The sequence below is a fragment of the Pseudomonas sp. GW821-FHT02H09 genome (assembly GCF_059421425.1).
In genome coordinates, this window is the sequence record NZ_JBWKVA010000034.1 from 1 (window position 1) to 53,953 (window position 53,953).

43 protein-coding genes and 2 pseudogenes are annotated in these 53,953 nt (G+C 54.7%); 19 read left to right on the forward strand and 26 right to left on the reverse strand.

The annotated features are described in order from the left end of the window. Nucleotides 1–87: 87 nt before the first annotated feature. Nucleotides 88–297: a hypothetical protein gene (locus AC07VR_RS30150; RefSeq protein WP_282314828.1), complete on the reverse strand. Its 210-nt coding sequence runs from the start codon at nucleotides 295–297 to the stop codon at nucleotides 88–90. Between the two features lie 526 nt (nucleotides 298–823). After that, entirely contained in the window at nucleotides 824–2,659 is a 1,836-nt protein-coding gene (locus tag AC07VR_RS30155) for a trypsin-like peptidase domain-containing protein (RefSeq protein ID WP_495013460.1), read from the reverse strand. A gap of 813 nt (nucleotides 2,660–3,472) precedes the next feature. Here AC07VR_RS30155 and AC07VR_RS30160 point away from each other — a divergent pair. After that, entirely contained in the window at nucleotides 3,473–5,848 is a 2,376-nt protein-coding gene (locus AC07VR_RS30160) for an nSTAND3 domain-containing NTPase (protein ID WP_495013461.1), read from the forward strand. 619 nt (nucleotides 5,849–6,467) lie between these two features. Here AC07VR_RS30160 and AC07VR_RS30165 read toward each other — a convergent pair. Next, entirely contained in the window at nucleotides 6,468–7,301 is an 834-nt protein-coding gene (locus tag AC07VR_RS30165; protein ID WP_454186530.1) for a TIR domain-containing protein, read from the reverse strand. A 513-nt stretch (nucleotides 7,302–7,814) separates the two neighbouring features. On the opposite strand from AC07VR_RS30165, the gene AC07VR_RS30170 reads away from it, so the two are divergent. The 4 genes from AC07VR_RS30170 to AC07VR_RS30185 all read left to right on the forward strand — a co-directional run bounded on the left by AC07VR_RS30170 (nucleotide 7,815) and on the right by AC07VR_RS30185 (nucleotide 11,732). Continuing rightward, nucleotides 7,815–8,555: a hypothetical protein gene (locus AC07VR_RS30170; RefSeq protein ID WP_495013462.1), complete on the forward strand. Its 741-nt coding sequence runs from the start codon at nucleotides 7,815–7,817 to the stop codon at nucleotides 8,553–8,555. Between the two features lie 639 nt (nucleotides 8,556–9,194). Continuing rightward, nucleotides 9,195–10,304 (forward strand): hypothetical protein, encoded by a 1,110-nt coding sequence (locus AC07VR_RS30175; protein WP_495013463.1) that lies wholly within the window; start codon nucleotides 9,195–9,197, stop codon nucleotides 10,302–10,304. A 192-nt stretch (nucleotides 10,305–10,496) separates the two neighbouring features. Further along, nucleotides 10,497–10,958, forward strand: a complete 462-nt coding sequence (locus AC07VR_RS30180) for a hypothetical protein (protein ID WP_495013464.1) — start codon at nucleotides 10,497–10,499, stop codon at nucleotides 10,956–10,958. A gap of 198 nt (nucleotides 10,959–11,156) precedes the next feature. Next, entirely contained in the window at nucleotides 11,157–11,732 is a 576-nt protein-coding gene (locus tag AC07VR_RS30185) for a hypothetical protein (RefSeq protein WP_495013465.1), read from the forward strand. 3 nt (nucleotides 11,733–11,735) lie between these two features. Here AC07VR_RS30185 and AC07VR_RS30190 read toward each other — a convergent pair whose 3' ends face one another. Both AC07VR_RS30190 and AC07VR_RS30195 read right to left on the reverse strand, forming a co-directional pair. Then, on the reverse strand, nucleotides 11,736–13,601 hold the full coding sequence (locus tag AC07VR_RS30190; RefSeq protein WP_495013466.1) for a UvrD-helicase domain-containing protein: 1,866 nt from the start codon (nucleotides 13,599–13,601) through the stop codon (nucleotides 11,736–11,738). Continuing rightward, the gene (locus AC07VR_RS30195; protein WP_495013467.1) at nucleotides 13,598–15,943 is read right to left on the reverse strand and encodes an AAA family ATPase; all 2,346 of its coding nucleotides are present in this window, start codon (nucleotides 15,941–15,943) and stop codon (nucleotides 13,598–13,600) included. The genes AC07VR_RS30190 and AC07VR_RS30195 overlap by 4 nt, the downstream gene beginning before the upstream one ends. A 224-nt stretch (nucleotides 15,944–16,167) precedes the next feature. Between AC07VR_RS30195 and AC07VR_RS30200 the strand changes: the two are divergent. Next, nucleotides 16,168–16,626 (forward strand): annotated as a pseudogene (locus AC07VR_RS30200) (HoxN/HupN/NixA family nickel/cobalt transporter); the annotation flags it as partial. Between the two features lie 41 nt (nucleotides 16,627–16,667). Here AC07VR_RS30200 and AC07VR_RS30205 read toward each other — a convergent pair. Genes AC07VR_RS30205 through AC07VR_RS30220 form a run of 4 tightly spaced genes read right to left on the reverse strand, consistent with a single transcriptional unit; the run spans nucleotide 16,668 to nucleotide 23,186 of the window. Then, nucleotides 16,668–18,101 carry a tyrosine-type recombinase/integrase gene (locus tag AC07VR_RS30205; protein WP_495013468.1) on the reverse strand — a complete coding sequence of 478 codons (1,434 nt, stop codon included), beginning with the start codon at nucleotides 18,099–18,101 and terminating at the stop codon, nucleotides 16,668–16,670. Between the two features lie 3 nt (nucleotides 18,102–18,104). Continuing rightward, on the reverse strand, nucleotides 18,105–18,728 hold the full coding sequence (locus AC07VR_RS30210; RefSeq protein WP_495013469.1) for a hypothetical protein: 624 nt from the start codon (nucleotides 18,726–18,728) through the stop codon (nucleotides 18,105–18,107). After that, the gene (locus tag AC07VR_RS30215; RefSeq protein ID WP_495013470.1) at nucleotides 18,725–20,830 is read right to left on the reverse strand and encodes an integrase; all 2,106 of its coding nucleotides are present in this window, start codon (nucleotides 20,828–20,830) and stop codon (nucleotides 18,725–18,727) included. The genes AC07VR_RS30210 and AC07VR_RS30215 overlap by 4 nt, the downstream gene beginning before the upstream one ends. Continuing rightward, complete coding sequence (locus AC07VR_RS30220; protein WP_495013471.1) at nucleotides 20,814–23,186, reverse strand: hypothetical protein; 2,373 nt, start codon at nucleotides 23,184–23,186, stop codon at nucleotides 20,814–20,816. Before AC07VR_RS30220 ends, AC07VR_RS30215 begins: the two co-directional genes overlap by 17 nt. A gap of 14 nt (nucleotides 23,187–23,200) precedes the next feature. Between AC07VR_RS30220 and hrpB the strand changes: the two are divergent. Further along, a pseudogene (gene hrpB, locus AC07VR_RS30225) lies at nucleotides 23,201–25,351 on the forward strand (ATP-dependent helicase HrpB); the annotation flags it as partial. 95 nt (nucleotides 25,352–25,446) lie between these two features. Here the strand turns inward: hrpB and AC07VR_RS30230 are convergent. Further along, entirely contained in the window at nucleotides 25,447–26,526 is a 1,080-nt protein-coding gene (locus AC07VR_RS30230) for an endonuclease/exonuclease/phosphatase family protein (protein ID WP_495013472.1), read from the reverse strand. An 84-nt stretch (nucleotides 26,527–26,610) separates the two neighbouring features. After that, nucleotides 26,611–27,276 carry a YciC family protein gene (locus tag AC07VR_RS30235; RefSeq protein WP_494995055.1) on the reverse strand — a complete coding sequence of 222 codons (666 nt, stop codon included), beginning with the start codon at nucleotides 27,274–27,276 and terminating at the stop codon, nucleotides 26,611–26,613. A 177-nt stretch (nucleotides 27,277–27,453) separates the two neighbouring features. Between AC07VR_RS30235 and AC07VR_RS30240 the strand changes: the two genes are divergently transcribed. From AC07VR_RS30240 to AC07VR_RS30250, 3 genes are all read left to right on the forward strand, one after another. Next, nucleotides 27,454–28,233: a DUF2076 domain-containing protein gene (locus AC07VR_RS30240; protein WP_494995056.1), complete on the forward strand. Its 780-nt coding sequence runs from the start codon at nucleotides 27,454–27,456 to the stop codon at nucleotides 28,231–28,233. Between the two features lie 138 nt (nucleotides 28,234–28,371). After that, nucleotides 28,372–28,851, forward strand: coding sequence for a LabA-like NYN domain-containing protein (locus tag AC07VR_RS30245; protein WP_494995057.1), 480 nt, complete (start codon nucleotides 28,372–28,374; stop codon nucleotides 28,849–28,851). Between the two features lie 33 nt (nucleotides 28,852–28,884). Next, complete coding sequence (locus AC07VR_RS30250; RefSeq protein WP_494995058.1) at nucleotides 28,885–29,496, forward strand: 3'-5' exonuclease; 612 nt, start codon at nucleotides 28,885–28,887, stop codon at nucleotides 29,494–29,496. A gap of 279 nt (nucleotides 29,497–29,775) precedes the next feature. On the opposite strand, the gene AC07VR_RS30255 is transcribed toward AC07VR_RS30250, so the two are convergent. Beyond that, complete coding sequence (locus AC07VR_RS30255) at nucleotides 29,776–30,237, reverse strand: Lrp/AsnC family transcriptional regulator (RefSeq protein ID WP_494995059.1); 462 nt, start codon at nucleotides 30,235–30,237, stop codon at nucleotides 29,776–29,778. A 180-nt stretch (nucleotides 30,238–30,417) separates the two neighbouring features. Between AC07VR_RS30255 and yedA the strand changes: the two genes are divergently transcribed. Both yedA and rhlE1 read left to right on the forward strand, forming a co-directional pair. After that, nucleotides 30,418–31,308 carry a drug/metabolite exporter YedA gene (gene yedA, locus AC07VR_RS30260; RefSeq protein WP_494995087.1) on the forward strand — a complete coding sequence of 297 codons (891 nt, stop codon included), beginning with the start codon at nucleotides 30,418–30,420 and terminating at the stop codon, nucleotides 31,306–31,308. A 60-nt stretch (nucleotides 31,309–31,368) separates the two neighbouring features. After that, complete coding sequence (gene rhlE1, locus AC07VR_RS30265; RefSeq protein WP_495013473.1) at nucleotides 31,369–32,703, forward strand: RNA helicase RhlE1; 1,335 nt, start codon at nucleotides 31,369–31,371, stop codon at nucleotides 32,701–32,703. A gap of 115 nt (nucleotides 32,704–32,818) precedes the next feature. Here rhlE1 and AC07VR_RS30270 read toward each other — a convergent pair whose 3' ends face one another. Next, nucleotides 32,819–34,060: a TIGR03862 family flavoprotein gene (locus tag AC07VR_RS30270; protein ID WP_495013474.1), complete on the reverse strand. Its 1,242-nt coding sequence runs from the start codon at nucleotides 34,058–34,060 to the stop codon at nucleotides 32,819–32,821. A 189-nt stretch (nucleotides 34,061–34,249) separates the two neighbouring features. Next, on the reverse strand, nucleotides 34,250–35,170 hold the full coding sequence (locus tag AC07VR_RS30275; RefSeq protein ID WP_494995062.1) for a histone deacetylase family protein: 921 nt from the start codon (nucleotides 35,168–35,170) through the stop codon (nucleotides 34,250–34,252). Between the two features lie 86 nt (nucleotides 35,171–35,256). On the opposite strand from AC07VR_RS30275, the gene AC07VR_RS30280 reads away from it, so the two are divergent. The 3 genes from AC07VR_RS30280 (at nucleotide 35,257) to AC07VR_RS30290 (ending at nucleotide 37,392) form a co-directional block, all read left to right on the forward strand. Beyond that, a complete protein-coding gene (locus AC07VR_RS30280; protein ID WP_495013484.1) occupies nucleotides 35,257–35,826 on the forward strand; it encodes a GNAT family N-acetyltransferase in 570 nt (189 codons plus the stop codon). A gap of 106 nt (nucleotides 35,827–35,932) precedes the next feature. Then, nucleotides 35,933–36,802 (forward strand): acyl-CoA thioesterase II, encoded by an 870-nt coding sequence (tesB, locus tag AC07VR_RS30285; protein ID WP_494995064.1) that lies wholly within the window; start codon nucleotides 35,933–35,935, stop codon nucleotides 36,800–36,802. Next, on the forward strand, nucleotides 36,799–37,392 hold the full coding sequence (locus AC07VR_RS30290; RefSeq protein ID WP_494995065.1) for an HAD family hydrolase: 594 nt from the start codon (nucleotides 36,799–36,801) through the stop codon (nucleotides 37,390–37,392). Before tesB ends, AC07VR_RS30290 begins: the two co-directional genes overlap by 4 nt. Before the next feature lie 106 nt (nucleotides 37,393–37,498). Here the strand turns inward: AC07VR_RS30290 and AC07VR_RS30295 are convergent, their stop codons facing one another. From AC07VR_RS30295 to AC07VR_RS30320, 6 genes are all read right to left on the reverse strand, one after another. After that, nucleotides 37,499–38,452 carry an adenosine deaminase gene (locus tag AC07VR_RS30295; RefSeq protein ID WP_494995066.1) on the reverse strand — a complete coding sequence of 318 codons (954 nt, stop codon included), beginning with the start codon at nucleotides 38,450–38,452 and terminating at the stop codon, nucleotides 37,499–37,501. Nucleotides 38,453–38,533: 81 nt separating this feature from the next. Then, a complete protein-coding gene (locus tag AC07VR_RS30300; protein ID WP_495013475.1) occupies nucleotides 38,534–39,499 on the reverse strand; it encodes a 2-oxoglutarate and iron-dependent oxygenase domain-containing protein in 966 nt (321 codons plus the stop codon). Nucleotides 39,500–39,671: 172 nt separating this feature from the next. After that, on the reverse strand, nucleotides 39,672–40,754 hold the full coding sequence (locus AC07VR_RS30305) for a BMP family ABC transporter substrate-binding protein (protein WP_495013476.1): 1,083 nt from the start codon (nucleotides 40,752–40,754) through the stop codon (nucleotides 39,672–39,674). Between the two features lie 287 nt (nucleotides 40,755–41,041). Further along, on the reverse strand, nucleotides 41,042–42,400 hold the full coding sequence (locus tag AC07VR_RS30310) for an 8-oxoguanine deaminase (protein ID WP_495013477.1): 1,359 nt from the start codon (nucleotides 42,398–42,400) through the stop codon (nucleotides 41,042–41,044). A 143-nt stretch (nucleotides 42,401–42,543) separates the two neighbouring features. Further along, nucleotides 42,544–43,230, reverse strand: a complete 687-nt coding sequence (locus AC07VR_RS30315) for an SDR family oxidoreductase (protein ID WP_494995070.1) — start codon at nucleotides 43,228–43,230, stop codon at nucleotides 42,544–42,546. 25 nt (nucleotides 43,231–43,255) lie between these two features. Further along, nucleotides 43,256–43,606 (reverse strand): MerR family transcriptional regulator, encoded by a 351-nt coding sequence (locus AC07VR_RS30320; protein ID WP_495013478.1) that lies wholly within the window; start codon nucleotides 43,604–43,606, stop codon nucleotides 43,256–43,258. Nucleotides 43,607–43,688: 82 nt separating this feature from the next. On the opposite strand from AC07VR_RS30320, the gene AC07VR_RS30325 reads away from it, so the two are divergent. Continuing rightward, nucleotides 43,689–44,132: a hypothetical protein gene (locus AC07VR_RS30325; RefSeq protein WP_495013479.1), complete on the forward strand. Its 444-nt coding sequence runs from the start codon at nucleotides 43,689–43,691 to the stop codon at nucleotides 44,130–44,132. A gap of 117 nt (nucleotides 44,133–44,249) precedes the next feature. Here AC07VR_RS30325 and AC07VR_RS30330 read toward each other — a convergent pair whose 3' ends face one another. From AC07VR_RS30330 to AC07VR_RS30340, 3 genes are read right to left on the reverse strand one after another with little or no spacing between them, the layout of a single operon-like run. After that, nucleotides 44,250–45,176, reverse strand: a complete 927-nt coding sequence (locus AC07VR_RS30330; RefSeq protein ID WP_494995073.1) for an ABC transporter permease — start codon at nucleotides 45,174–45,176, stop codon at nucleotides 44,250–44,252. Next, nucleotides 45,176–46,282, reverse strand: coding sequence for an ABC transporter permease (locus AC07VR_RS30335; protein WP_495013480.1), 1,107 nt, complete (start codon nucleotides 46,280–46,282; stop codon nucleotides 45,176–45,178). Before AC07VR_RS30335 ends, AC07VR_RS30330 begins: the two co-directional genes overlap by 1 nt. 11 nt (nucleotides 46,283–46,293) lie before the next feature. Beyond that, entirely contained in the window at nucleotides 46,294–47,859 is a 1,566-nt protein-coding gene (locus AC07VR_RS30340) for an ABC transporter ATP-binding protein (RefSeq protein ID WP_495013481.1), read from the reverse strand. A 30-nt stretch (nucleotides 47,860–47,889) separates the two neighbouring features. On the opposite strand from AC07VR_RS30340, the gene AC07VR_RS30345 reads away from it, so the two are divergent. Beyond that, the gene (locus AC07VR_RS30345; RefSeq protein ID WP_494995076.1) at nucleotides 47,890–48,165 is read left to right on the forward strand and encodes a hypothetical protein; all 276 of its coding nucleotides are present in this window, start codon (nucleotides 47,890–47,892) and stop codon (nucleotides 48,163–48,165) included. A gap of 231 nt (nucleotides 48,166–48,396) precedes the next feature. On the opposite strand, the gene AC07VR_RS30350 is transcribed toward AC07VR_RS30345, so the two are convergent. The 3 genes from AC07VR_RS30350 to AC07VR_RS30360 all read right to left on the reverse strand — a co-directional run bounded on the left by AC07VR_RS30350 (nucleotide 48,397) and on the right by AC07VR_RS30360 (nucleotide 50,666). Continuing rightward, nucleotides 48,397–48,978 (reverse strand): IMPACT family protein, encoded by a 582-nt coding sequence (locus AC07VR_RS30350; protein ID WP_495013482.1) that lies wholly within the window; start codon nucleotides 48,976–48,978, stop codon nucleotides 48,397–48,399. Nucleotides 48,979–48,991: 13 nt separating this feature from the next. Then, nucleotides 48,992–49,642, reverse strand: a complete 651-nt coding sequence (locus tag AC07VR_RS30355; RefSeq protein ID WP_494995078.1) for a TetR/AcrR family transcriptional regulator — start codon at nucleotides 49,640–49,642, stop codon at nucleotides 48,992–48,994. Between the two features lie 103 nt (nucleotides 49,643–49,745). Next, nucleotides 49,746–50,666 (reverse strand): LysR family transcriptional regulator, encoded by a 921-nt coding sequence (locus tag AC07VR_RS30360; RefSeq protein WP_495013483.1) that lies wholly within the window; start codon nucleotides 50,664–50,666, stop codon nucleotides 49,746–49,748. A 124-nt stretch (nucleotides 50,667–50,790) separates the two neighbouring features. Here AC07VR_RS30360 and aptA point away from each other — a divergent pair, with 124 nt between their 5' ends. After that, the gene (aptA, locus tag AC07VR_RS30365; RefSeq protein WP_494995080.1) at nucleotides 50,791–52,140 is read left to right on the forward strand and encodes an omega-aminotransferase AptA; all 1,350 of its coding nucleotides are present in this window, start codon (nucleotides 50,791–50,793) and stop codon (nucleotides 52,138–52,140) included. Nucleotides 52,141–52,280: 140 nt separating this feature from the next. Then, nucleotides 52,281–53,774: a CoA-acylating methylmalonate-semialdehyde dehydrogenase gene (locus AC07VR_RS30370; protein ID WP_494995081.1), complete on the forward strand. Its 1,494-nt coding sequence runs from the start codon at nucleotides 52,281–52,283 to the stop codon at nucleotides 53,772–53,774. Nucleotides 53,775–53,953: the final 179 nt, after the last annotated feature.

Here is a 53,953-nt window from a genome sequence, read left to right on the forward strand (position 1 = left end):
GTGGTGAGTAGGTTCTCCGGTGGTGGTCGCGCCTGAGTTCAGGTGAGCTAAAAATCCGACTTTTTCAACAGAATCGGCCGATAACTGTCACTCAGGCGTCATTAGGACTGCAAGCGTAAGCTTGATGAACTCCTCGTTCTTGTCGATGGTGTCCAATGCGCCGCGGACGTTGTCGGCGACGTCAGCCGAGCCGCGAGCCTCGACCCAGTTGGAAAGCTCCAAGATGGCGGCCTCCAGGGCGAGTTGGTTTTCGTTGATCTTGAACAGCAGGGAAGGGAGTAAGTCTGAGTTGGGCATGGTGTTTCCTCCGTGAAGAGGAAAGGGTATCAGGATGTTAGCTGGTTGAAAGTACCCTGCTGTGGGTGGCAGTCCTTAGGCTTGCTGATGTCCAGCTTTAATCTCAGATGCTGGATGGCCGCTTTCGGAAGCGGTCACTCAAAAGACTATATATAGGCAGTTGTTAGGCTTACCTGGCGTCACCGTGAACTAAGGCAGCGTGGCGGACGAGGATGGGGCAAAAATGGGGCAAACCATACGCCAATCCATGCCATTCAATGCCTATCATGCGTTTGTACATACAGTGGTGATATGCGCTGAGCCCCTGTAAACATATGGGGATGGGGCTTTACTGCCGGAATACTCCAGCACAATTGGCGTATGGACAGCTCGGCGCGGTGACCGGGTGCTTTCGTCCAAAAGCAGAAATCCAGTGCTACAAGGTCAAGGCGGCCTCAAAGCTGGATAGTCGCCTAACTAGCAGATAGCTTGAGAAATGCCTGCTGCCAGAATCTTCTCGTTGATCGTCGGATTTTTGAAATTAACATTACGGCTGGATAATCAGCAATGATGTTTTTTCAAGCCTTCCGGATAAGCCTATAATAATAGCTCCGACTATATGAGTGATATAGAAGTAGGCGTGCGATCTAGGTAATGAGCATGAAAGATTTGGTTGATTGTTTTTTATTGCCAAATATCGCTTTCGGTAAATAAACTCAGGAAGCTTGATAATTTCTTTGAGTTTTTCAACTGGAAGGAAGCCGTGTAATATGCTTGCCAAATCATTTCTAGTCGTTCCAATAGTAGCAATACCTATGACTTCCATAGACTTATTGAAGATGGGGCCGCCGCTATTGCCTTTTAGCAGCGGTATGTCGACGAGCCAATAGTTGCGACCCAAAACGTTTCGCTGCTGGACCACCTTGCCTGTGTTGAAGTACGGAGGTGTGCCGTCACTGTGGTTAGGGTATCCCATTGATAATATCGGATCTAAAACTCTAGTTAGGCCATCTTTTTTTCGCATTTTAAGAGGGCGAACTGTGTCAAAGTTTTGGTCGGGATAAAAGATCGCAAGATCTCGCTCTTTGCAAGAAAAGACTAATTGCGCAGAAAGTGTGCGACTGGTTGCCTCATTGGTTATGAAGGATACACAGTCTAGTGCTAACTCTTGAGTGATGCCGTCAACAACATGGAAGTTTGTTACAATTCCCGCACCATCTAGAAGAAAGGCCGTACCTTGGCTATCGCTCATTACCTCTTCAACTACGAAAACAGATTCGCCCAATATGTCCTGAGCGGACTTCATAAGGTTTTTATCTTCTTTTCCTATCGCCTTGCTAAATCTATAGGCAAGTTTTCGATAAATTGAATCACTCTTCCCGCGAATCATTTTTAGGAAGTCTAAGCGTCCTTTAACCACCGTCTTGAAAAATTCACCATTGCTTTTTTTTATTTTGTCCAATTGGTAAGGCGTGAGCTGGTTGGCTTCATTCAAGCCCTCTACGTATTTAATCTCCGCATTTATTGGGCCAAATTTCTCTAAGGCATAAATCAAAGAGCCGGTGAGTCGAATATAAGATCGGGGTAAGTTAGTAAATTCATTTACTGTAACCCCTGCGACAACTTGTCTTTGGGAACGGTGTTTCAGTCTCGTTTTTTCAGGGTTAATGGTAAAGCCGTTTTTTAATATTATGCTGGTGAGGGTTTCGCCTGGAGTCGCCTCATCCTCGTTCGAGATCTTAACTATATCTTTTGGTAATCTATGTTTTTTGCAGGTGAACGAAAAAGTAAGATCATCCACATACCTTGTATAATGGCATTGGTTTTTTGAGGCGACGCTTAAAAGCTGTCCATCAAGTTTCAATGCAATCATGTTGGAAATTATTGGAGAGGTAGGTGCCCCTTGTGCCAGATGACCGTTGAAGCAGCAGAGTTGGGCTACGACTGTGGCAACATTTTCAGGAGCGTTGAACGGGTAAGCCATAAAAAGGCGCTTGACTCTTCCGTAATGAATTGTTTGAAAGAAGTCTTTTAAATCAATATTGAAAACATATTCTTTGCCAATGTGTGGCTGTGCATTGGTCTTTATGCTTTTATTTTCTACAAAGCCGTGCGTGCAAGACTTGGCATTATGCGTTGTTAGGAGATACTTCGCTAGCAATCGCTGAAAGTGCTTTAGGTGGTTTTTAGGTGCGTGAATAGTCCGAACATTGCCGTTTTTTTTAGGGATGCTGAATGTGATGTAATTGATTTTAGTCTGAGGGTATAGCAGGCCAAGGAGTGTATCCTGCGTTGTGCCCAGCAAGAGAGCCAAAGACTCTATGCTGCCAAATCCTGGTTTAACTTTAATAAGCGAGAAAGCAAAATTAGGAGCAGTAGTCATATATAGGCCAGACGGTGGGGATGTTTTCTCTTGTATCACCTGAGCGGCAACATTTAGAACATTGAGCTCAAACAAGCAGAATGCAACCGTTGAGTTACCCACTGCAGACAGTCAGCGGAAAGTTAAATCGCTCCCCACCGTCGGGTTGGGCTGATACTGACAATCTAAAGAAGACATGTCAAATGGCTATCCTCTGAAATCTTTGATTTAGGTACATCGGCTATCTGCGTTGGACGAAAGCCGTCGGGTTCATCGTCCGGTTTTGGCCGATTTCGGCCAGAGGCGACCAGCTAAAATCGACCCAAAGCTGCCGTTGGCAAAAGGCAGCAACCGGCCGAGGGAGTGTAAAAACGGTTTCCAGCGTGCTAGGAGCCTAGTGCTGGATTGAAAATCGCGCGTCTACGCAAAATCCAGATCGGCCTAAACAGCCGATAATTTTCAGATTTCGCATAGACACGTAAACTTCAATTGTGACCAAAGATTTTTAGAAACTCTGGTCCAATAGCAGCCTGTCGCTAGCGCCCTTTAGGTGCCTTCCGTTCGATAATGGTCTTGGGATATTAAGAACGAGGGGTAGCATAAAGAGCTGCTCAATGAAAAAGATCCGCCTGGCACAGACAATTTGGGGCTACTCGCTAGCTTCTTAAGAAAGGATTCTCTTAACAATCATGCTTCCTGGAGAACTGGCTCGAAATACTCATTTGCAACCAGTAAACTCCGATTACACACCTATTTGGCCTTACCTGATCGCCGCTCGACTTTGTACAACCCAACGGTGATGTGAGCTTAAAACTGACCCGGAGCATCTCCGCTTTGCAGAACAAATCTATTAATGGACTACACGGATACCGGGGATTTGAGTATCAGATCGAAGCAACCGTTTGGGTCGCGCTTCAACTGATGCTTAGGGAAAAGCGCTGCGACATGATCATTGTGGAGCCCCAAAGCGCTGAAGACCTGGAGCTCGCCATCAATGCAGACCAGAGATCTTCGTCAGTGGAGTTTACTGTTAGCCCTGCCAGACGTCTGGTACTGCAATTCAAAACTCGTAGTACTCAGCCATGGACCAAGAGCGCGCTGAGTCGCGTAGTTGGGAATGGCCTCCCAAGCGAACGCAAGATAAGTGGGCCTCCCCCCCGTGAGCGCGCCTTAGAAATGTTGATTCGGCGTCACGACACGACTTATGTGCTCGTGACAGATGCCGGCGTGGACTCCAACATTTCTCGTCTAGTTGCAAACTCGCTGCTTGACAGTAGTGCGACAAATATCCCAAACAGCATCTTGGACAATCAACTAAAGTCACATGCCCCGGCAGTAAACGGTCGCCTGGCAGTTTTGCCATCGGTAACACGCGAGCTTATCCTTTTCAGGACAAACGATCTCATCTCGCGTATAGGTAAAGTGCCACATGTTCGCCTCGATGCATGCGTGGCGTCACTCAAGTCGCAAGTTAGGAAGCGGCTGCTGGGCGAGCTTGCCGGTGAGTTTGACCTAGCGGATCTGGAATCCACACTAAAAAAGCACGGTGGTGTATTCGATAGCCCTCTCATGGATGGATACTTTCCGCCAGAGGACGTGGCAAAACTCGAGGCGTTTCTTTCGGAGCAGAACGTGCTGATGCTGCTTGGGAAACCAGGTATGGGTAAGTCATCGCTTGCCTCGTATCTTAGTCACCTTCATCGTCGGTACGACCCGCCGTTTATGATTCATCATGAGCGAAACTCGCCCGGCGTAATTGAGTGCCTAATGCAGGAGCCGGGGCCAGCTCTATTTGTTATTGCTGACCCTTGGGGTGTCAGCAATAACAAGGGACGAAGCCAAATGACCCATGATTTGTCACGGGTCATTAGTTCCGCTAACGCTGATAAACGATTCATTATCACATCCCGCGATGATGTATATGACGATATCGATGTGATAACACAAAGGAAGCTTGAGCGATTCGAGATAACACTTTCGATGGAAAGTTACTCTGAACCCTCATTATGGAACATTGTGACGCGCCATCTTTCGACTCAGCTCAGCGCCCTTGAGGTTGCAAAAGGATTTCGCACGCAAATCCTTTTTGAGTTGAAGAGCCCAGCCGAACTCGATCTCTTCGGAGCGCTACTGTCTAAAACCAACAAAGCAACTTTGGATGCATGGGCGGAAGCGCTACGTGATCTGATTTTTGAAGACCAGCCTTGGACGGCTCCGCACTCTGCCAATACCAACGTCATGGACTTGATAAAGCATGCCGGTAGCGTAGTTTCGGGCCAATACGCACAGGAAATACTGTCAGAGTGGATACCAGACCACACTGCCTACATGGCCGCTAGTTGGGTATTGTTTGAGTCGTTTGAAAATTTTGACGAGCTTAAATTCATAGATTTATTGGACTCGGTAAAAACGCTTTCCAAAGAGCGCCCTCCTCAAGACTTTATTAAGCTACTCAAAAAAACCAAGATTGTGGAGGAGCGGGACGGGTACTTGTTCATTCACTCTCTGAGTCTGGGAGGCATGCGAGACCTGCTTAACTCCTCAAGATATGATGCGCTACTGGCAATTGAGAAAATTGTCATGCATTACGCATCTATGATGTCGGAGAAAGACGGAATTAATAACTTGGGGCGTGCGTTGAGCATCCTGGAGACGTGGAGAAAGTGGAACGTAGGTCCAGTAGTTGGTTTTCAAGATGTGATTGCGTTAATTGATAATTTTCTGGAAAGAAAATGCAGGGAAAGCGTCGGCGAAGATTTTCAGAATGCTGTATTTATGGCCGCTTGGTGGAGCTTCGCCAATAACAAGTTGGTACAGTTCACGGGTTCATGGAGAGCCCGCGAGCCCAGTTCGGATTGGTACCCGCCGGACTTATCATCATCCGTGATTCACGATATTGTCACATCTGGCTATGCCGAAAAATTTCTTCCTTTATTTGTGAGTGAGGTGATGCCGAATACTTCAGTGCATTATGGGCGGAATATTCAAGCGTTTATCGCACACATCCGTTGCTTTGATATTGATCTCGGGCCTGCGGCCCGCTCTGCGCTAGATCTGATTTACTACAGGTTGACCGTTGATGATGGCAGCAATGCTCACCTTGACCCGGACGTAGATCTTAATCTAAAACCGTTGAAGGCTTTATTTACCAGCTATACACGCGAGCACTATCCTGAATTCCCTGGGCCAACGCCTGATTGGGAGTTATGAGTCTCTGAAGAGCCGGGACGGGTGGGGTTCGTTGTGGGCGTTAGCCCCATCATCTGCTCCGCAATCTCGACCTACCTTTGCGGCAGTATTGGTATCGGTTTGCTCCATATCCTGATCGCTGTACGTTGATACGGATTTAGTACAATAGGCGGGCGATCAGGGACTCGCGTTAGTGACTCTCGGAACGTCACTACACGCCTGCGGGAAAGTACTTACGCTTGCTTCAATCGCCCATTGGTGACCTATTGCAGCCCTTCGTGAGAGGCAGCAATCGGCCATTACCGGTCAGTCGTGACAGGTATCGGATTAACATCCCTCCATCTCAATGCCACATTTGTCGCATGTCATGTCGCATGATAATCGAGTACCTGCGACAGAATCACGCGACATCGTAAAGCCATTACCATCAGGCCCGAATGTGTCGTCGCATAACTCAGGACTTAGCTACTGCGTTGATCTTCTTGTTTGCATAACGATTAAGCTAAGAGACGGGCTTCAGCCCGTCCAAGTTAGCGTGCGAACGATTTGAACCAGTTGTTTACATGCGCTTCACTACAACACGATCGCTTTTTACGTTACCGTAGAAGCAGTCCGTAATAGCGAATTTTAGCGTACAAATCTAAAACGGAATATCTGCATCGAAATCAACTGCATCTACCTTTTTATTTGCTTTGTGAAGCAACTCCTCATTTTCCAGCAGATAATCTATCCCGTCGGCAGTTATTGAGAATGCATAATATTCAGAGCCATTATACTCGTCATCTATAGCAATACTCTTATCTAGAAACCCGACCCTTTCCAATTTAATCGCCGCTAAACTCAGTATTCCTTGCTCAACCCCTTTCAGATCGTTGAATGTACTCCATACGGATACACCATCCGGTGAGCGAGCGTAGCTTTCAAGAACTTTTGCCAATAGACGATGCTCAACGTCGCCAAGTTTGTAATTGTATCCAGCCTTCCTGCGCGGTTTTGTCTGAATGTTTAAATCCTGTGAAAGCAAGCCTAAATTTGCCACTTCCTTCTTGATTAGTACACATGGGTGATTTACAGCAGCCTCTAAATTTCCATCAGACCTTCCACCATTGTAATCTGCGGGTGTAAGACCCAAAAGATCAGTCGGAAAATGCAGCTCGGTGTCTCGAGGTTTAACTATGAAGCATCGCTCTTTACCTAAAGTACCGACAAACAGGCCAAGCTCAAAAAGCACATTATCTCGGACAATGTGCTTTTGTTGGTCTCTGATTTCTGCAATATCATCTGGTGTAAAAATGAAAATTGCGAAGTCCACTGATTCCGCCATTTTTACCAGAGAGTCAATCGTGTTCTGAGAGAGGTTAAACCCATGCTTCCAAACCGTTACCTCAGCCTGATGATCTAGGTTTACGTTGAATGCATCAGCCACATCCAAGCTTTCTACCGCTGAAGCTATAAATATTCTAGGTTTTCTCATATGACTTCCTCAAAAACTCGACTCAGGCTGACCGCTAACGTGAAGCTAACGGGCGGACAAAAGCGCAGCTTTTGGACGTCCAGCGAGCGAAGTGAGCGATAGTCAAGCGCATTGTTATACGTTGAACTGGCCAAGAATAAACGTAAGCGCTCCATGAAGTACACCTACCGCTAGGTGCGGTTCTCGTTTGCGCATGGCCCTCCACCCTTGGGGCTCCGAGCGACCTGGCTAGTCAGGATGGGGAACTGACTTTTTGTCAGGCGAGAGCCGCTCCCTCACGGCTCATCCTAACGGTAAATACCATAAATCCCGTTATGCGCAGCCCCTCGCTAGCTTACCTTAGCTCGGTTTACCGACCGCTTTAGGTGGTTTTTTGAATGTCGTCACCGTCAGCTTTGAGTCGATTTCTCCCATCGTGACAGGCAGAAATCGGCCAGCTACGGTCATTCAGTGCATACAGACTTCAGGGCGATTCAATGCTAGCTTTATGCCTTCCCTCTGAAAGGCCTTAGCATGCCTATAGATCCTGATCGCCTCTATCACGACCTCGGCTACCTTATTGCGGAAATGCCAGACATGGCCACCCATCAATGGCAGACCCCTGAAGGCCAGCGATGGCTAGGACGCGCCTCGGCTCTCCTTGAGCAAAGTGGCAGCATCATGGATGCGGCAACTTTCAACGCTGCTGCAGAGCGCTTGAGTTCCAACGCCCTCATACCAGGCCATCCTGAAACCGTGCAACGAATGACAACTGTCCTTTATCGTGCCTTGGCCCGAGCAGAACTTCAGGCATCCCCTTCCACACGCGGCGCCTTTATTCCTGTCGGAGAGAGCTTCTCCGCGTTTACCGCCCTATCAAAGATCCTAACCGAAGCCCGCAGCACTGTGATGTTCGTCGACCCATATGCCGACGCCAACCTCCTGACAGACTTCGCCGTCCTGGTACCCGAAGGTGTCACAACACTGATCTTGGCAGATGCTCACGGAAGGAAAGCAACATTAGCACCGGCGGTGAAACACTGGACGCTGCAGTATTCGTCGGCACGCCCATTGGAAGCCAGACTTGCGCCAGATCGGTCGCTACATGATCGGCTGATCATCGTTGACGAGCAGGAGTCGTGGAGCCTTGGACAATCCTTCAATGCACTAGCTGCACGCGCCCCTACCAGTCTACTCCGCGCAGACTCCGAAACGGCCCAGCTGAAAATCCAGGCCCACAGCCTGATCTGGCAGACAGCCGTTCCGATTCAGTGAATTCGTCACGCAAGCACGAGTGGCCGAAGGCTTGGCTGATGTTATGGAATACCGCAGCCTAGTACTGTCGATGGACTCCCTTCCAACCATCACAACAGGCTGCGTTGGGTCGACTACAGCCCCTCACGACAGGCAGAAATCGGCCAGAAGGGGACGCTCAAAGGTATCTAAGAAAACGGGGCGCTTTAGTTCGCTCGATTTGCACTTCCCTAGGTGACGTCTACGCTGGGAGAAATATATATCCTCTCCTAGGGACGGGGCGAGCGTGCTGAAGCGAATGAATATGGTGCCGCCGCTTTTATCCCCCTCAGGGTCGCATCTATGGGCCGGAGAAATGACGGAGATCAATTACGACCTCGATGTGCTAGGAGACGAACCCAACGATCAATGGCGAAACTTTGAACTCCCGGAGGTCAACCTCATTGTCAATCCTAAGGTGGCTTGGCCACGCTTTGTACCAAGCGCGTCCACTCTGGGGTCGTTTCTCGGGGCGAACTATCGCAACACACCGGGTGAATGTTTGTATATAGCTAGAATACAGATAAAAACTAAGACGCTAAATAGGCCATTTGTTTGTATACAGCCTCGCTAGGTCTTGCACAGATAATTACTCCAAAAACTCCAATTCGAGAAATTTCTATGAAAAACACAAAAGTAAAACGAAATGAAAACGGCACAATCCACCTGAGTGTCGAAACTGAATGGCTCGATTCATCTGGCGAGGCAGTATCTGTTGCAAATAGCTTAATAGAACTTGAAATTGACGCAACAACTAGCGAAATTGAATCAAGAGGCGGTCGTGTTGTTGGTACAACCAGTTACTCAGTTAGCGTATCTGAAAAGGAGGAAGCGGATATAACCCTGTATCAGGGCTCTACTGAGGCGGATATTGATTGGGTAGTAGATGATAAAGAAAAGCGCATTTTTGAAAAAAGGAGATATATAAATATTGAGGAAGAGTTAAAGAATCTCTTGCGTACTAGGGTTGGGAAGGTTTGCTACCCTAACCCACCACCTACTAATCCAAATTTCCCGAGGACATTCTTATGCTTCTGGGATGTTGTTGGAATCGAGAGGCTAGAATTTATATCCAAGGAAGGGAAGGTCCTAGAGTCTGAATATAAGCCAATTCCTGATGGGATTACTCAAGAGCGAAAGGAGTTAATTAATTGCACTAGTGATGATCAAAACGAGACATTTACCGTTCAAATGTCATCCGAGCGCGGAGAAAAATTAACTCTATCTACAGCAATAGAGTCAAAAACCGATATATCTATCGGGCTGAAGTATTCGGTATTAAATGCAGGGGCATCAAAAACGCAGAATGTGAAAATTACTAACACATTTGAGCAGACATTCAAAGAGGTTATAGCAAGAACGCAGACAAGTACAAAAAAAGTGCGGAGCCACAAACTACTTCTTGTTAATTCAATTTTGAAGCAAAGTCGTGGCAATTGGCCTTTCATCGCAACTGTAATTGTTGATGGCTGGCTGCAACGTAATGTCGCGCTCTGCACTGATTCGTCAGGTAATAGTTGTGGTCCTGCGAAAGTTATGGCACACCAAAAAGCTAGCGAATTCCTCAGTGAAGATGAGAGAACTTTCACTATTAATGGCGTATTCGAGAACGCAGAGGTTTCAGATATAAAGATCGTCTATTTGGAAAAGGATGTTGACCCAAATGACACAACTATTTGTCCATGGCCTAACATCGTTTACCAAAGAGCCGTATCAGATGGTTTCATATAGACCATCATCAGGCTTGCTAGAGCCTAGCTTGATTCCTCAATTGTGGGATGGCTGCTTTCGACCCAGGCTGTGTGAAAACACATTTTTATAACGATTCGGCCATGGGGGCATTTGTCCAGGTTTTGAGGCACCATATGCTCTCTAGGAATCCAGCAGCTCGACGCAACTCTCAAACCAAATCAGGAAGAATGAATGCCTTCCCGTCGCCGCCTCAGTAGTGTCTGTCAAAGTATTGCGCATCACGCTGCCAGCGGTCTGTCGTACGTACACCCACATCTGTTGCAAGCGCTAAAAGTAACCGGGGAGCCTATCGCGACGGTGGATCTACTGAGTGCGACCCCATACCCGAAGGAGCTTCGCAGTCATCCCCACCTTCCCGCCGCCCTCTCTTCATTACGTGATCGTTTTGAACAAATTTTGAAATCTGAAGGGTTTTTAATAACCGACCTCAACGAGGCCAAACTATTTTTCAAACCTGATGGCCAATACCACGACGAGTATTGTTGCGAATGTCACGCAAGGTTGTCCCATTCAAGCGGCCGTAAATACTTTGCGGCAGTCAATTGCATGGGTAAATCCATTGTTCCCCAGCTCGCCAATTTCTGTCCAATCCCCACCGGCAATGTCCTCAATCCAGATGAAAAGCGAGCTTAGCTTTAAGGCCAAAAGCCGAAATACAGCGAGGATGATCTAAGCTTCTGATCGTCTAGATCGTCCCCGCCACGATCTCGACGATCTGAAGGTTAGACAATCGCAGGTGTTTTCACACAGCCTGGGTCGTTCTCTGCCGGTCATGGTCACGTAATTTGGCGGGCTCTGGCGTAACTCGATAATGATAATTATGAGGCTCCGATGACCCCTAAATCGAAAAAAATTGCGTGCATTGGTTGGGGATCGCTGGTCTGGGATCCGAGGACGTTGCCATGTATTGGGAACTGGAACCAAGACGGCCCGCTGCTACCTGTAGAATTTGCCAGAGAGTCGGCAGGTGGCAAGATCACGCTGGTGATTTGCAAGGACACAGCCCCAGTGACAACGTTATGGACGTTGATGGACACTCCCGACGTAATGACCGCGCGGCGGCAGCTCGGCATACGCGAGTACGAAACCGCCACACACAAGTGGATCGAAACCAATATTGGTTTTTGGGATCGATCAGACGGCTCAGCGTTTGGAGCGGAAGCGCAATCTATCGCCGAATGGGCAAACTTGCATGACCTCACAGGCGTGGTGTGGACGAATCTTAATTGCGGATTTAAGAACAAGGCACGCAAAGGCGTGGTGCCCACCTGTGAGGAGATCATTGCGCATCTGCACAGCCTAGGCGGTGCAGAGCGAAAAGCAGCAGAAGAGTATATTCTCCGCGCGCCTGAACAGATCGATACGGCCTATCGCCGGTTGATTACTGCTTCATTAGCGTCGATCTGATTATTACGAACTTATATCCGTCACGATTTCGTCAGCTGCAAACCAGCCCTGATCAATCGCGAATTTTTTAACTCGCTCGGGGGAGGAGGTGTAGGCTACCAAGGCCAGACTCTGCATAGCGCGGCTACAAATGACGTAGAAAAGACGCCGCGTGCTTTCTACCGAGGCATCTCCCACTCCCTTCCCGCCGAATAGGTTTTCGTACTTAAACGTAAAACCACGTGCTTCTTCGTCGTCCATGATGACCATCACGCGGTCAAACTGTAGGCCTTTTACGCCCTGATGTGTATCGAAGTGGGCCTCGCCGGAAACGTAGTTTGCGAACCTTTCAATTTGGGAGAAAGGCGATTTCAAAAACGCATCGATAGCGTCAGTACGTTCATTCTGTTGGTCGGCTTCCTCTTCTGCAGGCTCCACACCATTGAATGCCTCATCACGATCAGCAGCTATTTGAAGCGATTCAGGGATTGAAAGAAGCTTTGTCTGAGCGATGCTGCGGAGAACGACTGAAAGTGTTGGATCTGCACCATCCTTCCAAAGCGACATTAGTTGATCGATTGATGACGAAACGAGCTTAAGCTGTGCATGCTGGTCTTTTGCGGCGCGTAACGCGTCGGCGCTCAACAACGGTGATAGATCGCGTGCGATACGAGCTATTGCAAACGAATCTTCGCGATGCCTTGCTTTGACCAGCGGTAACACCTCTTCGGAAAAAAAACGTACAGCCGGAAGCGAGCCATCAAGAAAGTTTGTTCGCCAGCTCTCTACCTCATAGAGAGGGACGAACATTTCAAGAAAGCCCATGCGTTTAGCGGCCATACGATGTTCGAGCGTCAGGGTTTTACAGGCTTGGAGGCTATTCCAGTTTTCATCTGCTGATGCCTTAACCATGTGGGCCGCGATAGACTTCTCGGCCGCTTGCTTGTCAGTTGTGTCCGTAGGAAGGATGTAGAGTCGAACGCAACCCTCAACGCTATCGGAGCGCCACTTTTGCTGCTGTTTGTCAGTTGCATCACGTACCTTATTAATCAAACTGACAACCCGTCTCGGACAGCGATGGTTCATTTGTTTCGTGGGCGTCGCCCAATCGTTTGGTAAATTCTGACCAAGGCCATCCTTACCATCGCTGTATATGCGCTGCATCATGTCGCCAAGTAGGCCGAGTGCAAAGCGTCCGCTGTGCACGGCCTGGACGGCAAATAGTGCTTCGATCAAATTCCGGTTCGTGTCCTGGCTTTCATCGATCAGTAGGAATGGGTAGCGACCAACCAGAATGCTCTGCATAGCTGGTTTGTTCATAAGGAAGTGCGACGTAAGCTGAATTACCTCCGAGTGATTAAGCGAATCTCTGCCAAGATTTTCACCGGAAGGGCTGTATACAAATTGCTTAACCGAATCGAGGTTTACAAGGCGCTTAGTCTTCGAGGCAATCTTTCTAAGGCGTGTCGCCGAGGCCTTGGTACCCGCACGGCCCTTCGCTTCCTCTCTCTCAAGCTTATCTATGTCATCTGCGAGATCCAAGCGGAGCCATTCGCGAATATCGCGGTTTAGCCCGTCAATCAGTGACCAAGCAAAGCTATGAATTGTCGACACGTGAATGGTTGGGTCAAATGCCATGCGTCTCTTGATTTCTTCACTAGCTGCTTTCGTGTAGGTGATAACGCCAATGTACTGCCCCTTCAGTCTTAGCCTCGTGCCGAAGTCAGCCTTAGCTTTCTGAAGGGCGGTGACGAGCGACCTAGTTTTTCCGGAGCCTGCACCCGCGAAAAGAAAAAAACTCTTCGGTGCATCGAGATTGAGGCACTGAGAGATTTCGACATCGACGGACGCGTCAATATCGTCCGGAGCCATGCTTTCAAGGGGAGTCATGGTTTTGCCCCCGTTTTTCCAATCACATCCTCTTCCCTGCGCTTCAATTGATCTGAAAGCCAAGAAAGCCCTTCATGGATGTACGCGGGCACTTTCAGGTCCTTGATTTCCTCGCTGTAGAGAAGGTCAAGAGCGAACTCTGCCTTATTTCCGTTCACGAGTGCCTCTGACGCCTGCTTGGCTAAGTCCGCAAGATCGGTAGCATTTGCAAGCGAGTCACGAAACTTGGCAATCAGACCGTACCCATCGAGTTTTGCAAATAATTCAGGATTCTCGTAAACAAGAGCATCCTCAAACGTGTTGGCAAGCGCCTCGGCCGGTGGCTGCCCCTTGAACACCATAGAGATAGGTTGTTGATATGCGACACGAAGGGCATAGCCGCTTGAGTCTACTAAGACTTTTTCCTCGCCCTTTTTGTCCAGGAGGAGATCGAGAGACTCTTCTTTTGGTATCCACGTCTTCAGTGTTTCGTTGCGTGCCCTCTGCCCAGCCCCCCGTACGGGCACAACGGAGGCGTTTGTCGTGCCATGTTTCGCATCGATATCTGTGACGATTAGGGTGCTTAACCCGAGATGCTGGATCAACGATCGCAAACGATGCGCGTGGCTGCCACCAATCTCCAGCCATGAGATGTAGCAACGCTTCAAGTATGCATAGGTCTCTCGCTCGCGGACAAGATGCGGTATGAGAATACGTTCTGCAGGCCCTTCAACAAGGATCGCGCCATCCGCAAAGAAAAGATCGCAATGCGTTGCCTTCAAGTAGCGCTTAACAAAACGTTCGGTTTTGTCCGGGCCGTCAAAGATCTCGGATAAGTTGACAACAGAGGTTAGAGGTACAGATCCAGCTTCTGCAGGTGCAGGTAACCGTCTGAAATACCGAAGAGATGCGAAGTCCGCTTCATGGGCAAGATGACTGGAATGCGTACTAACAATAAGTTGAGTCCGTAGATCCTTGGAGTCTTTTAGCTTGTCGTGCTTCCGAAGCACTGTATAGGCCTGCTTGATGAAAACCTGCTGCACTTGGGCATGGAGATGCGCCTCTGGCTCTTCGATGAGTACCAGATGAAGTGGAGGGATTTGCAGGTCTTCGGAGGTCGTCTGCCGACCTGCCTTGCCGACCTTCATCCACTTGTCGCGAAAGCTCATTAACGCAAAAACAATAGAAACTAGGTTTTGGTATCCAAGGCCGTTCGAATCCTCGGGGAGTCGATGTCCCTTGGCCTTCTCTGCCAGCTGCGTTGGCACCTCATATTGCACAGCAGAGCCGTGATTTAGTCCATCGATCGCCTTAATGCTGGTGGTGATAGTCAGTTTGGGATCGGTTACCCCTGGATATCCGATGTCTTCAAGCTCTTGGAGCGCATCCGCAAAGCTTTCCTCAAGGCGTTGACCAAAAGCAGTCTGGGCTTCATGAAGAGCTTGTAGCGCCTGTAGATCTTTCGGCTCAGGTTTGTCGAAAGGATCAAGATGTTGCGTGTAGTACGAGCGAAGTTGGCTTGAAAGCTTTTTACCCGCTCGCGGTTCCATGAAGCCTTCACCGATCTCTTCACTCTTCGGTGTTCCTGCGAATACGGCATGTCCGAAACCGCGCTGAGCGTTAATCTCGTCGATGCGGATGAGTCCATGAAACGGGTCGCCATCAATTGGTTCACTATGAGCCGGTAACGGCTGAGGACGGGCAAGTCCATTCTCAGGCGGTTTCAATGCGGATGGGTCAAGAAGATAAGCGCGAACCTCGAAGGCCGAGCGCATACGGCGCGCCAAGAAGTCGGTCATCGAGCGCGGCCAAAGGGCAAACGTCGAGCTTGGCTTCATAGGCAAAGCGACCTCAACTTCTCCAGTGTCGATGGCCGCTATAATTCCCAAGGATGACTCGTCTACCTCCGCCATGATGGCGGAAGCCGCCAGTTTTGCGATCAGGTACTCCTGCTGTAAGGCGTTTGCATCCTTAGGTTCAAACCGCAAGCGAACTCCGATGCTGGACCCATCCCAATCGAGTGTCGGCAGGAGTTTTTGTACGTAGTGCAATTCATGTGCTGGTACGTTGAGCCACACGTCGAGAAATGGAAGAACATCGTCCCAGGCAATCGGAACAAGTGGATCACTGCTCGAGACCTTTTCCCAATCGAAAGCTGCGTTATCAATTTTGGCCCAGTGCGGTAGCGTAAAGTCGTTGATCGAGAAGCCGGATCGATCAACCAAAAAACGCCGTAACGCCACCATTGCTGAAGTTTTTCCGCTGTTATTGGCACCAACGAAAACTGTGTTTGTCTCTGAAAAATCGATTCGGGCGGCCTTGAGCTTTCTAAAATTGCCCACTTCTATGTGCTGAATATGCATCCTAGCTCCTCGGCTCACCGTTGCAGTCAACGGCGGAGTGCGTTTCTTGTACTTCACAGGTGGCCTTTCAAGCCAGGGTTCGTCTTCCCCAAACCATAGCAGTGGATCTGTGAAGTGGCTGGCCTTGGTGGGTAATCAGGTAATTCATAGCCTCCGATATTCGAGGGCTAGCGATGCTGCGGAAGCATCGGAGTTGACCAGCACGCTTCGTGGTCATGACCGGCGTCGAGCGCCAAGGCTTCCTGGAGTCGGCAGTCGATATCCCGGAACCGCATGAGTTCAGTGCTCGCTTGAGTCTTGGGCATGCGGGCCACTCCCATGATTACGATCTGGCGTTCCAGGAGCATGATCACGGGCATGCGCATTCCGAGCTGGAAGGCCTGGAGTTGTCGATTGATGGCTATCAGGATGCGCATGCCAACGACATTCGCAAGCGCTTCACCAACCGCGAGGTCACCACAGGCCAGATCGTCATGTTCGGCCTTACTGGGGGGCTGATTCCATGCCCTGCCGCCATTACCGTCTTGCTCCTGTGTCTTCAGGTTAAAGAGGTAGCGCTAGGAGGCATGCTCGTTCTGTGCTTTAGCATCGGCTTGGCGATTACTTTGGTGGCTGTAGGTGCTGCTGCGGCTATTGGCGCTAAACAAGCGTCCAATCGCTGGCCATGGCTGGGCACCGTTGCTCTGTCAGTAGCACATACGGACCGGCAATGCTGACTAGAGGCTCATGTCCGAGTGAGTGAAGACTCCCGCTGGCGAGCAATTTGAAAATCCTTATGCGCCATTTCCTGCAGCGCTTTGAGCTGGTGACAATACTCCGAGATCGGCATTCCTTCTTCAAGCAGAGCGAGCAATTCGTTTTCCTCCGAGAAATACTTGTCGATAGCCATGATCAGGTGCACCGAACTGACGGTTTCTGTGTAACTCGACAGGTCACGGAAGGCCAGGTTGATGTAGTACTCAGCCGATTGTGGTGCGAGATGACCTGTCCAACTGATGACCTCAGCCAGGAATGTCTTGCTATCAAGCAGCGCACGCCGGAAGTCGTCTTCATTGGTGAGTTGGTGACGCTTGATGAATCGAATGAAGAGATTGGTGATGAAGGCGTGACGGAACATGTGGGCGCAGACTTGGGATTTGATGCCGGCTACTTTGCGCAAATGATTGATTTCGTTAGATATGGCGGCGCTTGTGAGCGGTCGACCCGTTGTTGCAGAGACGAAGAAATATCCGTGATCCTTTCCGCCCTTGTACACAGTGCGCATGATTTTGCGTCGCTCCACTTCTATGTACTGTTTGAGCTTTTTCAGAGCAGTAGAAAAGACGGGAATGTAGCGCTCGGCTCCGTCCGCCTGCTTGAGCGTATCTAGGCGCAGCACAGGATGCTCCAGTTCCAATGCTCTCAACACATCATCCACCTTTAGGTTTGCAACTTCGGTGCGCCTTGCCCCTGTATCGCTGAATAATTCAATCATGCAAGCACGCCTTACCTTGACAAAGGCTGGGGCTTTATCCTTTCGGATGGCGGCTTTCAGTTGCTCAATCTGCTCTTTGGTGATCGGGTTTCTGCGGTGTTCTCTGTGCGGCTCTCCGAACGAGTGATGCGTCAAGTACGTTCGATAGATATTTTTCCCTTTTCGTGAAACGGCGACGTACTTTTCCTCCCTGGCCCGTATTGCCCCTTCGAGAGAAACAAAATTGGGGTCTCCATATAGCCGGCCAACGAAGCCTAGAAAATCGAGCCAGACCTTTCCCGTGGCAACTACTGAAGTCTCTGATTTTCTTGCTCTCGCCGGATTGAAGCTCGAAGTTTCCTTTCGAATTTCATCAATATAATCGGTGAAATTTCCATCTTGTAGGGTGATGGGGTCGAGATCGTCTCGATAGCACTTTCGTAGCAGTTGACTCAACTTGGCGGCGTACTCTCCCATTGATCCACCTTTCTGGCCCTTCCGCGATAGCCCTTGCTGTCCGCGGCCTTTACGATTCAAAAGGGATTGAATATACAAATTGCCAATTATGCAGGGCGAGCCGTTAGGCCAGATCATGAACGGCACGTTAGTGGCGTCACGTGTAATCAAGCGGTCGACGGAAAAGTGGCTGAACGTCTTGAATTCACCCAAGAGGCTGTAAAGCTTACGGGTTGATGGACTGTTCATGAGCTAGCTTTTGCGGTAGTCGGAGATGTTGGCAACTTCCGCTACCGGGGTGTGAGCTTCGGAGTAACTCGGTACGTGGTTGAACGGTGGCATCCCCATACTCAGAATGGCCCGTAGAGTGTGTAGGGCATCGTGGGTCCGCTTCGCTCGGATCTTGTCGTCCGATGCGTCGCGTATGTTCGTGAGCTGAGTCATCGACTCGGATAGTGCGCGGAGCAATATCACATTCGTCTGCCTCTGCATCTCTAATTCCTGCTCCAACTGCTCCACCTTTCTTGTCAGCCCTGACTTGCTACGTTTATTAGCTTGTTGCTGCCGTTTCTCTGAAAACTCAACCGCCACCAGAGCTTTAAGGCGTAGCTCATTTAGTGCCTTGAAGCCACCAACTAGGTTTTCATTGGCATGTGTCTTCAGGCTGTTCAAGCTCATAGGGTATGTTTTTAGTGGCACGTCTTGCTCGCTCACTACAAACCGCTCGAGTCTTGCCAGACTTCCTTGACTTTTGAGGGCTAGGCGGAGATCGGCCTCCTGACTGAATTGCAATGGCCGTTGATTGATCTGCATAAGCAGAGTATGAAGCGCCTGGACGCCGGCAGCCACTTGGCTTGCTCGTGACGCTCTTTTCATGCTGCTTCCTCTGTCCTAATCAGACGGGCCACGACCTTGAACTTGTGGCCCTGGTGGCCCGTGAAGAATTCCGGCTCGATTTCCACCCAGCCCTCAACCACCAAGTCTTGGATCTGGTCTTCTAGATCATGGGTATCTATTAGGTTGAAGTCTTCTGTCCCGTGCCGTTTTTTGAGTAACTCAGCGAGCGCGAGGTAATTCTCAACATTGCCCATATGCAGTTGTTCGGCCACATAGTGTGCCTTTGCATTGGCTAGAACGGCTCCGTCGGTTGATTCGGTAATGTAATGGTAGACATGTTTTGGGTCCGCATGTCCCAGCATCCATTGCAGCGTGTCGAGTTTTGAGAAAGTGCCACAGTAAAAGAACAACATTGCAAAAAATCGACGCATCTGATGCTGGCGGAAATAGTAACGCTCCCCAGCTGCGTTTAAAGGTGTCTCGAAATAGTCACATAGCATGTCGAGGTTGCGGTTATACACGACAACGGAGGATTCCGTAAGCTTCGCTGCGCCTGTTATAGCAGGGATGGCGAACAGGGTTTTAAGCTTGCGGATGTAACCTATCCGTTGCAAAACCTTTTGCATTCTAATGAGAGTCTTTACCATATCTGCTGCTATAGGTTCTATAGGGCGCGCTTGCCTGCGACGATGACCAAATAGGTTGCGAGTGCTCTTTGCGCTTGTGAATATTAGCCACTTCTCAGTTTCATCAAGGCAGTTGGCTGCTTTTAATTCATACAGTTCGCTGGCGCGTCGCGCCATAAGCACGCCAACGGTCAATTGAATGCAACCGATATAAACCATCATGAGCTCATATAGGCCAGAATTGCTTCTGAGATTTTTGAAGTACTTGTGTTTTTCACCTTTGACGTTAGAAAAAGTTTTGACAGGGGCTGAACCACGCAATCGAGTTGAAAGGCAGAGTCTATTTACTCCAAGGGATGCCAATTTTTGACCAGCTAGATTTTGTATCTCTTCATCCGAAAGAGAGCTTGGTGAGATGTTACGCTTTCGACACTCCAGTGCAACTCGACAGAAAGCTTTAGTGATTTCCTGTCCATTATCGAGGTGGAACTCAATCGATTGGCGGACAGCCTTGAATACGATATCGGACGGAACGGTTCGAAACCTGCCTAAAGTTGACAAGTCCGGCATATAACGTTCAGCCTCAATTAGGGCCTCTAAGGAGGGGGCGGGAAGCGGAATCTCATGTAACAACCCAAGGCTGTATAAGGATGAACGATAGGAGTAATAACGGTTGCCGATCATTTTTTCATGCTGCCCACTTTTTATTGGCGCACTTCGGTATTCCTTTTTAAAAATACTCGTGTCACTGTTGAAGCAGAGTATTGAGTGGACGGGCTTGCCGAGGCTCTTACCTCGCAGAGTGTCTCTATAAATATCTTGGGAGAGCAATAAGGTATTAGGTTGTTTTCCGTAAGAAACTTGGTTGTGATAGAGGTTCCTCAAATACAGGGCAGCCCTTACCTGAGGAATTAGGTCATAGGATATTCCGAGTATGTCATCGTCCATTTGCTCATTGGTAATCAATCCAATCTCTGGGAGCTTCTCCAGTACGGCTGAGATCTCCTTTGAATCGGTGCGCTTGACTAGATCAAGGCAGTATTCGCGTAATCGATGAGTCCAATTGTATACGGATTCTGTAGTAAATGGTGTCGATGCGATGATATCTAGAGCTTCAATTAAGTTTCCGCTCGTTAGTCCCCCTAGTCCGTGAGAGAAAAGGTGGTATCGTTTGCCATTGATTAGCAATAAGTCAATGATGTGGCAAGTTGCGCGAAAGCGCTTCTGCTGCTTTTGCTGACTATTTGTTTCATTAAGGAAGCTTGATGAGTCGCGTGTGCAGGACGTCAAATAATACTTGAAGCTATCAAGTAATTGTTTGTGTCTGGGCTCTGTTAAAATGCTTCCATCATCCAGTACTACCCTCCAGTCAAGTTCTTTGAATATTTTGAATTCAAAGCTGATCCTCCACACTGGATCATCGAAACCGTTGAGTAGCCAACGGGCTGTTCGATATTCTTCTTTGGCCTCGCTTATAAAGGCCGATAAAAAATTTAGTTCAGGAGGCAGATGCATAGATCAAATTTTCCATGTGTGAAGCGTTGACATGCTTTTGCGCGATGTTTAGGTGATCCTGAAGGTCAGTGTTGTAGCCATTTTCGATCTCTCGCACGACCAAGTCGGTGAAATTCGACCAGTAAATGGCTTTAGAGCACAGTTTGGATGGAGCATGTGCATTGGAGACGGCCTCTTTCAATGAAAGGAGAGCAGAAAGAACGCCACTGTCAATCGAAATAAGTACACGATCCACGTGGTCAACATTCTCGATGTGCTGCTGTTTGGAGTTCGCCATTTTCATGTGATCGGGATTCCGAATATGATCAGGAATTTCGCGTAGGGCATGATTTTTTAGAAATTCATGAAGTTCATCCATGCTTTGGAATTTTGCAGCCTCCAATAAGCGAGGGCTATCCTTCATGGCTTCGCAAATAATGCCGCGCTGGAAAATTCGAATCCACCGGGTCTGGAAAAATGCAAGGATAGGCTCCGGTAGGTAACTACTCAGCAAAGAAGAATTATATCCAGTATGCCCAATAGCTCTAGCCATGGCTTCTGCGCTGTTAGTCTTTAGATAAATCTCAACCCCACTTGATGCTCGGAGCGATGTCAAAGAGACCCGAGTTATAAACTCTCGGATGGTGTTTTTGTCTCGACCAGAAAGATCTGAAAATTCATCAATTATCTGCTGGTGACGATCCAACATACTAGGCTTGATTCTGAATATCTTCGGCTTTTTCGGATAGCAGATTGCTCGCAAGCAGTGAAGGAATAAATATCGCCATGCATCATCGTTTGCATTGCGAAGTTCCTCCCGGAGAGGTTGCGTAAGAGAAATGATTCGGCGAACCCATACAGCCTGCCGCGGATGAAGGTCAATTTTTTGCTCACTCAACCCGTTTCCTTTTCGATCTTTGTATCCAACGAGTTGATAACCCCTGTCTGTTTTCAAAAAACCACAAAGATTGCCCCGTTTGTCATAGAGTTCAAAGTTATCGAAAAAACTTTCTGTTAAGCACGGGTGATGGTAGGTGAGTAGCAACTGCAGGGCGAAGAAATCGCTGGGTCTTGGTAGGGCAAATAATTTGGATGCGTCATCTTTTGTTGTTTGCCAAAGAATCTTGTTTGCATGCTCTCTGATATAAGCTAATCCATATTTGCTGAATGTTGCGCATAAGTTGTTTTCTCCGATGTCATCGATTTTTGCAAGTTGCCGGCCTATTTTCGTGATTGGTACCCCTGTGAGCGAAAGCTGGTCTCGAGCTATTTGTTTTTGGCGGATGTTAAAGAGTCTTTTTTTAGCCCACTTTACTACTATCTGATTGTCTTCTAGAATTCTTTTGAATATTATTTCTATTGCTTCAGAATCGGTCAGTTGCAGCGGTACCGAAGTTATTAGTTTGTCTTTAACAATGGTGCCGTCAGCTGTCGTTCTGAGATTGGTGTGGGAGCCAGGCGTGCAGGCAGAGGTTGGGCGTGGTAACTGACCTGTGAACGGTCTGGCCCAAATTCCCGATTGAATGAACGCCTCATCCAAAGTGTGAATGAACTTCGCATAGGAACGCGTCCGAGTTGCAATGTCAGTACCTACTTCCAGTGCTTGCTTGAAGTTGAAGATCATATAATCGATGAAGAGATTCTTGATCTGCAAGGGATGCTGGAAACTGGTGCTGGGCCAGAGCTCAGCGTTTTTCGAGAGAAAGGTCAAAAACAAATTGAAGTCAGAGTGTGCAGGTGCAAGAAGTTTTTGTGCATTCTGTCGGTAGTTCTTATAAATCTCTTCTGCAAACTCTTCTCCGTGGGAGTTCCAGATCAGGTTGATCGGAATAAAGCTGATTGCTTCTTTGCGGCCTTGGACAGGCCAGCCATTCCAGTAGCGTACTGACTGTAAGTCGAGGTGCTGCTTTGCCTGCTCCCAAATATGCTTGTTGTTACGGGGAAAAACCTCCTTTCGAGATAAAGAAGGCAAAAGCGGGATCTCCTTACGCATTTCATCCCACAGCATGACGAATCCTCTGGCGTAGCGCTGTCTGCCCGTACCGTTGAGGGGGAGCAGAGATTCGTCGGCTAACGATCCTAGAACGCCTTTCATGACATTGAGAAATGATGGAGAGGAGAGACACAAATAAGAAATCGAGATGCCCGTGACGTGACAGTAGGCTTCGAAGACCTTCACAAGGTGAGTAGCTCTTTCCAGAGAGTTAATCGCAGCGCAACGCTCCATGAGGTCCACGACGTCTGGGGGAATGACTCTAAAGCGATAGTTCACTAGCGACTGCATATGCTTGATAACTGTCAACGAATTTCCCTCATAACTATTTCCACAAAATGCCTGAAACAAACGATCGTTGATGATTTTGACGATGTTGAGCAAGTGGCAAATTGATCGAGCGCAGCCTCGACGCTGATCTGGCGCTGGCATTGAGCCTCAATGGCCGCGATCTGTTTCGTGACGATCAGCCGCTGAAGATTCTCTTGATGTCGGCGACCCTCGAAGGCGAACGTCTGGCGGGGTTGCTGGATGACGCACCGATTTTGCGCAGCGAAGGGCGCATGTACCCGGTGACGATGCGTTGGGGCCGGGCGTTTCAGCCGGGAGAATTCATCGAGCCGCGCTTGGTGCAGACCATCCTCGAGGCCTTGAACGACGAAAGCGGCAGTCTCCTGGTTTTTCTGCCGGGACAAGCGGAGATTCGTCGGGTGCATCAGCAGCTGGCTGATGCGTTGGGTGAGCGCACTGAGGTATTGCTTTGCCCGCTGCACGGCGAACTGGACCTGGCGGCACAGCGCGCTGCCATTGAGCCGGCACCCGCCGACAAGCGCAAAGTGGTGCTGGCCACCAACATCGCCGAGACCAGTCTGACTATCGATGGTGTGCGGGTGGTGATCGATGCCGGGTTGGCGCGGGTACCGCGTTTTGATCCGGGCAGCGGCATGACTCGCCTCGATACTCAACGGATCTCCCGCGCCAGCGCTACACAGCGTGCCGGGCGAGCGGGGCGTCTGGAGCCGGGCGTGTGTTATCGCCTGTGGTCGCAAGACCAGCATGAACAATTGGCGGCTTATGCCAGTGCAGAGATTCTTTCAGCCGACCTCGCCGGCCTGGCCTTGCAACTGGGTCGCTGGGGCGTAACACCCGGGCAATTGGTCTGGCTCGATGTGCCACCGACGGCGGCTTATGCACAGGCTCAGGATTTACTTGAGCGATTGGGCGCGCTGGAGGGCAAGACCGCAGATGACTGGAAACTGACCCGTCATGGGCAGGCGATGGCCGAACTGCCGGCGCATCCGCGCATTGCACATTTGTTGTTGCGCGGGCAGGCGCTGGGGTTGGCGGACATGGCCTGCGACGTCGCCGCGCTGCTGGGCGAGCGGGACATTCTGCGCGGCGCCGGCGCGGATCTGCACAGCCGGCTGGTGCTGTTGTCGGGTGAAGAGCGAGCGGCTCGCGGTGCTCAAGGTGGCGTTCAGCGGGCCCGGCAACTGGCGCGGCAGTACCGCGGCTATCTGCGAGGCAAGGCACTGCAGCCGGTCAGCGATCCCGATCATCCGCGCTGGCTGGGTGCGCTGCTGGCCCTGGCCTATCCGGATCGCGTCGCACAGCAGCGGCGTGCCGGTGGAGCGGAGTATCGCCTGGCCAACGGTCGCGCCGCGCTGTTCGCCGAGGCCGATAGCTTGATGAAACAACCCTGGTTGGTGATTGCTGATTTGGGCAGCCGTCAGGGGCAGCGTGAAGAGCGGATTTATCTGGCTGCGGATTTCGATCCGGCGCTGTTTGATTCGGTGCTGGCTGAACAAGTGCGCAACGTCGATCAGCTTGATTGGGACGAGCGCGAAGGCGTGCTACGAGCCGAGCGACAGCGCAAGGTTGGTGAGCTGATACTCAGTCGAGAGCCGTTGACCGGGCTGGATGAAGCGGCACGCAGCCAGGCGCTGGTCAATCTGGTGCGACGTAAAGGGCTCGAGTTGCTGCCCTGGACGCCGGAGTTGCGCCAGTGGCAGGCTCGGGTGGCATTGTTGCGTCAGCTGGATCTGAGCAGCCTGGGGCACAGCGAATGGCCGGATGTCAGCGATGCGGCGCTGTTGGCAGGCCTGGAGCATTGGCTGTTGCCGTATCTGGGGCGGGTGTCGCGACTCAGTCACTTCGCCAATCTGGAACTGGCCAGCATTGTCCATAACCTGCTGCCGTGGCCATTGCCTCAACGCCTGGATGAACTGGCGCCGCACCATTTGACGGTACCTTCCGGATCCTCGGTTCGACTGGACTACAGTGAGCAGCCGCCGATTCTGGCGGTGCGCTTGCAAGAGCTGTTCGGGCTGGCTGAAACCCCGCGCATCGCTGGCGGCCGGCAGGTGGTCAAACTGCACCTGTTGTCACCGGCCAGGCGGCCAGTGCAGGTGACGCAGGATCTGGCGAATTTCTGGCGCAGCACCTACGCCGAAGTGAAGAAGGATCTGAAGGGGCGTTACCCGAAACACTACTGGCCGGATGACCCGCTGGTGGCCGAGGCGACAGCGCGGATCAAGCCGCGTAAGTAAGTCGGCGAGCCTATTGGCGATCGTTCCCACGCTCTGCGTGGGAATGCCTCACTGGACGCTCCGCGTCCGCTTCTATTGGCCGCGAAGCTTTTGACCTACGGTGCCGCAGGCAGCAGAAACCGTGCAATCACCGGCAGATGATCAGATATACGCAGCGTGTCGTCCTGCCTCACCTGAGCCTCAACCCGTTTGATCCGCGGGCTATAAAACAGGTAGTCGACGGTCCGGTCCGGGCCGCTGAGGGCCGGGTCATTGGGGTAGTGGGTCAGCCATTGCTCGCGGTCGATGCCACCGGCTTCGTTGTTGGCAGGGATCATCGGGTACTTGTCCCAGAGCACATGCAGCGCGCTGTCGACGGAGTAGGGCGCGCGCTGCTGGGGATCGAGGCGCTGATACTGGCCCAGCGGCAACAGGTTGAAATCGCCGCCGATCAACCACGGCGTACCCTGACGTTCGAATGTGTCGAGCACCCTGGCGGTCTCCGTCACTTGCTGTTGCGGCGTGTCGTCAGGCTGAGCCGGTCGGTCCAGGTGGGTATTGAGTACTGCCATTTGCCCACCGTCGCTCAACGGCAGATAACTTACCAGCAGCGCGTTTTTCGGCTGGAATTGACTACTGATGAGATTGGCCGGTGCTTGCGGTAATTGCAGGCGTTCGGCGTGTGCGATCCGATAGCGGCTCAATGTCGCCAGTTGTCGGCCGACACTGCCGAAAATGTGCGGCTCGGGAACGAAGTCAGCCTTCCAGTCGAAGGCATAGGTGCTGCACGGGTAAAGGTCGGTCAGACGCTCGCGGAGCAGTTTTAGCTGGTCTTGATAATCGCTGGCTTTGGCGCCGTCATCCAGTTCTTGCAGCAGGACGATATCCGGCTGCTCATCGCGAATCACTCGTGCGACTTCATCGAGGCTGAAGGCCATATCTTCGGCTGTGGGGGTTTCGTCGTCGCCTTGGGCCAGGTCGTTCCAGAATACGTAGCGTTTTCCCGCCAGGTACTGGACGTTCCAGGTCATCACCTTGAGCGCCTGGCCGGGCACCAGGGTCGGTGTCTGGGCGCTGCAGCTGACAGGTATTTGCTCCTTGGCGTCCGGGCGCCAGGTCAAACTGTAGATCAGCGCTGACAAAAGGCCGGCGATCAGCAGCAGGCCCAGCAGGGTATAACGCAGTAGACGGGTCATCGGCTCGGCTTATAGCGTTGCAGGATTAAGCCCGAGCATACCCGAGAGCAGGTCAGACCCCAAGACCAGGCCTGTCAGCGCGTTTTATCGATTCTTGTCGGTGGCTTCGCTGATCAACATGAACAGGCGAAACAGCACCACGCTGGTAAAGAGTTGCAGAAAACTGTGGGCGCTTTCGATCAACAGTGCCAGTACCGGGTTTTGTGGTTCTGGGTAAACCGCAAGGCTTGCGCCCTTGAGTAGCCACAGCGGGCCCATCACACACAGAATGCAGACCAGGATGCGCAGGAAGTGCCCGCGGGTCAGGCGAAAGCTCTCCTTGATGGCCGCCAGCGGTTGCAGGCCTCGCAGGACCAACAGGTACTCGGCAAAGGCCAGTGTCACCATCAGCCACAAACCTGGCAGGAAATACAGCGACAGGCCAAGCAGGATCAGCAGTGTATTGATCGCTGTCAGCAACGCGAACCTGGGCCACAGGCTGGCAGACATCGCCAGCAGATCACGGGTTCGTGGCGATTCGCCACGGCTGCGCGCATCCAGAAAAAGAATCAGCGCAGCGGTGTACAGTGGATAGATCAACAGCCCGACGATCACGCTATAACCGGGGAAAGCATCCGGGCCCTGGGCGTTATCGACCAGTTGCTGGATCAGTGCCTCAAGCACCACCAACGGCAGGCACAGCGGAATGATCCGGCCCAGGTTGCGCTTAAAGAAATACAAAGAGTCGCGGAGCACTTCTAACGGATTCATGGGTCGCTATCGCAGGTAAAAAGCAGTTCGACACTTTAACCGATGCAGCGCCCCTGCGAGCAAACGTAAACGTTAGGTAAAGGCCATTGAAACGGCCCGTAATAACCCCATTACTGGTGTGCACCTTCTCCACAACGGAAAGGGCAACGATTTTTCCGGCAATCTAACGAGGTCGCCATGAACAGCGAAGAACAAACCCTGATCGATGGACTGTTTTCACGGCTGCAGCAAGCCGAAACGGACTCAGCCCCGCGCGATGCCCTGGCCGAGGCGCGGATCAAGGAGCACCTGGCTCGCCAGCCTGCGGCGGGGTATTTCATGACCCAGGCGATTCTGGTGCAAGAGGCGGCGATCAAAAGCCTCGACGAACAGAACAAACAGCTCACTCAGCAAAACCAGCAGCTGCAAGCTGAACTGCAGCAAGCCAGATCCCAGGCAGCGGCGCCTGCTCCGGCACCAAGCAGCGGTGGCGGCGGTTTCCTGTCGAGCATCTTCGGTGGCGGTTCCCGTGATTCGCAACCAGCCCCAAGCGCTCCGGCCTCGACTGGCGGTGGCTGGCGTGAGCCGGCGCGGCCTTCGTTCAATACTCAGCCGGGTGTGGCGCCACAGCAAAATTTTGGTGCCCCGCAACAGAACTACGCGCCACCACAGCAACAGGCTCCGGCCGCAGCCGGCAGCAGCTTCCTGGGCGGCGCCTTGAAAACCGCGGCCGGTGTGGCCGGTGGTGTGATGCTTGCGCAAGGTATCAGCAGCCTGTTCCACAGCAATCAGCAGCCGCAGGAAATTGTCGAAGTCATCAAGGAAGAACCTGCGCAGGTCAATGACAAAAGCAATGACAACGACGACCAACGTATGGTCAGTAACGATTCCTATGGCAATGACCAAGGCGGGTTTACCGACGCCGACTACAGCGATGACAGCTCATCGTTCTTCGACGACGACGATTCCTTCGTCTGATGCACCATTCGTCCGGGGCGCTATAGCGCCCCAGACCGATTATTCGCGGAAATTTCCTTCTGGCTGGCATACTGGGCGACTTTTCAGGTCTTGTACTTGATCAATTGCCTGCGCGCGTCTGCGCCATGAGGATTTACGGTGAAAAAAATCGCTGTGTTCGCCGATGTCCAGAACCTCTACTACACCGTGCGCCAGGCTTACGGCTGCCACTTCAACTACGCCGCCCTGTGGGCTGATATCAGCCAGCGCGGGCAGATCGTCGAGGCCTACGCCTACGCCATCGATCGTGGCGACAGCAAGCAACAGCAGTTCCAGCAGATCCTGCGCAACATTGGTTTCACCGTAAAACTCAAACCCTACATCCAGCGCAGCGATGGCTCGGCCAAGGGCGACTGGGACGTGGGCATCACCATCGATATCATGGACGCCGCCTCTCATGTCGACGAAGTGGTGTTGGCGTCCGGTGATGGTGATTTCGACATGCTGCTTGAACGCATCATCAATAAACACGGTGTTGAAGCCGTCGCTTACGGCGTCCCTGGCTTGACTGCCAACTCATTGATACGCGCCGCCAGCCGCTACGTGCCGATCGAAGGCGCGTTGCTGCTTAAAAACTGAGATTGATTACTTTTTGACGGAGTTGGAACAGGTTTGGAACGGATAGCGGTCATCGACTTTGAAACCACCGGGATCTCCCCGAGCAGCACCTGCCGGGCTACGGAAATTGCCGTGGTGATTCTTGAGCAAGGACGCATCGTCGAGCGTTACCAAAGCCTGATGAACGCCGGCGTGCGGGTCCCGGCCTTCATCGAAAGCCTGACCGGCATCAGCAATGCCATGCTGCGCACTGCACCGTCTGCCGAACAGGTGATGAACGAAGTCAACGAATTCGTCGGCACGACACCGCTGTTGGCCCACAATGCCGCGTTCGACCAGAAGTTCTGGGACTACGAGCTGGGGCGAATCAAACGTACACGGTTGCAGAACTTTGCCTGCTCCCTGTTACTCGCCCGGCGCCTGATGCCGGCCGCACCCAATCACAAACTCGGCACCCTCACCACGTTCGCCAAACTGCCCCACACCGGCCAGGCTCACCGAGCCATGGCCGACGCCGAAATGGCCGCTAACCTCACCGCGCATCTGGCCCGGGAACTTCGTCAGCGACATGGCTTGCGGGAGTTGTCTCATGATCTGCTGTGCAGCTTGCAGAAAGTCCCTGCGGCGAAGATCAATGAGCATCTCAAGCGCCATCGCGGGTTTTAAAGTTCAGCGTTGATCCTGCCGGCCTCTTCACGGCATAGGTATCTACATATCTCTAAAGGTTAGAACTCCCGTAGCAGCTGTCGAGTAGAACGAGGCAGCGTCCGAGGGCGGAGTCCTCGTAAAACCTGCGCGCGCGGTTTATCTGAAACACCGAGGTGCAGGGTTTTACGGCTGCTTCGCAGCCGGACGCAGCCTCGTTCTACTCGACAGCTGCTACGCCCTGCCAAGCATCAAGAAATGTGTAGATACCTATGCTCTTTGCGGCAGACGGTAGAGCATTCACCCACCATTCTTGCCATTACTCTCCAACTGCCCCAGCGGCACACGCTTTTCTATCGCGCTGGAGAGCACGATCGAGGTTTTGCTGAACCCGAACTGGGCGATGCGGTTGATCAGTTCTTCGAGTTCCGGCATTGAGCCGACGGCGGCCTGCATGATGACGCAGGGGTCGCCGGTGACTCGGTGGCATTCGGTCAGTTGCGGGATTTTGATCAGTTCATCGTAGGATTTCTGGCTGCCGTGGCGGCTCAGTCGTAGTTCGATGACGCACTGGATCGGCAGGCCGACCTTGGTCATGTCGACCTTTGCCTGGTAGCCGGTAATCACCCCACTGGTTTCCAGTTTTGCCACGCGCTCGGCCACAGCCGGCGCGGACAGGTTGACCTTGCGCGCCAGTTCCGCATACGAGGCCCGGCCGTTTTCCAGGAGTGCACTGAGGAGCATGCGGTCGTATTTATCCATCATTCGGCTCCTGAAATGCATAACTTTCGAAAGCACGGTTTATAGCTGTGATCTCCATGTTTTGAAAAGTGTACGGGCGCTATAAAAAGGTTTTGTAACTTAAATTCCGCCCGATAGCTTTCTAAAATAGCGCTCCCCTATCCAGTCTTCGAGCGTTCCATGTCTGCCATCGAGCTTTCCGTGCCTGGCCCACGGCGTTTTCCGTTACAGCTGGTGGGTGCCTTTTTCGCGTTGTATGTGATTTGGGGATCGACTTATCTGGTGATTCGAATCGGTGTGCAATATTGGCCACCGCTGATGCTCGGCGGGATTCGTTTTATCATCGCCGGGACCTTGATGTACGGCTTCCTGCGCTGGCGCGGAGTACCGGCGCCGACCTGGTCGCAATGGCGGGCGGCGGGGATGATCGGCATCTTGCTGCTGAGTGTGGGTAACGGCGCGGTGAGTGTTGCCGAACATATCGGTGTGGCCTCCGGGGTCGCGGCGTTGGCGGTGGCGACGGTGCCGCTGTTCACCTTGCTTTGCGGCTACTTCTGGGGCGCGCGCAACACCCGTCTGGAGTGGGCCGGGATCGTGCTCGGACTGGTTGGCATTGCCATGCTCAACCTCGGTTCCAACTTGCAGTCGAGCCCGTTGGGCGCGGTGTTGCTGGTGTCTGCGGCAGCGGCCTGGGCTTTCGGCTCGGTCTGGAGCAAACACTTGCCGCTGCCACAAGGGGCGATGGCCAGCGCTGCAGAAATGTTGGTGGGCGGCGTGGTGCTGTTGATCGGCAGCGCGCTGAGCGGTGAGCATCTGGACAGCTTGCCGCCTGTCGAGGGCTGGGTTGCTTTGGCCTATTTGATTGGCTTCGGCTCGATCATCGCCTTCAACGCCTATATGTACCTGCTGAAAAACGTCCGCCCGGCGGCTGCGACCAGCTACGCCTATGTCAACCCGGCGGTGGCAGTGCTGCTGGGGATCGTCTTTGCCGGCGAAAGCATCGGCATCGCAGAGTCCCTGGCGATGGCGGTGATCATCAGTGCTGTAGTGTTGATTGGCTTGCCGCAGTGGCGCAGGCAGAAACCGGCTTGATTTAGGGTAAACTGCGGCGCATTGCACACATGCGCTGACATTTCCCTACGGTACCCCCCCATGACTTTCGCCACTCTTGGCCTGATCGAACCCTTGCTGCGCGCCCTTGAGACGCTCGGTTACCAGACCCCGACGCCGGTTCAGGTGCAAGCCATCCCTGCGGTGCTGGCCGGTCGCGACTTGATGGCCGCGGCCCAGACCGGCACCGGCAAGACCGCCGGTTTTGCCGTGCCGCTGTTGCAGTTGCTGGCCATGGAAGGGCCGAAGGTCAGCAGTAACTCAGTGCGCGCGCTGATTCTGGTGCCGACCCGCGAGCTTGCCGAACAGGTTCACGAGAGTGTTCGCCAATACGCCGAACACCTGCCGTTGAGCACCTATGCGGTGTACGGCGGTGTCAGCATCAACCCGCAGATGATGAAGCTGCGCAAGGGTGTTGACCTGTTGGTAGCGACCCCGGGCCGCTTGCTCGACCTGTATCGGCAGAACGCGCTCAAGTTCAACCAGCTGCAAACCCTGGTCCTCGATGAAGCCGACCGTATGCTCGACCTTGGATTTTCCGAAGAGCTGCGGGACATTTACAAAGCCTTACCGAAGAAACGTCAGACACTGTTGTTCTCCGCGACCTTCTCCGATGCGATCCGCCTGCTGGCCGGGCAAATGCTCAATGATCCGCTGAGCATCGAAGTCAGCCCGCGCAACGTCGCCGCCAACACCGTCAAGCAATGGGTGGTGACGGTGGACAAGAAGCGCAAGCCGGAACTGTTCAGCCACTTGTTGCGCAAAAATCGCTGGAAGCAGGTGCTGGTGTTCGCCAAGACCCGCAACGGCGTCGACCAACTGGTGGAAAAACTCCAGGGCCTGGGCGTGAATGCCGACGGTATTCATGGCGACAAACCCCAGGCTACTCGCCAGCGTGCGCTGGACCGGTTCAAGGCCAGCGAGATTCAGATTCTGGTAGCCACCGACGTGGCAGCCCGTGGTCTGGATATCGAAGACTTGCCGCTGGTGGTGAACTTCGACCTGCCGATCGTTGCTGAGGATTACATCCACCGTATCGGCCGTACCGGTCGTGCGGGTGCTACCGGCGAGGCGATTTCGCTGGTTTGCGCTGATGAAGTGAATTTGCTGTCGGCTATCGAAATGTTGACCCGTCAGACGTTGACTCGTCATGAAGAGCAGGACTTCGAACCCGAGCACCGTGTGCCGGACACCGATGCCAGCGGCCAGGTTATCAAGAAACCGAAAAAGCCGAAGAAGCCCAAAGTCTCCGGTGGCGGCAAGCGTAACCTGGGCAAGTGGGTGGACAGCGGTGAAGTGGCGGTTGAAGCACCGGCGATCAAGCCTGTGCGTAAGGTGCCGGTGTTCAACACCGGACCGCGCAAGCGTAAGCCTTAAGCCCGACTGAACCCGAGATCGTTCCCACGCGTGGGAACGATCAAAAAATCACGGTCAGGCATTTCACGACCGCTGCGCGCTCGAACGCAGGCTTCGCCAGCTGCTACAGAAGCTTTCAGCGGTGCGCTTGTAACCACTCCAGCATCCCCAACCCCGCCGCTCGGCCACTGGCAAAGCAGGCGGTGAGCAGATAGCCGCCCGTCGGCGCTTCCCAGTCGAGCATCTCCCCGGCACAAAACACTCCGGGCAGTTGCTTGAGCATCAGGCTTTCATTCATCGCTTCGAACGGCACGCCACCAGCGCTGCTGATGGCTTCGTCCAGAGGGCGGGTTTTCACCAATGTCAGGGGCAGGGCCTTTATTGCTTTGGCCAGCTGCACCGGATCAGCGAAGCATTCAGCGGGCGTTAGTTCGCGCAGCAAGGCGGCTTTCACGCCGTCGATGCCGAGTTGACTGTGCAGGTGTTTGGCCATCGAGCGTGAACCACGAGGCTTGGTCAGCGCTGTTTGAATCTTGTCGAGGGTTTTTCCCGGCAACAGGTCCAGGTGAATGGTCGCCGAGCCGCTTTGAGTGATGGCTTGGCGGATCGGTGCAGACAGGGCATAGATCAAACTGCCCTCGATGCCAGTGGCGGTAATCACGCATTCGCCCAGACGCGGCACGTCATCATTCAGGCCAATAGCGATGTTCTTCAGCGGTGCGCCAGCGAACTTGCTGCGCATCAGGGCACTCCAGGCGGTTACCTCGAAACCGCAATTGCTGGGTTGCAGCGGTGCAAGGCTGATGCCGCGCTGTTCCAGCAGAGGTAACCAGGCGCCGTCCGAACCCAGGCGCGCCCAACTGGCACCGCCAAGGGCCAGCAGCAGGGCATCGGTTTGCAGGGCTTTTTCACCTTCCGGGCTGTCGATTCTCAGGCTGGCGTCGTTATTCCAGCCGAGCCAGCGGTGACGGGTGTGGATAACTACGCCCGTGTCGCGCAGGCGTTTAAGCCAGGCACGCAGCAGGGGCGCGGCCTTCATGTCGGTTGGAAACACTCGGCCGGAACTGCCGACAAAAGTTTCGATCCCCAATTCATGAATCCATTGGCACAGCGCTTCGGCGCCGAATGCACGCAGCAGTGGGGCGATTTGTGGTGCCCGCTCGGCATAGCGCGAGAGAAACGCCGGGTAGGCTTCGGAATGCGTGATGTTCATACCGCCGACGCCGGCCAGCAGAAACTTGCGACCCACGGAGGGCATGCCGTCGTACAACTCGACCTTGATTCCAGCCTGGCTCAGTACTTCGGCCGCCATCAAACCGGCAGGGCCGCCGCCGATGATGGTGACGTGACGCAGGAGGTTGGCGGAGGATTGGGTCATGGTTTGAGCTGCGGTTCGGCGGAATAAGCCGGGCATTCTATCAGCACAATCGAGGTACGCCCGCGAAGCTTTTAGCTGATTAAAAAACGCACAGTGCTCTGAAGGCTATACAGTCTGTGGCCTGTAGGTCCTTTCACTCAGGTTATCCACAGGCAGTTCCACAGGCATTGTGGGTAAAGCATCCACAACTCAGTGACAACCTGATGACTCCCAGACTCGCTGCGCGCTGTGATGAAGAATGCCATGGCGTCGCGCCAAGGCTTTACGGTCCTTGCTGTAACCACCGCCAATCACCCCGACCACCGGGATGTCCCGCCCCAGGCAGTGACGCATCACGCTTTCATCACGAGCGGCGACGCCTTGGTCGGTCAGCTTGAGGTAGCCCAGAGCGTCATCTTTATGCACATCTACCCCGGCGTCATACAGCACCAGGTCCGGCTTGTAGAGCGGCAGTAGATAGCTTAACGCATCGTCGACCACGTTGAGATAGTCCGCATCGCCCATGCCCATCGGCAGCGCAATATCCCAATCGCTTTGGGCTTTACGCGCCGGAAAATTCTTTTCGCAATGCAGGGAAACGGTTACTGCGTCCGGCGTGTCTTCCAGAATGCGTGCAGTCCCGTCGCCTTGATGCACGTCGCAATCAAAAATTAATACTCGCCCCACCCGACCGCTTTCCAGCAGATAGCGGCTGATTACCGCCAGGTCATTAAAAATACAGAATCCCGCCGGATGATCGTAATGGGCGTGATGGGTGCCGCCGGCCAGATGGCAGGCCAGCCCGTGTTCCAGCGCTTGCTCGGCGGCCAGCAGCGAGCCGCCGACCGCACGCACGGTGCGTCGGGCCAGTGCTTCGCTCCAGGGCAGGCCGAGGCGCCGCTGGTCTTCGCGGGACAACTCGCCGCCCATATAGCGTTCGATATACCCAGGGTCATGAGCCAGGGCGAGAATGTCCGGCGGGCACAGTTGCGGGCGCAACAGCTCGGGATCGCGGGTCAGACCGCTGTCCACCAGGTGATCGCGCAGCAGGCGAAACTTGTCCATGGGGAAGCGATGTTCCGCCGGAAATTCGGGGCTGTAGTCTTCGTGGTAGATCAGCGGCAGGGACATGGCAGATTCATCTAGGAAGGCATGTAGGAATAAATGAAGGATCCTACCAGCGATGTAGACTTGCGGCATGGAAACGGAGGGGCATGATGGAGCCGATACTGGAACTTGAGAGCGCGCGGCTGCTGTTGCGTCAGTGGCGCGATGAGGATTTGCCGGAATTTGCGGTCATGTGTGCCGATCCTCAGGTCATGCGTTATTTTCCGGCGCCCTTGAGTCGTCTGCAAAGCGCGGCATTGATCGGGCGAATACGCGGCCATTTTGCCGAATATGGCTTCGGCCTGTGGGCGCTGGAGCGTAAGGACACCGGGGCGTTTATCGGTTTTACCGGGCTCGGCGTGGTGGGGTTCGATGCACCGTTTACCCCGGCGACCGAAATCAGCTGGCGTCTGGCCCGCGAGCATTGGGGGTTGGGGTATGCCAGCGAAGCGGCCTGGACCGTTCTGCGTTGCGGCTTTGACCGGTTGGCGCTGAAGGAAGTCGTGGCATTTACCACCGCTGCCAATCAGCTGTCGCAGAAAGTCATGCAGGCGATCGGCATGCAACACGACCCGGTGGCCGATTTCGAGCATCCGAAGCTCGGCAGCGATGATCCATTGCGCCACCATGTGCTGTACCGCATCAGCCGTGAACAATGGTTGGAAACCTTGCATGGATAAGCCTGCCCGGACGTTTACAATGTGTCCCTAGTTGGCTCGGGCCAAAAACTGAATCGACCGCTGCAGCCAAGACTGCGCGGCATTGCTCTTTGTGAGGAGAGTCTGAATGAGCCATGTACTGGATGATCTGGTCGACCTGTTGACCCTGGAACCGATCGAAGAAAACCTTTTTCGCGGTCGTAGCCAGGATCTGGGTTTCCGCCAGTTGTTCGGCGGTCAGGTACTCGGCCAATCGTTGTCGGCGGCCAGCCAGACCGTAGAAGAAGCGCGCCATGTGCATTCGATGCATGGTTATTTTCTGCGCCCTGGCGATGCCGGTTTGCCGGTGGTTTATCAGGTTGATCGAGTGCGCGATGGCGGCAGTTTCAGTACCCGTCGTGTCACGGCGATCCAGAAGGGCAATCCGATCTTCACCTGCAGCGCGTCGTTCCAGTACGACGAAGAAGGTTTCGAGCACCAGCAGCAGATGCCGCAAGTGGTCGGCCCGGAAAATCTGCCGTCGGAACTGGAGATCACCCAGCAGAGCGCGCACCTGATTCCGGAACACATGCGTGAAAAGCTGCTGTGCCCCAAGCCGATCGAAGTGCGCCCGGTGACGGAAAAAGACCCCTACAACCCGCAACCCGGCGACCCGATCAAATACGTGTGGTTTCGGGCTGACGGCACCTTGGCCGACTCGCCGGCGCTGCACAAATACCTGCTGGCTTATGCGTCGGACTTCGGTTTGCTGACCACTGCCATGCTGCCCCACGGCAAGTCGGTCTGGCAAAAGGACATGCAAGTCGCCAGCCTCGACCATGCGCTGTGGTTCCACGGCGACCTGCGCGCCGATGATTGGCTGCTGTACGCGATGGACAGTCCATGGGCCGGAAATTCTCGTGGTTTTTCCCGGGGCAGTGTGTTCAATCGTGCCGGGCAACTGGTGGCGTCGGTCACTCAGGAAGGCTTGATTCGTCACCGCAAGGATTGGGCATGAGTCTCTCCGAGGTACGGTACTGGGTGTTCGACATGGACGGCACGCTGACAATTGCCGTGCATGACTTCGTGGCGATCCGCGAGGCGCTGGCGATTCCCGCTCAAAGCGACATTCTGACCCACCTCGCCGCGCTGCCTGCCGATGAGTGCGCGGCCAAACATGCCTGGTTGCTCGAACACGAACGGGATCTGGCGCTGGGCTCCCGGCCTGCGCCCGGCGCGGTGGAGTTGGTGCGGGAACTGGCGGGGCGCGGCTATCGTCTCGGCATCCTGACCCGCAACGCCCGTGAGCTGGCCCACGTGACCCTGGAGGCAATCGGCCTGGCGGACTGCTTCGCGGTGGAGGATGTGCTGGGCCGCGATGAAGCCCCGCCAAAACCTCATCCGGGTGGTTTGCTGAAACTGGCGCAAGCCTGGGATGTGGCGCCGAGCGAGTTGGTGATGGTCGGAGATTATCGCTTTGACCTGGATTGCGGTCGGGCGGCTGGAGCGCGGACGGTGTTGGTTAACTTGCCGGATAATCCGTGGCCGGAGTTGACGGATTGGCATGCGCAGGATTGTGTGGCGTTGCGGCAAATGTTGTCCGTTTGAGGCCCAATCGCGGGCAAGCCTCGCTCCTACAGGTTTGGTGTCGATCACAATGGTGTGTGGTTCGACATGGCCCTTGTAGGAGCAGGGGGGGGCCGCAATAGAGGTATTACGGCTTGACCAGTCGCGCATCCAGACTGTTCTGGGCCAGGCGCTTTGCCTGGTCCTGTGTCATACCAAGATGGGTGTACAGCGCGTGGAAGTTCTCGGTGACGTAACCGCCGAAATACGCCGGATCATCCGAGTTCACCGTGACCTTGACGCCACGCTCAAGCATGTCGAGGATGTTGTGCTTTGACATGTCGTCGAACACGCAAAGCTTGGTGTTGGACAATGGGCAGACGGTCAGCGGAATCTGCTCGTCGATAATCCGCTGCATCAGACGTTCATCTTCGATGGCGCGCACACCATGGTCGATACGCTGAATTTTCAGCAGGTCGATGGCTTCCCAGATGTACTCGGGCGGGCCTTCTTCACCGGCATGGGCGACGGTCAGGAAGCCTTCGTTGCGGGCACGATCAAACACGCGCTGGAACTTGCTCGGCGGGTGGCCCATCTCTGAACTGTCGAGGCCGACGGCGATAAACGCATCGCGGAATGGCAACGCCTGATCAAGGGTTTTCTCGGCTTCTTCTTCGCTCAAATGACGCAGGAAACTGAGGATCAGCCCGCTGGTGATGCCCAGCTGGTGCTCGCCATCTTTCAGCGCGCTGGCGATACCGTTGAGCACCACTTCGAACGGCACACCACGGTCGGTGTGGGTTTGCGGGTCGAAGAACGGTTCGGTGTGAATCACGTTCTGCGCCTTGCAGCGCAACAGGTAAGCCCAGGTCAGGTCATAGAAGTCCTGAGACGTGCGCAGTACATCAGCACCCTGGTAATAGAGATCGAGAAACTCTTGCAGGTTGTTGAAGGCGTAAGCCTTGCGCAGGGTTTCGACGTCGTCCCACGGCAGGGCGATCTTGTTGCGTTCGGCCAGGGCGAACAGCAGCTCAGGCTCCAGCGAGCCCTCCAGGTGCAGGTGCAGTTCTGCCTTGGGCAGGGCGTTCAGCCAGTCGTACATTATCGAATTCTCATCAGGTGCAATGGTGGCATTCTACAGGTCGACGCTCAAATATATGGCAAAACCTGACCAATCGGTTCATCACACAGCTTTCCGTTCTCGCCGATAAGCGTAGGTGTCGGCAAAGCGCGACAGCAGGAATTCGGCGCAGGTGGTGGTCGGGTATTTCGCCGGGTTTTGACTGTCCTGGCAACCGGGCAGGCATTCGATGCGCGTATCAGGATGCGGTTCGGCAAAGAACGGCATGGAATAGCGATCAACTCCCCAAGGGCTGATGACCCGGTGCGGCGTCGAGAGATAACGGTCGTTGCTCCAGCGCGCCATCATGTCGCCGAGGTTGACCACGAAAGTACCCTCGATCGGCGGGGCATCGATCCATTCGCCGTGGACGTTGCGTACCTGCAAGCCACCGGCGGCGTCCTGATAGAGCACAGTGATGCAGCCGTAATCGGTGTGGGCGCCTGCGCCCTGTTGCGCTTCGCAACTGGCGGTGTGACGTGGCGGGTAGTGAATCATCCGCAACACGCTGACCGGCTCGACGAAACGCTGATCGAAGAAGTCGCGCTCGATCCCCAGCGCCAGGGCCATGGCCCGTAGCAAGGTTTGGGCGAGGCCTTGCATATCGATGTAGTGCTGTTCCATCAGGCTTTCCCAGCCCGGCAGGTCGGGATGCCGATTGGGGCCGCGCAAGGGTTTCTCCGCCAGCACTTGCGGGTGATCGGCCGGCAGGTGCAAACCCATGTCGAAGGTTTCTTTCAGGTCTCTGGGTTTGTTCGGGTCGAGTTGCTCGGTGGCGATGGCGCCATAGCCGCGATGGTGGCGGGTCTGGGTGATATCGATCTTGAGCTTCTCAACGACCGGCAAGGCGAAGAACTGTTTGGCGCAATCGAGCAATTGGCCGATGCGTGTCGCGGTGATCGGGTGGCCCTTGATATAGAAGAAGCCCCATTCACGGCAGGCGCGGTCGATCTGGTCGGCGACCTCTTGCCAAGCGGTTTGCTCATCGCTGTAGAGCGGGCCGATGTCTATGATCGGAAGTTGGTTCATGTTGCGGTCCTGAAGAGCACCGAAGATCCATTGTGGGAGCAGCCGGTCGACGCTCGATTGCTCGCGATAGCGGACTGACAGTCAACATAAATGCTGAATGTTATGGACTCATCGCGAGCAATCGAGCGTCGACCGGCTGCTCCCACAGGGGAAGTGTCTTTGGTTTGAGGGATTACTTCGGCATATCCGCCTTCATGCCTTCGACGTAATAGTTCATCGACGCCAGCTCGGCATTGCTGGCAGTCACACCTGCCGCCAGTTTCTCTACGCCGGCCTGATCCTTGATCGGCCCGGTGAAGGGGTGAAATTCACCGCTCTTGATATGGCTGATGATCTGCTCGGCTTCAGCCTTCACCTCGGCCGGCACCACATCACTGATTGGTAGTTCAACCGTGCCTTCTTTCAAACCGCCCCAATAGTCCTGGGATTTCCAGCGATGGTCGATCACGCTTTGGGTCGCCTGAACATAGTGTGGCCCCCAGTTGTTGACGATGGAGGTCAGCACCGCTTTGGGCCCGAAGTGCGCCATGTCCGAGGCATAGCCCACCGCATACACGCCACGACGTTCGGCCGCCTGAATCGGTGCCGGGCTGTCGGTGTGCTGGAACACGACGTCCACGCCCTGATCGATCAGGGCGTTGGCGGCGTCAGCCTCTTTGCCCGGATCGAACCAGGAGTTGACCCACACCACTTTGATCTCGGTGCCCGGGTTGTATTTGTTCAGAGCCAGTTGGATGGCGTTGATGTCGCGGATGACCTCCGGAATCGGGAAGGAGGCGACGTAGCCGATTTTTTTGCTCTTGGTCATTTTTGCCGCGAGGAAGCCGCCGACATACCGCCCCTCGTAAGTGCGCGCCAGGTAGGTGCCGAGGTTCTTGTCCTGCTTGTAGCCGGTGGCATGTTCGAAGGTCACGTTGGGAAATTGTCTGGCGACCTTCAGTGTCGGGTTCATGTAGCCGAAGGATGTGGTGAAAATCATGTCGTACTTGTCCTTGGCCATATTGCGGATCACTCGCTCGGCATCCGCGCCTTCGGCCACGTTCTCGACGAAGTTGGTGGTGACCTGATCGCCGAATTTTTCCACTAACGCCTTACGGCCTTGTTCATGCTGATAAGTCCAGCCATGGTCACCAATCGGACCGATATAGACGAAGCCGACTTTCAACGGATCAGTCGCACTGGCAGCCAGGCTGGCGCTCAGGCCAATGGCCGCTGCAACGGCGCACAGCAGCTTCTTCAACGGACGTGCATGCATGAATTCGAACTCCATTTTGTTGTGAGGGTTGGCTGGGCTCAAAGGCTTGAGCAGCTCAATGCAAATAGCTGACCAACAAGACAACAAAATGCCGGATGGCGCATTCCTGTGGGAGCGGGCTGACCGGTGAAGGGGAGTGTATGAACACAGCAAGAACCAAGGCAGTGCACCCCTGCAAGCTCATGCCTGCCACTGGTGCGCCAGGGCTTTGAAAGCATCGCGGGCAAGCCTTGCTCCTACGGATCGCATGTACCCGTAGGAGCGAGGCTTGCCCGCGATAAGATTGATCAAACGCCGCTAATCAACTGCCTGGCCGCCTGACTGTGGTCGGCAATCAACCCCTTCAAATCAAGCCCTTCAACCTGCCCATCGATCACCCGCCATTTACCGCCAATCATCACCCGATCCGCCCTGTCCGCGCCGCACAGCAATAGCGCCGACAGCGGGTCATGGCTGCCGGAGAAACGCAGCTCATCGAGTTTGAACAACGCCAGATCCGCCTGCCTGCCCACCGCCAGTTCACCGATATCGGTGCGCCCGAGCAGTTGCGCCGAACCGCGTGTGGCCCAGCCGAGCACTAACTCGGGGGTGATCTTTTCCGCGCCGTAGCGCAGGCGTTGCAGGTACAACGCCTGGCGGGTCTCGAGGATCATGTTCGATGCATCGTTTGAGGCCGAGCCATCCACACCCAAACCCAGCGGCGCACCTGCTGCGATCAAGTCCAGCGTCGGGCAAATGCCTGAAGCCAGGCGCATATTGGAGCTAGGGCAATGGCAGATGCCGGTACCGGCCGCGCCCAGACGGGCGATTTCATCAGGGTTGAAATGAATGCCATGGGCCAGCCAGGTGCGCGGTCCGAGCCAGCCGACGCTGTCCAGATAATCCGCGGTGCGCAGGCCGAAGCGTTGCAGGCAGAAGTCTTCTTCGTCGAGGGTTTCGGCAAGGTGAGTGTGCAGACGCACGTCGAGTGTATTGGCCAGTTCCGCGCTGGCCGACATGATTTGCGGCGTGACGGAAAATGGCGAGCAGGGTGCCAGAGCAATCTGGATTTGCGCGCCGTCGCCGCGTTCGTGGTACTCGGCAATCAGCCGCTGGCTATCGGCGAGAATCACTTCACCCTGCTGCACAGTCTGTTGCGGCGGCAACCCGCCGTCGGCTTCACCCAGGCTCATCGAGCCACGGGTAAGCATCGCGCGCATGCCCAGTTCGCGAACGCTCTGGACTTGCACATCAATGGCATTTTCCAGACCTTCGGGAAACAGGTAATGGTGATCGGCCGCCGTTGTACAGCCAGACAGCAGCAACTCGGCCAAAGCGACTTTTGTCGCCAGCGCCAACTTTTCCGGGGTCAGGCGAGCCCAGACCGGATAGAGGGTTTTCAACCAGGGGAACAACGGCTGATTGACCACCGGCGCCCAGGCGCGGGTCAGGGTTTGATAGAAGTGGTGATGGGTGTTGATCAGCCCGGGAAGGATCACATGCTCGCGAGCATCGAAGACTTGTCCACAGGCAGTGGTCGGTTGTTGCCCTATACCGAGCACTTCGACGATCAAACCGTCTTGCAGCACCAGGCCGCCACGGGCATCGAGCGCGTTGGCAGTGAAAATGGCCAGGGGGGTTTTTAACCAGATACGGGTCGCAGGCATTGGCCGGCTCCTCTGAAAAATGGGTTCAGGTTCGCCAGCTCAGTGTTGCCCTGTCTGCTGATCCAGGGTCGCCGGGGAGGGCGAAGTGCAGAGTTTACTCACATATTTGGTCGGCTACATAGGGCCGCTGATCTACCGATGAATTACCAGGGAATTGTCTCGCCTCTGTAGTTCACAAAATGATGCCCGCCTTTACCCGCGTAAGTATTCACCTGCTCGATCAACCCACGGGTGCTGGTCTCGACATCGATGTCCGCACCTTCACCGCCCATATCGGTTTTCACCCAGCCCGGATGCAACGACAGTACAGTCATTTTCTGCTCGCCCAACTGAGTGACGAAGCTGTTGGTCATGGAGTTCAAGGCGGCTTTGCTGGCCTTGTACAGCGCCAGTTCCGGCGCATCGGGCATGGTCACGCTGCCGAGTACCGAACTCATGAACGCCAGCACACCGCTGTCCGGGCGAATCTGGCCGATGAAGCGCTGAGCCAGATTGATCGGGGCCACGGCGTTGGTGAAGAACAACTGTCCAACCTCGGCGAGGGTTGCATTGCCTGGGGTCTGATCATCCGGTCCTTTGACGCCGGCGTTGACGAACAGCAAGTCGAACACCTGGCCCTTCAGCCGTTGGCTCAGGGCGATGACGGCTTGCTGATCATCCATGTCCAGTTGCTCGATCCGGACGTTACCCAATGCCTGCAAGGCCTCGGCTTTCTGCAGATTGCGCACGGTGGCGGTGACTTGCCAGCCGTCGGCCAGCAAGCGTTGTACCAGACCGAGGCCCAAACCACGGGAGGCGCCGATGATTAATGCGTTTTTTGCAGCGTTCATAAACGGGTTCCTTTGGAAAAGAGGATCACGGTCTTAATGGGCAACTCTGCCTGAGCCGTAGTTGTAACTCCTGGCGTAGCTCACCGAGTTCGGCGATGCGGGTTTCGATCAGGCTCAGTTTGTCTTGCAGCAACCGGGTCACGGCGCTGTCAGGGTCTTTGGCCTGCCACAGCGAGGCCACACTACTACCGATTTCGCCGAGGCTGAAGCCCAGGCGTTGGGCGGTCTTGATGTAGAGCACCAGTTGCACCATCTCGGCCGGATAGTCGCGGTAACCGTTGGCGCTGCGTTGGGCGGCGATCAATCCCCGTTGCTCGTAAAAGCGCAGGGTGTCGCGGCTGACGGCGCTGGCCTGGGCTAATTCACCGATACGCATCTTGAAGACTCTTTGAGGTTTGACCCTGGAGCATACTCCAGGCTTTAGCCTGCGTGCTCCCTGAATAAATGGAGACGCCTCAATGTGGACTGCAAGCCAATACCGTCAACTGGTTCGTGCGAGCGGCTGGTACGACTTGCTCGTGACCGTCGCTTTCGTCACCCCCTGGAGTTTTATGGCGCTACACGGGTTGATGCTGAGTCTTTCCCGGATATTCAATCTATCTGGTGAACTGCCGCCGTTCGAACCGATGCACATGCTGATGGCCAATCTGTTGGGCTCGATCGTTTGCGTCTGGTCGGTGTTACGGATTTGTGATCCGCAGCAAGCGTTCGGCCGCTATGACGCAGCCGGACGGTTTTTGTTCGCAACGTGGCAGATCTATGCCCTGGCCCACGGCGCCAGCTCATTGCTGGCGGTTTTCCTGTTCTTCGAACTGGCGTGGGGCGTTGCACAGTTGTTGCCGGTCAAGCATCTCGCAGATGACCGAAGCCCCCGTAGCAGCCTGCGTTCGGCTACGAAGTAGTCGTAAAGGCCATAACGCGATTCTGGACGAAATTCGAGTCGTCAGGATTACGACCGCTTCGCGGCCGAACGCAGGCTTCGCCAGCTGCTACGAAGAGCCTGCTGTTCCAGGCAGAACCTAATGCCCCGCCTGCCACGGCTGCCCTAACGAAACCGGTGCGTACAAGCGTGTTCGCAGCGCGTTCCGCGACAGCAGCACCAACACCAGAATGGTCGCGGCATAGGGCAGCATCGCCAGCAGGTTCGAAGGGATCGCCAGCCCCAAGCCTTGGGCAACCAGGTGCAAGATGCTGGCGAGCCCGAACAGGTAAGCGCCCAGCAGCAAACGCCATACGCGCCAACTGGCAAACACCACTAGCGCCAGGGCAATCCAGCCACGGCCGGCGCTCATGTTCTCCGCCCACATCGGTGTATAGGCCAGTGACAGATAGGCACCGGCCAACCCGGCCATGGCACCACCGAACAGCACCGCCAGTGTGCGCACACCAAGCACCGGCAATCCCATGGCGCTGGCAGCGTCCGGATTTTCCCCGACGGCCTGAACGATCAGGCCTACACGGCTTTTCAGAATCGCCCAAGCCACCAGCGCAAACAGCGCGAATGACAGATAGACCAACAGATCCTGAGCAAACAGCATCCGCCCGATCAGCGGGATCTCACTCAGAAAAGGAATCGCCACTGGCTCGAAACCCGCCAGCGGCTTGCCAACCCAGGCCGCACCGACAAAGCTCGAAAGGCCGACGCCAAAGATAGTCAGCGCCAGCCCGGTCGCCACCTGATTGGCGTTGAACACCAGCGCCACCAAGGCAAACAGCGTCGACAGCAACATACCGGCGAGCACCGCCAGCAACACGCCGAGCCAGAGGTTACCGGTGCTCAAGGCGACGATAAAACCGATCACCGCGCCGAACAGCATCATGCCTTCCTGACCGAGGTTGAGGACGCCGCTTTTTTCGCAGATCAGTTCACCCAAGGCCACCAACAGCAGCGGCGTGCCGCAGCGGACCATGGCGTAGAAAATATTACTCAGCAGATCGATATCCATCACAGGGCTCCAACGCGTTCAGAGGTGGTCGAGGAGCGCCGTGCCCAGCGCAGGTTAAGGCGCGGGCGGTAGAGAATCAGCACATCACTGGCGAGCAGAAAAAACAGCATCATGCCCTGGAACAATTGGGTGATCGCCTGCGGCAGGTTAAGGCTCATCTGCGCGCTCTCGCCGCCGATGTACAGCAGCGCCATCAGCAGGCTGGAAAACAAAATGCCGATGGGATTCAGCCGGCCAAGAAATGCCACAGTGATCGCCGCGTAGCCATAACCGGGCGATACCTGCGGCACCAGTTGTCCGATCGGCCCGGTGACTTCGCAAACGCCAGCCAGCCCCGCCAATCCACCGCTGATCAACAGCGCGAGCCAGATCAGCCGCTTCTCGCGAAAACCAACGAAACCTGCGGCGCGCTTGTCCAGGCCGAGCACCTTGATTTGAAAACCGACAAAACTCTTGTGCAGCAGCACCCAAACGGCAACCAGCGCCAGCAGGGCGAAATACACCCCGGCATGCACTCGGCCGTCCTCCAGCAATAGTGGTAAACGGCTGGCCTCGCCGAACATTGCCGATTCCGGGAAGTTGAAGCCGGCCGGGTCCTTCAGCGGCCCGTGGACGCAGAACAGCAGCAGGTTCAGGGCGATGTAATTGAGCATGATGCTGGTGAGGATTTCATTGGCGTTGAACCGCGTGCGCAGCCATGCCGTCAACCCGGCCCAGGCAGCACCGGCCAGCGTGCCGATCATCAGGATTGACACCAGCGCCCAGCGACTTTGCACATTGATGATATTCACTGCCAGTGCACTGCCGGCCAGAGCGCCGAGCAGCAACTGACCTTCCGCGCCGATGTTCCAGATCCGCGCTTGATACGCCACCGCCAGACCCAACGCACACAGCAGAATCGGCAAGGCTTTGACCAACAGCTCAGAGACGCCATACAGGTCACTGATCGGCGCAATCAACAAGGTGTGCAAGGTCATCAAAGGGTCGTGACCGAGGGCAATAAACAGCAGCGAGCCACAAGCCAGGGTCAACGTTGCGGCAAGTAGCGGCGAGCACCACAGCATCAGGCGCGATTGCTGGCCACGGGGTTCGAGAGAAAGCAGCATGTGAAACTCCGTTAAACCGGCAAAGGCGTGGATTGGTGATACGTGTCGAACTGCCCCGCCATCCAGCCACCGACTGCGATCAGGCTGGTTTGCGCGGTCGGTTTGAGCGTCGACAGTCGACCGCTGCATAGCGCCGCCAGTCGATCGCTGATCTGGAACAATTCGTCGAGGTCTTCGCTGATCACCAGGATCGCGGCACCCGCATCGCGCAGGGCAATCAACGCGCGATGGATCACCGCCGCGGCACCCACATCCACGCCCCAGGTCGGGTGCGCCGCGATCAGCAGTTTCGGTTGTTGAAGGATTTCCCGGCCGAGAATGAATTTCTGCAAATTGCCGCCGGACAGGCTGCGAGCACAGGTTTCAGTATTCGGTGTCTTGACCCCGAAGCGGCGGATGATCTCTTCGGTCAATGCCTGGACTTTGCCACGCTGAATCAGGCCATTGCTGACCAGCCCTTGCTGAAAAGCGGTCAGCAAGGCGTTGTCTGCCAGACTCAATTGCGGCACTGCCCCGTGGCCGAGGCGTTCTGCCGGCACACATGCCAGGCCGAGGCGGCGTCTTGCATCGGGGCGTAAATGAGCGACCGGTTGCCCGGTGAAACTGATGGTCGCGGCGTCATTACGTGCAAGGCATTCTTCGCCGCTGAGCAGGGCCAGCAATTCGTCCTGACCATTCCCGGCGACACCGGCGATCCCAACGATTTCGCCGCTGCGCACTTCAAGGTGGATATCCCTCAGTGAGCAGCCGAACGGATCCGGGTTATGCCAGGACAGCTTTTGTATCTGCAAGAAAGTTTCGCGGCCGCCGACCTTCGGATAATCAGTGATCAACCCCGCCGCATCACCCACCATCAAACGAGCCAGTTGCTGATCCGTGCACTCGGCTGGAACGCAATGTCCGGCCACTCGACCACCGCGCAGCACCGTGGCCTTATGACACAGCGCCCGAACCTCGCCGAGCTTGTGGCTGATAAACAGAATGCTGCAGCCCTCGACGGCCAATCGACGCAGGGTGACGAACAACTCGTCCGCCTCTTGCGGAGTCAGGACCGAGGTCGGCTCATCGAGAATCAGCAGGCGAATGTCCTGCATCAGGCAACGAATGATCTCCACCCGCTGACGCTCGCCAATCGACAAACTGTGCACCAGCCGTTCAGGCTCCAGCGCCATGCCATAACGTTGCGAGACTTCACGAATGCGCGGCTCCAGTTGCGTGGGTGTGCCTGCCGCAGCGCCCATGGCCAGGGCAATGTTCTGCGCCACGCTCAGGGTTTCAAACAGCGAGAAATGCTGGAACACCATGCCAATCCCCAGACTGCGCGCCTGGGCCGGGTTGCGCATGGTCAAGTGTTGTCCTTGCCAGATCATCTCGCCCGAGTCGGCATGGGTCACGCCGTAGATAATTTTCATCAGGGTGCTTTTCCCGGCGCCGTTTTCACCGAGCAGGGCGTGGATCTCACCGGGTTGAATACTCAGGTCGATACCGTCATTGGCCAGGCAGCCGGGATAGCGTTTGCTGATTCTGCGCAATTGCAGACGCGGTGTTTGATCAGGGATCGGCACGGGATTTGGCATGACAGGCTCGGGACAATTGAAGTTGTGCCTGTGGATAAAGCAATTTCCTGGCCATTGAGTCAGGAAAACCCGGTGTCGTCGTTGTTCTGCCTGCTCCGCAGCCTCTCGCGCAATATACTGATCCCTGCTCCGGCACCACTTCAGGGCAAGCCTGTCGATAAGGCCCCGGTTTCGCCCGTATCGAACTGGTTAAAAAATGAGCAGCCGACGGAGAGCGTTGCTGCCTATGCGACTGAGCCAGCCTTGCACGGGTTATCCACAGATTGCTCCACAGTATTTGTGCGCAAGCCAAAAGCCCAGGCATAAGCACTGAAAGGCTTTCTTCTAAAGGCGATAAACCGCTCTAACTGATTGTTTTTCGGTGGGATTAATCCCGAAGAAGGGCGATTGGACGAAAAGTGAACAATGGCCGCAAAGCCACGTTGCAAAAGGGGTTGCGGGGAATGTGCTCAGGTTATCCACAGTCGGGTGCACAGCAGATGTGGGCAAGTCATGGAAACACTTGGATTAAGTCTTGCCCCAAAAGATCGCAGCCTTTTACCGCTGCAACAGAATGCGTCCGCGACTCAGATCGGCCAGTTGCGTTTGCAGGGTCTGGATCTGTGATTCACCTACGGCCAGGTGCAACTCCACGCCATTGGCGGTGAAGGTTTCTTCCAGCATCAGGCCCCCGAGTTCGGCCACCCGCAGTTTGACCAGCGCCAATTCGCCGAAGCCGCAGGCGCAACGCAACGGCACCCGGCTGATCAGCGCAATTCGTTCAGCGGTTTGCAAGCACTTGTTGGCACTGCCGCCATAGGCCCGAGCGAGTCCGCCGGTACCTAACTGGATGCCGCCGTACCAGCGAATCACCACTACCGCTACTTGATCACAATCCTGCGCTTCGATGGCCGCCAGAATCGGCCGTCCGGCAGTGCCGCCCGGTTCGCCATCGTCGCTGCTGCGGTATTGATCGGCGAGCTTCCAGGCCCAGCAATTGTGCGAGGCATTCAAGTCGCTGTGCTGCTCGATGAACGTCTGAGCATCAACGGCGCTGCTGATCGGCGCAGCGAGGGCGATGAAGCGGCTTTTGCGAATTTCTTCGCGGTATTCGCAAAGGCCGGCGAGGGTAAAAGGCATGTGCGAGGATCTTTTAAAGGGTTGGCTTGAGGCCGCAGCCCTTGAGAATGATACGGATCAGGTTGTTACCAGCGTCTTCCATGTCCTGCCTGGTCAGCTTGGTGCGGCCTGTCACGCGACAAATCTGTGTGGCGAAGTCGGCGTAATGCTGGGTGCTGCCCCACAACAGAAAGATCAGGTTTACCGGGTCGACCGGGTCCATCTTGCCAGCGTCGATCCAGGCCTGAAATACACCTGCACGGCCCTGGAACCAGACGCGATAGTCCTGGCTGAAATGCTCGCTCAGGCATTCCCCGCCGCTGATGATCTCCATGGCGAAGATCCGTGAGGCTTGCGGTTGGCGGCGGGAAAACTCCATCTTGGCGCGGATGTAGCGCGTCAGCGCTTCGGCCGGATCGTCTTCGGCGGTTAATGTGTTGAAGGTGCTGTCCCACAACTCGATGATGTTGCTCAGCACCGCCACATAGAGCCCGAGCTTGTTGGTGAAGTAGTAATGCAGGTTAGCCTTGGGCAGTCCGGCATTCTGCGCAATGGTGTTCATGCTGGTGCCTTTGAACCCGTGACGAGCGAACTCGTCTTCGGCGGCCTTGATGATTGCGTCTTCGTTTTTTTGGCGAATTCGGCTGGCAGGTTTGCCGGTGTGGGCTGGGACTTCAAGGGTCATGGACGTTTCCGAGCAGTTCTGTGGGTGCAACCAATGCGTTGATAGCGCACCCACAAGAATCAGACAAGCCTTGTCACCATAAAAGCCTCGAAGCCGTTCGGTTTTACCGCGTGGCCGCCAGGCTTTCCAAGAAACTTTCCAACACCAAATGAGGGCGACGTCCCTTGCGGGTGACCGAAGCCAGGCTCAGGTCATAGAAGCGCGCCTTGGGTTTCAAAGCGCGCAGTCGGCCTTGCTGCACCCAGAGGCTGGCGTAATGGTCCGGCAGGTAGCCGATATAGCGTCCGGTCAAAATCAGAAACGCCATGCCTTCCCGATCCGACGCGCTGGCGGTGCAATTGAGTGCCTGATAATGCGCCTGGATCTCGGACGGCAAACGGAAGGTCGGTGCGATGGCGTCCTGACTGTTGAGCCGCTGGTCATCCAGTTGTTTGTCATCGACATAAAACAGCGGATGCCCGACCGCGCAGTAGAGCAGCGAACGCTCGCTGTACAGCGGCTGGTATTCCAGGCCCGAGAGTGCGCTGGCCTGAGGCACCACACCGACATGTAAACGGCCGTCGAGTACACCTTGCTCCACTTCGTTGGGGGCGATCATGCGGATTTGAATTTGCACCTCCGGGCCCCGCTCCTTCAACTGCGCCAAAGCATGGGTGATGCGCATGTGGGGGAGGGTGACCAGGTTGTCGGTCAGGCCGATGGTCAGCTCACCGCGCAGATGTTGGTGCAGGCCGTTGACCTCGGTGCGAAAGCTTTCCAGCGCACTGAGTAGTTGCAAGGCCGACTGATAGACCTCGCGTCCTTCCTCGGTCAGAGAAAACCCTGCGCGACCGCGTTGGCACAGACGCAGGCCGAGGCGTTGTTCAAGGTCGCTCATCTGCTGGCTGATGGCTGAGCGGCCGATCCCCAGCACGGTTTCCGCTGCGGAGAAGCCGCCGCATTCGACCACGCTGCGAAATATGCGCAGCAGACGGATATCAAAGTCACTGACTTGCGCCAGCGGATCGGGGCGACGACTGCTCATAGTTTAGTGCTGGCCTGACTGAACGTTAGAAAAGTTGGATTTCACCGACTTTATCCCCGTGGCAATTTAGCTGCAAGAACGCTTTTGATCCCTACGCCGCTTATTGCCCTGCGAGGTTTTGCTCATGAACTTGCCTGAAAACGCTCCGGTCTCCCTGGCCAGCCAACTCAAGCTCGATGCTCACTGGATGCCTTACACCGCCAACCGCAACTTCCAGCGCGACCCGCGACTGATTGTTGCCGCAGAAGGTAGCTACCTGATCGACGACAAGGGTCGCAAGGTCTATGACTCGTTGTCCGGTCTGTGGACCTGTGGTGCGGGGCATACCCGCAAGGAAATCCAGGAAGCTGTTGCAAAGCAGTTGGGCACCCTCGATTACTCGCCGGGCTTTCAGTACGGTCACCCACTGTCTTTCCAGCTGGCAGAGAAAATCACCGAGCTGACCCCAGGTAACCTGAATCACGTGTTCTTCACCGATTCCGGCTCCGAGTGTGCTGACACCGCGGTGAAGATGGTGCGTGCCTACTGGCGTCTGAAAGGTCAGGCGACCAAGACCAAAATGATCGGTCGTGCCCGTGGCTACCACGGCGTGAACATCGCCGGCACCAGTCTGGGCGGCGTCAACGGCAACCGCAAAATGTTCGGTCAGGCAATGATGGATGTCGACCATCTGCCGCACACCTTGCTGGCGAGCAATGCCTATTCCCGTGGAATGCCGGAGCAGGGCGGTATTGCCCTGGCCGATGAGCTGCTCAAGCTGATCGAGTTGCACGATGCCTCGAACATCGCCGCCGTGTTCGTCGAGCCGCTGGCCGGTTCCGCTGGTGTGCTGGTTCCGCCTCAGGGTTACCTCAAGCGCCTGCGCGAAATCTGTGATCAACACAACATCCTGCTGGTCTTCGACGAAGTGATTACTGGCTTTGGTCGTACCGGCTCGATGTTCGGTGCTGACAGCTTTGGCGTGACCCCGGACCTGATGTGCATCGCCAAGCAAGTCACCAACGGCGCAATCCCTATGGGCGCGGTGATTGCCAGTTCCGAGATTTATCAGACCTTCATGAATCAACCGACGCCGGAATACGCGGTGGAATTCCCCCACGGCTACACCTACTCGGCGCACCCGGTGGCTTGCGCGGCTGGTTTGGCTGCACTGGATCTGCTGCACAAGGAAAACCTGGTGCAGAGCGTGGCTGAAGTCGCGCCGCATTTCGAGAATGCGTTGCACGGTTTGAAGGGTTCGAAAAACGTCATCGACATTCGTAACTATGGCCTGGCCGGCGCGATTCAGATCGCCCCGCGAGACGGCGACGCGATCGTGCGTCCGTTCGAAGCCGGTATGGCGCTATGGAAAGCTGGTTTCTACGTGCGCTTCGGCGGCGACACCTTACAGTTCGGCCCAACCTTCAACAGCAAGCCGCAGGATCTTGATCGCCTGTTCGACGCGGTCGGCGAAGTGCTGAACAAAGTCGACTGATCCAGCCTGTAGGAGCCGAGCTTGCTCGCGATGGGCCTCAAGGACGCCATTGCCGGCAAGCCGTGCTCCTGCAAAAAGCCATGTTTATTTAGCAGGTGCCCCATGTCGGGCGCCTGTGGACAACTTTTCAGGAGCCCCGCATGAGTCTTATCCAGCATTTGATCAACGGCGAACTGGTGACCGACAACGGTCGCAGCGCTGATGTGTTCAACCCGTCCACCGGCCAGCCGATTCACAAGGTTCCTCTGGCAAGTCGCGAAACAGTGCAAAAAGCCATCGACACGGCCAAGGCTGCTTTTCCTGCATGGCGCAACACACCGCCGGCCAAGCGTGCTCAGGTGATGTTCCGCTTCAAACAACTGCTCGAGCAGAACGAAGCGCGTATCGCTCAGTTGATCAGCGAAGAGCACGGCAAGACCCTGGAAGACGCCGCTGGCGAACTGAAGCGCGGTATCGAGAACGTCGAATACGCCTGCTCGGCTCCGGAAATCCTCAAGGGCGAGTACAGCCGTAACGTCGGCCCGAACATCGATGCCTGGTCCGACTTCCAGCCGTTGGGCGTGGTTGCCGGCATTACGCCGTTCAACTTCCCGGCCATGGTTCCGCTGTGGATGTATCCATTGGCGATCGTGTGCGGAAACTGCTTCATCCTCAAGCCTTCCGAGCGTGATCCGAGTTCAACGCTGCTGATCGCCCAGCTGCTGCAAGAAGCCGGTTTGCCGAAAGGTGTGTTGAGCGTGGTGCACGGCGACAAAGGTGCGGTGGATGCGTTGATCGAAGCGCCAGAGGTTAAAGCGCTTAGCTTTGTCGGATCGACTCCGATTGCTGAATACATCTATGCCGAAGCCACCAAGCGCGGCAAACGTGTGCAAGCATTGGGCGGGGCGAAGAACCATGCGGTGCTGATGCCGGATGCAGACCTGGACAACGCAGTCAGTGCCTTGATGGGCGCGGCCTATGGTTCTTGCGGTGAGCGTTGCATGGCGATCTCGGTGGCCGTGTGTGTCGGCGATCAGGTGGCGGATGCATTGGTCGCCAAGTTGGTGCCGCAAATCAAGGCGCTGAAAATCGGTGCCGGCACTTCTTGTGGTCTGGACATGGGCCCACTGGTGACCGGTCAGCATCGCGACAAAGTCAGTGGCTATATAGAAGACGGGGTTTCTTCCGGCGCTGAGTTGGTGGTCGATGGTCGTGGTCTGAGCGTAACGGGCCACGAAGAGGGCTTCTTCCTCGGCGGCTGCCTGTTCGATCGCGTCACTCCAGAGATGCGTATCTATAAAGAAGAGATCTTCGGCCCGGTGCTGTGCATCGTGCGAGTGAACAGCCTTGAAGAGGCGATGCAACTGATCAACGATCACGAGTACGGCAACGGCACCTGCATCTTTACCCGTGACGGTGAAGCGGCCCGGTTGTTCTGCGACGAGATTGAAGTGGGGATGGTGGGCGTCAACGTACCGCTGCCGGTTCCAGTGGCGTACCACAGCTTTGGCGGCTGGAAGCGATCGTTGTTCGGTGACCTGCATGCTTATGGCCCGGATGGTGTGCGCTTCTATACCCGCCGTAAGGCAATTACCCAGCGCTGGCCGCAACGTGCCAGTCACGAAGCTTCGCAGTTCGCTTTCCCTAGCTTATAAGTAGAAGAGTAAAAAGGCCGGCTCCCTTATTTGAAAAAAGGTGCCGGCCTTTTGCTTTTCAGGGTCTTTTTGACTCATATGACAGAATTGTGAAAATAGAGGTTGACGGCAGAATCTGGAAGCCTATAATTCGCCCCACTTCCGGCGCAGTCGAAACGGAAAACTCCTTGGTAAACAAA

Bases quoted from the DNA above. Each gene is read 5' to 3' on its own strand.
- AC07VR_RS30150 (WP_282314828.1), bottom strand. From the start codon at position 297: ATGCCCAACTCAGACTTACTCCCTTCCCTGCTGTTCAAGATCAACGAA.
- AC07VR_RS30155 (WP_495013460.1), bottom strand. From the start codon at position 2,659: ATGACTACTGCTCCTAATTTTGCTTTCTCGCTTATTAAAGTTAAACCA.
- AC07VR_RS30165 (WP_454186530.1), bottom strand. From the start codon at position 7,301: ATGAGAAAACCTAGAATATTTATAGCTTCAGCGGTAGAAAGCTTGGAT.
- AC07VR_RS30170 (WP_495013462.1), top strand. From the start codon at position 7,815: ATGCCTATAGATCCTGATCGCCTCTATCACGACCTCGGCTACCTTATT.
- AC07VR_RS30175 (WP_495013463.1), top strand. From the start codon at position 9,195: ATGAAAAACACAAAAGTAAAACGAAATGAAAACGGCACAATCCACCTG.
- AC07VR_RS30180 (WP_495013464.1), top strand. From the start codon at position 10,497: ATGCCTTCCCGTCGCCGCCTCAGTAGTGTCTGTCAAAGTATTGCGCAT.
- AC07VR_RS30185 (WP_495013465.1), top strand. From the start codon at position 11,157: ATGACCCCTAAATCGAAAAAAATTGCGTGCATTGGTTGGGGATCGCTG.
- AC07VR_RS30190 (WP_495013466.1), bottom strand. From the start codon at position 13,601: ATGACTCCCCTTGAAAGCATGGCTCCGGACGATATTGACGCGTCCGTC.
- AC07VR_RS30195 (WP_495013467.1), bottom strand. From the start codon at position 15,943: ATGCATATTCAGCACATAGAAGTGGGCAATTTTAGAAAGCTCAAGGCC.
- AC07VR_RS30205 (WP_495013468.1), bottom strand. From the start codon at position 18,101: ATGAACAGTCCATCAACCCGTAAGCTTTACAGCCTCTTGGGTGAATTC.
- AC07VR_RS30210 (WP_495013469.1), bottom strand. From the start codon at position 18,728: ATGAAAAGAGCGTCACGAGCAAGCCAAGTGGCTGCCGGCGTCCAGGCG.
- AC07VR_RS30215 (WP_495013470.1), bottom strand. From the start codon at position 20,830: ATGCATCTGCCTCCTGAACTAAATTTTTTATCGGCCTTTATAAGCGAG.
- AC07VR_RS30230 (WP_495013472.1), bottom strand. From the start codon at position 26,526: ATGACCCGTCTACTGCGTTATACCCTGCTGGGCCTGCTGCTGATCGCC.
- AC07VR_RS30235 (WP_494995055.1), bottom strand. From the start codon at position 27,276: ATGAATCCGTTAGAAGTGCTCCGCGACTCTTTGTATTTCTTTAAGCGC.
- AC07VR_RS30240 (WP_494995056.1), top strand. From the start codon at position 27,454: ATGAACAGCGAAGAACAAACCCTGATCGATGGACTGTTTTCACGGCTG.
- AC07VR_RS30255 (WP_494995059.1), bottom strand. From the start codon at position 30,237: ATGGATAAATACGACCGCATGCTCCTCAGTGCACTCCTGGAAAACGGC.
- rhlE1 (WP_495013473.1), top strand. From the start codon at position 31,369: ATGACTTTCGCCACTCTTGGCCTGATCGAACCCTTGCTGCGCGCCCTT.
- AC07VR_RS30270 (WP_495013474.1), bottom strand. From the start codon at position 34,060: ATGACCCAATCCTCCGCCAACCTCCTGCGTCACGTCACCATCATCGGC.
- AC07VR_RS30275 (WP_494995062.1), bottom strand. From the start codon at position 35,170: ATGTCCCTGCCGCTGATCTACCACGAAGACTACAGCCCCGAATTTCCG.
- AC07VR_RS30280 (WP_495013484.1), top strand. From the start codon at position 35,257: ATGGAGCCGATACTGGAACTTGAGAGCGCGCGGCTGCTGTTGCGTCAG.
- tesB (WP_494995064.1), top strand. From the start codon at position 35,933: ATGAGCCATGTACTGGATGATCTGGTCGACCTGTTGACCCTGGAACCG.
- AC07VR_RS30290 (WP_494995065.1), top strand. From the start codon at position 36,799: ATGAGTCTCTCCGAGGTACGGTACTGGGTGTTCGACATGGACGGCACG.
- AC07VR_RS30295 (WP_494995066.1), bottom strand. From the start codon at position 38,452: ATGTACGACTGGCTGAACGCCCTGCCCAAGGCAGAACTGCACCTGCAC.
- AC07VR_RS30300 (WP_495013475.1), bottom strand. From the start codon at position 39,499: ATGAACCAACTTCCGATCATAGACATCGGCCCGCTCTACAGCGATGAG.
- AC07VR_RS30305 (WP_495013476.1), bottom strand. From the start codon at position 40,754: ATGCATGCACGTCCGTTGAAGAAGCTGCTGTGCGCCGTTGCAGCGGCC.
- AC07VR_RS30310 (WP_495013477.1), bottom strand. From the start codon at position 42,400: ATGCCTGCGACCCGTATCTGGTTAAAAACCCCCCTGGCCATTTTCACT.
- AC07VR_RS30315 (WP_494995070.1), bottom strand. From the start codon at position 43,230: ATGAACGCTGCAAAAAACGCATTAATCATCGGCGCCTCCCGTGGTTTG.
- AC07VR_RS30320 (WP_495013478.1), bottom strand. From the start codon at position 43,606: ATGCGTATCGGTGAATTAGCCCAGGCCAGCGCCGTCAGCCGCGACACC.
- AC07VR_RS30325 (WP_495013479.1), top strand. From the start codon at position 43,689: ATGTGGACTGCAAGCCAATACCGTCAACTGGTTCGTGCGAGCGGCTGG.
- AC07VR_RS30330 (WP_494995073.1), bottom strand. From the start codon at position 45,176: ATGGATATCGATCTGCTGAGTAATATTTTCTACGCCATGGTCCGCTGC.
- AC07VR_RS30335 (WP_495013480.1), bottom strand. From the start codon at position 46,282: ATGCTGCTTTCTCTCGAACCCCGTGGCCAGCAATCGCGCCTGATGCTG.
- AC07VR_RS30340 (WP_495013481.1), bottom strand. From the start codon at position 47,859: ATGCCAAATCCCGTGCCGATCCCTGATCAAACACCGCGTCTGCAATTG.
- AC07VR_RS30350 (WP_495013482.1), bottom strand. From the start codon at position 48,978: ATGCCTTTTACCCTCGCCGGCCTTTGCGAATACCGCGAAGAAATTCGC.
- AC07VR_RS30355 (WP_494995078.1), bottom strand. From the start codon at position 49,642: ATGACCCTTGAAGTCCCAGCCCACACCGGCAAACCTGCCAGCCGAATT.
- AC07VR_RS30360 (WP_495013483.1), bottom strand. From the start codon at position 50,666: ATGAGCAGTCGTCGCCCCGATCCGCTGGCGCAAGTCAGTGACTTTGAT.
- aptA (WP_494995080.1), top strand. From the start codon at position 50,791: ATGAACTTGCCTGAAAACGCTCCGGTCTCCCTGGCCAGCCAACTCAAG.
- AC07VR_RS30370 (WP_494995081.1), top strand. From the start codon at position 52,281: ATGAGTCTTATCCAGCATTTGATCAACGGCGAACTGGTGACCGACAAC.